Genomic DNA, 56,626 nt, shown 5'->3' on the forward strand with positions numbered 1-56,626 from the left:
TCGACCGTCAGGCCTCAGGTCGGAGTTGACACGATACGTGGCGACCTCGTTCTCGGTTATGCCGATCAGCTTCGCCACTTCTATGTCTGAAGGCTTCTCGCTCATCTCGCTCTCCTTGATCCGGCTCAATGCCGGTCACCCGTAATACCCCAACCAAAACCAAATTGCCACCACCGGTCACGGAGGGCGGCGCCTACCTGAGGAACACCAATGAAAGCCAAGACGATTTCAGTCGAGATTGACGACTTCAAGCTCAAAGGCCCCGCAGAACGCATGGTGCAGCTGTTCGCGCTCGGCATGCTCTCTCAGACGCTGCCGCCGGCTGCGAATGTTCAGCCGATTTCGGCGGGTGACATCCCCGCCATCGGCGAGCACTGGTCCGGCGAAGGCGGCATCAACGCCGGCTTCGTTCCTGCCCGCGGCGCCGTGCCTGCCCACTACCTGATCCTCGGCGCCAAAAGCCTGGGCGAGCTCAAGTGGGGCCGCTACAAAGAAGAGTCGAAAGCCATCAGCAAGTGGGACGGCAAGGCCAACACTGACGCGCTGATCGCGGCAGGTGGTCACCCAGCAGCCGAAGCGGCCCGCGCATACACCGCTGACGGCCATAGCGACTTCGACCTGCCAGCGGCATCCCAGCTCTATCAGGTCTGGGCGTACGACCTGATCGCCGAGGGTGCCTACTGGTCGAGTTCGCAGCGCTCCGCCAACAACGCATTCAACATGGACTTCGTTGTTGGCCATCAGATCATCTACGTCAAGCACCTCGAGCTCCCCGTCCGCCCCGTCCGCAGGAAATTTATTTAGTCCTTCATTCATTGCTTTTGATCGGCCCGAGGCGCACCAGCGCCTTTTTTGTTGCCCACGAAAAGAGGAATCACCATGCCAGTAGCATCCAAAGCAGCACCAGCAACCAACCTCCCCCAGATCGGCAAGGCCTACGGCGGCGGGTTCGTCTCCGGCATCACCGTCGACCTGGAGACGGGCAAGCGTTACCTGAACATCACCGCCGGCGCCGAGCACGAACTGTGCGGCACCTGGGGCAAGCGCGGCGCGCTGATCGAGGGCGCGGACAGCTTCATTGATGGTCGGGCCAATACCGAGGCCATGGCCGCGGCGGGCAGCGAGCTGGCTCAGAAGGTTTTGGGATTGAACATCGGCGGTTTCAGCGACTGGGCGATCCCTGCCCGTGACCAGCAGGAATTGCAGTACCGCAACCTCAAGCCAACGACCGACGCCAACTACTGCTGGGGCCGGGACGGTGACAACCCGAACAGCCTGCCGGTGGGCAAGCTGTACACCGAAGAGTTGCCCGGGCAAACAACCGTCGAAGCGTTCAAGGCGGGCGGCCCCGAGGCCTTCCAGCCGCGCTGGTACTACTCCAGCACGCAGCGCTCCGCCAACAACGCATTCTACCTGCACTTCGATGGTGGCTATCAGGACAACGACGGCAAGGACACCGAGCTCCCCGTCCGCCCCGTCCGCAGCGTTCTGATCGAGGCATAAATCCATGGCGACACGCGAATCGCTGAAAGCCAGATCTGAGCGTGTTGGTGAATGCCTGATCTGGCGCGGAGGTCTGAACCCTGGTGGCTATGGTTACGTATGGCATGAAGGGAAGAATCGGGCGACCCATCGCGTTTCATACGAGATGAATGTCGGCCCGATACCCGAAGACCTGGAATTGCTTCACTCCTGCGACACGCCATCATGTATTGAGCCTTCTCACCTGTCGCCCGGCACCCATGCCGCAAACATGAGGGAAATGGCAGATAGAAAACGTTGTAACCGGCCATCAGGCGAAATGCATTCGCTCGCCAAGCTTACCGAGGCCCAAGCCGCCGACATTCGCAGGCGCTACAAGCCTTACTGCCGAATCAACAGCAGTTGCGCCATCGCGAAAGAGCTTGGCGTATCGCAGCGAACTATTTGGGCGGTGATCAAGGGTATCACCTGGAAAGAGCCGCCCTCGCCCGCGTCGTGCTAAAGCGCGGCAACATGGTCAACTCAGCACTGACCAAGACTTACCAGAAGGGTTGATTTTGGTCACTCATCGCCCAGCAATCAGCTTGGCTCCCAGTTCTCGGCCCGCGACCTGCGCCAGGCCACGGTCAACATAGGTTCGGTCACCCGCGACAACCGGCACCACCACCTCACCACCGCGCTTCACCTCGACGTTGATACGCCAGGTCTCCCGGCCTTCCTCGTCCTTGTCGCACTCCATGTAGTTCCAAACCTGAAAACCTTCGATGTCATCGTAAATATCGTGCTTTGTCATGGTCCAGCCCATTTAGAGGAAGGGGCCATCGTAGCACCACAGCCCGGGCATGGCCCGGCAAGGACTCCCCATGCCTACAGAAAACAAAATCGCCGTACCGGAAGAATCCGCCGGCGTGGACTTCGGAATCGACGGGCGATCGGTGCGCGTCTCGCAGGAGGCTTACTCGATCTTCCTGGCGCGTGAAGCGGCCGGACGGGAAAAGATCGCGACCCTGCAACAGCGCCTGACCGCAGCGGATGAGCGGGCGGATGTGCTGGAGCAAGCCTTGAAGTTCTACGCAGAGCGCGAGCATTACCATTTTGAAAGTGGCAACTGGGACACCGTGAGCGGTGAACCGCTGAACATCCTTTGGAATGGCGATGAGCCAGACTTTATCGAGGATGGGGCTGTTGCGCGGGCTGCACTCAAGCCAGCAGAGTCCCATCCGTGCCAGGTCTATCTCGATGGATGTGATGGTTCATGCAAGCCATAACCCAACTCCCCGCCTACTGCTGGTGCCTGCTGGCACTGGCACAACTGATTTGCTGAGGTGATTTATGAGTGAGTTCAAACGAGAGGTTCGTTATACGGTCATCAAGCATAACCAACTGACCGAAAGCCAAATGCAATATCTGAAAAACTGCATATTCGGTGAAGGCATACCGACTGTCGAGGCGGTGGTAGTTGAGTCCGATTGGCCTGAATACCAGCCTGTTTGGAAGATGATCGAGGATCGAGTATCCGGCGCCCCAGTGGAGGGTGGAAAAGCTGAATACGATGCGCTGGCTCAAGCCATGACCACCAACCGAACGATTGACGGCGTGCCGCGCTTGCGTGAGCTGCTGGAGCGTGTTGCTGACCCTTACCGTCGTGAGCCGCGCTCAATTCACCTGCACAACTCTGATATTGCAGAGCTGCGCGCCCTGCTGGATGCGCCAGTGGAATGCAGGTGCAAGCGCTATGGCAAGGACAACCCACATTGGCCGTGCCCTGTGCATGCAGCGCCAGCCGCCCAGTACCAGGGCGAGCCGGTGGCCTGGACGCAGCCCAATCAGGCCGGCATGTGTATCTCCAGCGAGGTAAAACTGCACTCCTTAAAAATTGGCGGCGCGCCGGCGGCGGCTGTAGCTGGTTATTCGGTTCCACTCTACGCCGTGCAGCCCGCGCCGGTAGCGTCGGTGCCCGACGGCTATTGCATCATGCCCCGCCAACTTACCGCTGAGAATGGCGCCAAAGCCTTGCTGCTCGGCGAGTTCAAGCTGCTGGTCACCAAAGGATGCCCTGAATGCTGCGAGCTTGAGGAGCCAGCCGAAGGTTGCTCAATATGCGACGGTGAAGGCGAGTACGGGCAGAAACACACCATCCCGTGGGATCAGATCAAGTTCATCTACAGCAAGGCCGTATCTGGCCTGGCCGTGAAGGCTGCGTCAGCCAAAACCCGATAGGAGTACATCTGTACTCCACCCGCAAAACCTGTAACCCCTCCCCCTTCAAAGTCAGCCGCTATAGCGGCAAGGAGCCCGGCATGCCTGAAGAAAAGTATCCGCTCGCCGTAGAGAGCGTTGGCGGTGACACCTACATCGTGATGAGCCGTGGGCACCACGACTTACGCCTGTTCATGGAAGAAGTCATCAAGGATTACGGCGACTGGAATCTCGGCGGTGCGCAGCACGTGTGGATCAAGACCACGCCAACCAAAGGTGGCTGGAACTACAACATCGTGAAGGAAGGCACGCGCGGCGCCTGGCCGGCCACTTACTGCTGGGAGTACGGCGAGGGTTATGAACAGTGGCGGCAGGTGAAGCCATGAAGACGCATTTTTTTTCTGGGCCTGGGGCGGACGACATCGAGCGGGCGCCTTGCGGAACCTGGCTAGGCGAGGGATCGGGGCTTTCTGGAATTTGGGAACGAGTGGATTGTCACCGCTGCCAGACTCTCAAAGAAAAAATCATTGATACAGCCGCGACCGAAGAGCGCGCCATTGTCGAGCAGATGGGCGACATGGCGGCATTCATGCGAGCGGAAGACCGAAAGCAAGAGGTGACGCCATGATCGCCCCCCTCTGGTTCGCCTACGTCTTCATCTACCGAGAGCCAAGGCCATGACAGACCATGAATTGTTGCGGATGTCTGCCAAGGCCATGGGCTTCGAACTGGAGTACCGACACGGCAGCGATGCCTTCTATTACGACGATCCAGACTCAGGCCGGGAGCAATGGCAGCCGCTCAGTGATGAAGGCCAGGCCGTGCGCGTAGCGGTTGAACTCCAGCTCAGCATTCTCTGGTTCACCAAGCTGCAGTACGTGATGGTCGAGCGTGGTGGCTTCGGCGAGAACATCGGCTGGACCGACGACGCAGATCGAGGTAGCGCGCTCCGCCAAGCAATAACCGTCGTAGCAGCACAAATTGGCAGCACGCTTCCCTAACCCCAATCCCCCTACATGCCTGCCGGTGAGCGGCGGGCGAGGTATCCCTATGCAAACTCCAATGCGCAACGCCCCCAACAACGACGCACCACCAACCGAACTGATCGCACTGCCTGAGGTGATAAAGATCACTGGCTTCAAGACCACCAAGATTTACGACATGGTGAACAAGGGCGCCTTTCCGAAAAAGGTACACCTCGGCACGCGCTCCGTGCGCTGGGTCAAGGCCGAGGTTTTGCAGTGGGCCACCGACCAGATGGCGGCACGGGAGCAGCGTGCTTAATCTGCTGCCTCGACCGCATCAAGGTAGTCCGCCCATTCCTGCATCATCCCCCTGCGCTGCTCGACATACCTGGCATGGTTGTACGAGCCGCGCACTTTGTCCTCTCCGGCGTGGGAAAGCTGCGCCTCGATCCAATCCGATTCATATCCCTTCTCGTTCAGGGCTGTCGATATCGTGCCGCGCAGCCCGTGGCCCGTCAGCTTCCCGCCAAACCCCATCCTTTTGATTGCGACGTTGACCGTGTTTTCGCTCATCTGCTTGCTGGGATTGTTTCGCCCAGTGAAAAGCAGCTTGCAGCGCCCGGTCATCGCCAGCACCTCCCGTACCACCTCCACGGCCTGCCGCGAAAGAGGAACCAGGTACGGCGGAATCTTATCCCCCTCAGTTCTAACCCTGCTGCGCAACTGCTTTACAGCGTCGGGCGGTATCGTCCACAAGGCTGCGTCCAGATCAAACTGGCTTGGCGCCGCCGAGCGCACCTCCCCCGTCCTGACCCCGGTCAGCAGCAGGAGACGTATCGCGCTGCTGGTAAACAGCGAGCCTTCAAACTTGCGTAGCGCCACCAGGAAGCCTTTGAGTTCGGCATCGCCGCACAGGATCGGGTTGTTCCTGACTGGCGGCTGCACCGCGGCCACCACTTCAAGATCGGTCGCCGGGTTTGAATCAATCACGCCCTCGGCAATGGCGTAGCTGAAAATCTGCTTGAGCCACGTCCGGCACTTCTCTGCGACGTGCAGGGCGCCCCGCTTTTCCACTCGGCGCACGGCCGCCAGTACATCGCCGCGGCGAATGTCGGCAATCGGGATTTTGCCCAGGGCGGGTATCAGGTCTTTATCCAGGTACGTGCGGGACTGCTCCGCACTGCCTTTGGCGGCGCTGGTGAGCCTGGGCCGCTTGAATGCGTACCAGCGTTCTGCAACTGCCTCGAAGGTGTTTTCAGTGCTGGCGCTTGCGGCCTGCTGGGTTTGCCGGCGGTCTATGCGCGGGTCGATACCCTTGGCCACAAGTGCCCGGGCGGCGTCGCGCAACTCGCGCGCTTCTTTAAGGGATGTTTCGGGGTAGGTGCCCAGGGATATGCGCGGCTGCTTTCCGTGCCATGAAAACCGGAAGTGCCACGCCTTCGCGCCCTTGCTGGCGACGAACAGCGACAACCCCGACGCATCGGTCAGGGAGTAGTCCTTTTCTTTGGGCTTTGCTTGCCTGACGGCCGTGTCAGTGAGGGGCATTAGTACATCACCAGTAGTCACGAATTCAGATGTACTGGGGAATGTACTAGAAAATATCGAAAGGCGGCGAAAGATCGCGAAAGAGAAGACAACAAAAAAGCCGCTCTAGGCGGCTTTCTGTATGGGTTTCGCGAAAGACTACGAGTAGTTGCGAAACCAAGTTTGGTGCGGATGAAGAGACTCGAACTCTTACACCTTGCGGCGCTGGAACCTAAATCCAGTGTGTCTACCAATTCCACCACATCCGCGTATCAAGCTCTTAAAGCAAAGACGCCAGACTATTTAGCCTGGCGCCTTTCTAAATATGGGGTGGACGAAGGGGATCGAACCCTCGACAACGGGAGTCACAATCCCGTGCTCTACCAACTGAGCTACGCCCACCATATTGCCATGTTGCGTTACTTGTGCCAAAGCTGCCTAATGGCGCACCCGGCAGGACTCGAACCTGCGACCATCCGCTTAGAAGGCGGATGCTCTATCCAGCTGAGCTACGGGCGCCTTGTTAATCTGTATTCTTTGACGATTACAAACTAAGTGCTTTCAGCCTTACCAAATCAAACTTCGATTCAGCTCGACCTTCTCAACCAGTGCTAGGCTGTGCCCGACAAGTGCGACGAATGTTATAGGTGAGCCTAAAGGTCGTCAACTCTTTTTTAAAAAAAATTCATTTAATTAAAGGGGTTAGGGGAATTTGCAGACCAAGCGCCTTTGCCCTCACGTCCTGGCATGCGAGAATGCGGCCTCTTTTCTTCTCCCTCTCGATGGTTAATCACGCGCAATGACTGCACAACTAATCGACGGCAAATCAATCGCCGCCAGCCTGCGCCAGCAGATCGCCAAACGTGTCGCCGAGCGTAGCCAGCAAGGCCTGCGCACGCCTGGCCTCGCGGTGATTCTGGTCGGCAGCGATCCTGCCTCTCAGGTTTATGTCTCGCACAAGCGTAAAGACTGTGAAGAGGTTGGCTTCCTCTCCCAGGCCTATGACCTGCCCAGCGATACCACCCAGCAGGCCCTGACTGACCTAATCGACCGTCTTAATGACGACCCGAACATCGACGGGGTGCTACTGCAACTGCCCCTGCCCGAGCATCTGGACGCGTCCAAGCTGTTAGAACGCATTCGCCCGGACAAAGACGTCGACGGTTTCCACCCTTATAACGTAGGGCGCCTGGCCCAACGCATTCCCTTGCTACGCCCATGCACGCCCAAAGGCATCATGACTCTGCTGGAGAGCACCGGCGCGGATCTGTACGGCATGAACGCCGTCGTCGTAGGGGCCTCCAATATCGTAGGCCGGCCCATGGCGATGGAATTGCTGCTCGCCGGCTGCACCGTCACCGTCACCCACCGCTTCACCAAGGACCTCGCCGGCCACGTTGGCCGCGCTGATCTCGTTGTCGTGGCTGCCGGTAAACCCGGCCTGGTGAAAGGCGAGTGGATCAAGGAAGGCGCGATCGTGATCGACGTTGGTATCAATCGCCAGGAAGACGGCAAGTTGGTAGGCGATGTGGTCTACGAGACCGCCCTGCCCCGTGCCGGCTGGATCACACCCGTCCCTGGTGGCGTCGGCCCGATGACCCGTGCCTGCCTGCTTGAAAACACCCTTTACGCGGCGGAAACCCTGCACGGCTGATCGCCGGCCAGCAGCCCGCCCCTCAAAAAACCGGCGCTTGTCATGAGCGCCGGTTTTTTTGTGGGCGCCCGAAGCCAAAATTTGCGCACTGGTCATCTTGTCAAATGAAGCAAACGCCATATACTGTATATTTAAACAGTAAAGCGAGACTTACCCATGGCCAAGAAAGCCGCAACCCCCAAGCCACCTACGTCTTATGAGCTGCTTGCCACTCGGATTCAGAAAATCATCAATTCCACCGGCGCGCAAACCTCCAAGCGTGCCGTGATCCACAAATCCCCTGACGAGTCCTCTGACGATTGGACACAACTGCTGGAAGACATTGACGAAGCCGACAATGTCACCCTGGTGCACCGTGAGGATGGCGGCGTGCAGGTTTCCTGGGTTGTCCCGAAAGAGGACTGAACTACCCGCACAGCCCGCCCAGTGCGGGCTTTCTCGAAAAAGAGGGCGACAGAACCGGTACCGACCTAACAGACACCCGCGTATTACCCAAGCTTTACGGGCGCCTTTCGCTTTTCTCGCACATACTCATAAAATGTAACGCTTTAATGAGAAAAGCCCGTTGCATAACGGCGTACCCATTTTTGAGTGAGCGCACCTGCGTGAAAATTCGTATTTCGATCCTCAGCTTATTGTTTGCATTTACAGGCGCTGCCATTACCTCGAGCGTCGTCGCTCGTGAAACCATAGAAGCCCCCCGCGACACCTCCCAACTCCATATCGCTTCCGGCAGCGCCATGCTGCTGGATTTACAGACCAACAAAATCATCTACTCAAGCAACCCCGACGTCGTGGTGCCCATCGCTTCAGTCACCAAGTTGATGACCGGGCTGGTCGTGCTGGAAGCCAAACAATCCATGGATGAGTACATTTCCGTCACCATCAGCAACACCCCGGAAATGAAAGGTGTGTTTTCCCGGGTCAAGCTCAACAGCGAGTTGAGCCGCCGGGACATGCTGCTGATAACCCTGATGTCCTCGGAAAACCGTGCCGCCGCCAGCCTCGCCCACCATTACCCCGGCGGTTACGCCGCGTTCATTGCCGCGATGAACGCCAAGGCCAAGGCCCTGGGTATGAACAGCACCCACTATGTCGAGCCTACCGGGCTGTCTACTCAGAACGTGTCCACTGCCCGCGACCTGAGCAAGTTGCTGCTGGCCGCCCGCAAGTACCCACTGCTGAGTGAGCTGAGCACCACCAAGGAGAAAACCGTGACCTTCCGCAAGCCCAACTACACCCTGGGCTTTCGTAACACAGACCATTTGGTGAACCGAGAGAACTGGGACATCAAACTGACCAAGACCGGTTTCACCAACCAGGCCGGCCATTGCCTAGTGCTGGTGACCACCATGGGCCAGCGCCCAGTGGCGCTGGTGATACTGGACGCCTTTGGCAAATACACCCACTTCGCCGATGCCAGCCGCATCCGCAAGTGGGTTGAGACCGGGAAAAGCGGTGACGTGCCGGATGTCGCGCTGCGCTATAAAGCGGACAAGAACCTCAAGGCCCGTCAAACCGGCCTGGTGGAAGCTGCCAAGTAAGGCGAGCTGCAGATGAAAAAACGGCACTCGATGTGCCGTTTTTTGCTTGCTTCAGTGGGCGCCCAGGGCCTTGACCGCTCTGGCCGCCGCTTGCTCCTGCCCAGCCTGGGCCAAGTCAGCCGCGGCTTTGAGCCACCGCTGTGAATCGACCTTGGCCGGGATCTGCGTCGGCCCCTGGACCAAAATCGCCCAATGCCCGGCACTGTCCCAGGCAGACTCAAAGCTGCCAAACCCCATCACCAGGCGTCGGTTCATCCCCGAGCGCAGCAGTATCGTTTGTTTGTGCCGGTTGTAGCCGGCGACTATGGCGTAACGCGGCTCTGCCCAGAACGCCGACCCTTCAGTTATGCGCACCATCACCGGATAGCCAGCGGCCACCTGAGTCAGAACCTGCGCCAGGGTGTTGTCCAGGGGATAGACCACCATGCCGAAATCCCGGGCCGCGACCTGGAGGGTTTGCTCCAGTTGCGCCTCGGCGCCCGGCAAGTGCAGGGACTTGAGCAGCAACCCCGGTGTAATCACGATGCCCTGCTGGGAAATCATGCTGGCCAGCACCTGTGGCCCACCCTGATAGGCATCGCCCCGGAAGAACGGCAGCCCCGTCAGCTCAACGCGCTCCGGCAACCCCTGCAAGCCGGGCCTTGGACTGCCCGCACAGCCCATCAGGCCCAGGACACAAGCACCCGCGAGCAGCACAAATTTAAATCGAGAAAATACAGGCAACATCATCACTCTCTTGAACACACCAGGCAGACAGGCACCCGGCTCGGCCCCCGATCATAGGGCCCCTATAGCCTTAAGCGCCAGTTGCCGAGCCTCGATAGAGCAAACAAGTTGAGCGCACACGACCATTGGTCAATAGCCTGAAACACTGCACAGACTAGACTGTCCCCTGTAAAGAGCGTAGGCCCCGCGACGGGGCAAAGGAGGCACTCATGGGCCTGGCAACCACTATCACACTGCTGATTTTCAGCTGGCTGGCCGTCGCCACCGCGATGTTATGGGGCGTGCTGCGCATCGCCCGCCGGCACCATCACCCGCACACGGAACCTCGCCCCACACCCCTGAAGAAAACCCCTGCACGCCCGGCAAACGCCCACTGAAAAACCCTGCAAAATCCCCATAAAAAAACGGCCGCCACGCGATTAGCGCAGGCGGCCGTTTTTCGTGGTTCGCGTCAGGCCTGTTCGGCGCTACGCTTTTGCCGCGCCCGGCGCGACAGCATATTCAAGCACTCGATCACGGCCGAGAACGCCATGGCGGCGTAGACGTAGCCTTTGGGCACATGGGCGCCGAAGCCTTCGGCAATCAGCGTCATGCCGATCATTATCAAGAAGCCCAGCGCCAGCATCACCACCGTCGGGTTGTCATTGATGAACTTGGCCAAAGGCTCGGCCGCCAGCAGCATCACCAGCACCGAGACCACCACCGCGATAATCATGATCGGCAAGTGTTCGGTCATGCCCACCGCCGTAATGATGCTGTCGATGGAAAACACCAGGTCGAGCATCAGGATCTGGCCAATGGCCGCAGCAAAACCGATGGTCACCTTGGAACTGACGCTCGCTTCGGTCTGCTCGTAAGGGTCCATGCTGTGGTGGATTTCGGTGGTGGCTTTCCATAGCAGGAACAGGCCGCCGGCGATCAGGATCATGTCCTTCCAGGAGAACGCATGGCCGAATACGTCGATCACCGGCTCCGTCAACTGCACGATAAAGGCGATGGTACTCAACAGGCCCAGGCGCAGGATCAGCGCCATGCTGATACCGATGCGTCGCGCCTTGGCGCGATGCTGCTCGGGCAGTTTGTTGGTCAGGATCGAGATAAAGATCAGGTTATCGATGCCAAGCACGATTTCCATGACGACCAGGGTGGCCAAGGCCACCCACGCGGTGGGGCTTGCAGCGAGCTGTAACAGATAGTCCATGGGTCAGTCCTGACTCGGTGTACGCGGATTAGATTTCTTGCGAGGTGCTGGATTGCTTTTCATCGTCTTCGGCAGGCGTCTGGCGCTTGCTGATGATTCCGCCGGTGGCGTCGCTCAGGGCTTGCTCTGCGGCTTTTTGTGTATCGTCGATCGCCTGCTTGGCGGTTTCGGCGGCTTTGCCCATCAACTGCTGGGCGCTTTTTTCGGCCTGGTCGCAGCCGGCCAACGCCAACAAGGATGCTGCCAGCAGCGCCGCAGCGCCAAGTTTTTTGATGTTCATGGTGGGGTGTCCTCAGTGGCCTGAACCGGGCCCAGTGATGGCCCGTCAATAGCGCGGCATTCTAAGGAGGCAAATACTTCAGTAAAATTCGTATTTTCAGCAGCTATACTTCGATTTTTACGAACATTGGCGCCCTTATGCTCAACTACCGGCAACTGCATTACTTCTGGGTCGTGGCCAAAACCGGCAGCATCGTGCGCGCGTGCGAGCAACTGAACCTCACGCCCCAGACCATCAGCGGGCAAATCAGCCTGCTGGAGCAAACCTATGGCCTTGAGCTATTTCGCCGCGTCGGCCGGCAACTGGAGCTGACCGAAGCCGGCCGCCAGGCCCTGCCCTACGCCGAGCAGATGTTCCAGACCGGCAACGAACTCGAAGCCATGCTGCGCGCCCAACCCAACCAGCAACAAGTGCAGTTTCGCGTCGGCGTGGCGGATGTGGTGCCCAAATCCATTGTCTATCGCCTGATCGCCCCGACCATGGAACTGAGCGAGCCGATCCACATCACCTGCCGCGAAGACAAACTCGAACGCCTGCTGGCCGACTTGGCGATCCAGCGCCTGGACTTGGTGATCTCCGACAGCCCCATGCCTTCGCACCTGGACATCAAGGGCTACAGCCAGAAACTGGGGGAATGCGGTATCAGTTTTTTCGCCACCCCCGCCCTGGCCCAGCGCTATGGCCAGGACTTCCCACGCAGCCTGCATGGCGCACCGCTGCTGATTCCCGGGCAGGAAACCGTGGTGCGCAGCCGTTTGTTGCGCTGGTTCGCCGAGCAACAGATCCAGCCACGCATCGTTGGTGAATTCGACGACAGCGCCTTGATGCAGGCGTTCGGGCAATCGGGCAGTGGCATTTTCATCAGCCCCAGCGTGATTGCCGACGAGGTGACACGCCAGTACGGCGTCGAGTTGATCGGCCAGACCGATGCGGTAAGCGAGTCGTTCTATGCCATTTCCGTGGAGCGCAAGGTCAAGCACCCCGGCATCGTGGCCATTACCGAAGGCGCCCGCCGCGAGTTGTTTACCGCGCTTTAGGCACAGGCCTGGGCCGGTTTGAGGCGCATCAAGCCCAACGCCAACAGAATCGACAGCAGGATAAACCCGGCGGCGGCAAACCCCAGGCTGCCCAGCCCGAGGGTGTCAATCACCCGCCCCCCCACCATCGCCCCCAGGCCAATGCCCAGGTTGGCCCCGGCAATGTTTAGCGAAGCGGCAAAGGCCGGCGCGTGGGGCGCAGCCTTCATCAGGCGCACATGGCTGACCAGAAACAGCGCTGCCTGGGTCACACCCCAGATGCCCATCGCGGCCGCCAGGCCCAGGGTGGAATGAATACTCGGTACCAGGGCCACCATGCCGCCGATCATAAAGAAGCAAAACACCATCGAAGCGATCAACGGGTGACGATCGACCATCCGCCCGCCCAGGGAGTTGCCGATCAACCCCACCGCGCCAAAGCCCATCAGGCACCAGCCCACCAGGGTGCCATCGAAACCGGCCAGGCGTTCGAGGATGTCGGCCAGGTAGGTGTAGGCGGTGAACATGCCGCTGAACACCAGGATCGACAGCAGCACATGCCCCTGCATCAAGGGCTCGCGCAGGATCTTGAATTGGTCGCGCAAACTCACCTGCTGTTTATGCAGGTCGGTTCGGGGCAGGTAGACCAACAGCAGCAGCGCCTTGGCGAACGCGATCACCGCCAGGAGGGCGAAGGCACTGCGCCAGCCAAACGCGTCGCTAATCAGCGTGCCCACCGGGATGCCAAACACCGTGGCGCAGACGATGCCGAAGCCGATTTTCGCAATCGCCCGCCCGGCGTAGGCCGGCCCGACGATGCCCACCGCCGTTTCACTGGCCAGCGCCCAAAACACCGGCAACCCCAGCGCCGGCACCAGCCGCGCCAACGCCATCACCCCGATATTAGGCGCCAGCGCCGCCAGGGTATTGGCCAGGCCAAACATCACCAACACCGAGACGAACAGGCGCTTGCGCTCGAACCGCGCGCAATACGCGGTGAGAAACGGCCCGAACGCGGCCACGGTAAAGGCGAACAGGGTCACCAGCAAACCGGCCTGGGGCACGCTGACGTCCAGGTCCCGGGCGATGGCGGGCAACAGGCCGACGATGATGAATTCCGTGGTTAGCACCGTGAACCCGGCGGCAGACAACAGAAGGATGGGCAACAGCATGCAAAAACTCCGCAAACGGCAACGCCAGCGCTAGCCCGAAGGCCCACTGACTGAAGATGGAAAAAGATGGCGCAGCTTAACAGAGACTTTCGGATACATTCCCCCTAAAACATTCCGGCGACGGATCGTCACAGGTCTGAAGGACTTGGCTGACGCTGTGATAAAGTCCGCCCCCTGCCAACGCCACACCCCCCGTGGATGGCGCCGCCGCTGGCACGCCCCACGTGAATCACAGCACCCCTAACAATCAGAGATAGCGCCATGACTGCTGCCCCTTCCCTGTTGCACAAGCTCAAGAATATGAGCCTGGTCACCCAGATTCTCATCGGCCTGCTGGCCGGTATCGCCCTGGCCCTGGTGCTGCCCGACGCGGCACGGTCCACGGCCTTCATCGGCAAGGTCTTTGTCTCGGCGCTCAAGGCAGTGGCCCCGATCCTGGTGTTCATCCTGGTGATGGCCTCCATCGCCAACCACCGCCACGGCCAGGAAACCCACATCCGCCCGATCCTGTTCCTGTACCTGCTGGGCACCTTCGCCGCCGCGGTGGTCGCGGTGATCGCCAGCATGCTGTTCCCCTCCACCCTGGTGCTGGTGACCCACGACGTGGCCGTCACCGCGCCCGGTGGCATCAGCGAAGTGCTGCAAAGCCTGCTGCTCAGCGCCGTGGACAACCCCATCAGCGCCCTGATGAACGCCAACTTCATCGGCGTGTTGACCTGGGCCATCGGCATGGGCATCGCCATCCGCCACGCCGGGCAAACCACCCGCACGGTGCTGGATGACCTGTCCAACGGCGTGACCCTGATCGTGCGCGTGGTCATCCGCTTTGCGCCCCTGGGGATCTTCGGTCTGGTGGCCTCCACCCTCGCCACCTCCGGTTTCGGCGCCCTGCTCGGTTACCTGCAACTGCTGGCTGTGCTGCTGGGCTCCATGCTGTTCGTGGCGCTGGTGATGAACCCGGCCATCGTCTACTGGAAACTGCGCCGCAACCCTTACCCGCTGGTGTTCACCTGCCTGCGCGAAAGCGGTATCACCGCGTTCTTCACCCGCAGCTCCGCGGCCAACATCCCGGTCAACCTGGAGCTGAGCAAGCGCCTGGGCCTGCATGAAGACACCTACTCGGTCTCCATCCCCCTGGGCGCCACCATCAATATGGCCGGCGCGGCGATCACCATCACCGTGCTGACCCTGGCCGCCGTGCACACCCTGGGCATTACCGTGGACATCCCCACCGCCATCCTCCTCAGTGTGGTCGCGGCGATCTGCGCCTGCGGCGCCTCGGGCGTGGCCGGCGGCTCGCTGCTGCTGATTCCGCTGGCGTGCAGCCTGTTCGGCATCCCCAGCGAAGTCGCCATGCAGGTGGTGGCTGTCGGCTTCATCATCGGCGTGTTGCAGGATTCGGCCGAAACAGCGCTGAACTCCTCCACCGACGTGCTCTTTACCGCCGCCGCGTGCATGGCCCAGGAAGAACAGGCGCAACGCGCCGCCTGACCTTCACGGCACAAAAAAGCCCGCCCCGGCGCAAACCGGGGCGGGCTTTTGTGCATCTGGGGGGTTAGAACGCGCCCATGTAGTCGCGCTTGCCCACTTCCACACCGTTGTGGCGCAGGATCGCGTACGCGGTGGTGACATGGAAGAAGAACTGCGGCAAGCCGTAGGTCAGCAGGTAGGCCTGGCCGCTGAAGCGCTTCTCTTTTGGCGTGCCCTGGCGGGTGATGATCTCGATGCCTTCCTTGCCGTCGATCTGGGCCGGGGCGATGCCGTCGAGGAACGCCAGGACCTTGGCGATCAGTGCTTGCAGCTCGGCGAAGGTGGTTTCGCTGTCGTCGTACTTAGGCAGTTCGACCTGGGCCAGGCGGCCGCTGACGCCTTTGGCGAAGTCCACGGCGATCTGCACTTGGCGCACCAGCGGGAACATGTCCGGGTACAGGCGCGATTGCAGGAAAACGGCCGGGTCGATGTTCTTGGCGCTCGCGTGGGCTTCGGCCTTGGTGAGGACGTTGCTCAGGGCGTTGAGCATTTGCTTGAACACAGGAACGGAGGCGGCGTGCAGGGAAATAGTCATGTCAATCTCGCAAGGGGTGAACGTGGCGCGATTATAGCCATGCCCGGGCCACGGTGCGGCTTGTCTTTTACCGCGCAAGGATTAGGCTAGGCCGCTTGAACAGCATAGGGAACGCGCGATGAGCACCGAAGACACCACCCCCGCACCGCAGCGCTTGGACGCCACGCAAATCCGGATTCTGGGCGCCCTGATCGAAAAGCAGGCCACCAGCCCGGAAACCTACCCCCTGACCCTCAATGCCCTCGTCCTGGCCTGCAACCAGAAGACCAGCCGCGAGCCAGTGATGAACCTCAGCCAAGGCCAGGTCGGCCAAAGCCTGCGGGTGCTCGAAGGGCTGGGCTTCACGCGCCTGGTGATGGGCAGCCGCGCCGACCGCTGGGAGCATCGCGTGGACAAAGCCCTGGAGCTGGTGCCGGCCCAGGTAATCCTCTGCGGCCTGCTGTTTTTGCGCGGCCCGCAGACCGTCAACGAACTACTGACCCGCAGCGGGCGCATGCACGACTTCGAGGACAGCGAACAAGTGGTGCACCAACTCGAACGCCTGATCTCCCGGGGCCTGGCCCTGCTGATCCCGCGCCAGAGCGGCCAGCGCGAAGACCGCTATATGCACGCCCTGGGCGACCCAGCCGACATCGACACCCTGCTCGCCGCCCGCCAGCAAGCGGCCGAACGCAGCCCAGCCAGCGGCGTGTCGGTGGAACGCATCGAAGAACTCGAAGCCCGGATCGCCGCGCTGGAAGAGCGCCTCTCGCGCCTGGAGTGAGGCCCCCCTTAGAGAAACGGGCTTGTGTGAGCCCACTTATACGGGAACAACTGTCTCACCCCTGCCATTCGTCACCGCCACTGCGTGCCGCCATCGCGAGCAGGGTCGCTCCCACACAGGAAAAATGAACATCCCACCCACTCCACCGTTCAGCTGTGGGAGCGGGCCTGCCCGCGATGACGGCATTCCTGGCGCTAGAGCGGTAATGGCTGTACTGGCCCCATCGCGGCGCGCCCGCACCAGCACACCCGTTGCCACAGAACCGTTCAACCCCGCGCAAACCTCACCGCCGCGTCAAACTGCGCCGGCGTGGGGCGCACGCCGGTGTACAGCACAAACTGCTCCAGTGCCTGCAGCGCAATCACCTCCAGCCCAGTAATCACCTGCTTGCCCTCGGCACGGGCGCGCAGGATCAGTGGGGTTTCTGCGGGGATCGCCACCACATCAAAGGCGATCTGCGCCGCCGCAATCGCCTCGCCACTGAACGCCAGGTCGTCGGCCTGGGCGCCGCCGCTCATGCCGATGGGCGTGACGTTAATCAGCAACTGCGCCGGCAGGTCATCCGGTTGCGCCTGCCAGGTGTAACCCAGCGCCTCGGCCAGGGCCCGGCCGGCGCGTTCGTTGCGGGCCAGGATCGCGCCGTTGCGGTAGCCACCATCACGCAAGGCACTGGCCACGGCCTTGGCCATGCCACCGCTGCCGCGCAGCACAAAGCGGTATTCCTTGGGCACACGGTGGCTGTCGAGCAGTTGGGCAATAGCCAGGTAATCGGTGTTGTAGGCCTTGAGGTGGCCCGCGGTGTTGACGATGGTATTGATCGAAGCGATGGCCGCCGCCGAGGCGTCCAACTCATCCACCAGGGCGATGGCCGCTTCCTTGAACGGCATCGACACGCCGCAACCGCGAATACCCAGGGCGCGGATGCCGGCCACCGCGCCCGGCAGGTCCTGGCTGCTGAACGCCTTGTAGTAGAAGTTCAGGCCCAACTGTTCATACAGATGGTTGTGAAAGCGCAAACCGAAGTTGCCCGGGCGCGCCGAGAGCGACATGCACAGTTGAGTGTCTTTGTTGGGGTGCATCTGCATGGGCGTCTCCTGCACGGGGCGTTTGGGTTGAGGTGAATCGTTACAGCAAGGCACCGACCTTACACAATATTTACCCAGCACCGGCGCAGTTTTTCCCAAACAGGCTGTCTTAAAGGTTATCCCCGCGCCATTCCCCGGGCCTACCGCAGGCCCGGGCGCCGGGAGCGAAACGAGGAACAGCCATCATGATGGGAAAAATCACCACCAGCGCCCTGCTCATCGCAGCGCTGGCGATCACCGGTCAAGCCTCTGCCCACGGCCATGGCCACGGCCGCGGTGGCGATTGGCGCGGCCCGGCGGTGTTCGGTGCGGTGGTCGGCGCGGCCATTATCGGCGGTGCCGTCATCAGCCGTGACCGCCCGGTGTATGTGCAGCAGCAACCGGTGTACTACGCGCCGCAACCGGTCTACGTACAACAGCCCCCACCAATGTATTACCCGCCACAACCGGTCTACATCGAGCAACCTGTGTATTACCGCCCGCCACCGGTGTACTACCGCCCTGCGCCCGTGTACTACGGGCCACCCCGTGGCTACTACGGCCCGCCCCCCGGCCATTACGGCCCGCCGCGCTGGTGATGCACCCTCAGGCCCTGCCCCGACAGCGGGGCCTGAGGCGTTGGGATGACTGAAACGTCCTACTTGAGGTCGTTCCTGGCACAGCGAATGCAGCCCTTTCTGACATCATGGCCACCCAATGTCGTATTGGCCGCACCGTGCCATGGCTGTCATATTGCTGTCATGCCCGCGCGCCACCCTCCCGGGTGTCCGTACACCCCCCATAAAAACAAGGACGACCCACCATGCCCACGCAGCATCCCCACCGCACCGCAGGCCTGTGCACTTCCAGCAAGGTCTACAGCGCCCTGACCGAACTCAAGCACCTGGAAGGCCACCGCAGCGCCAAATTCCTTTCGCTACTGGCCGAAAACCTGGTGCGCAAGGGCCTGCTCAATGAACACGAAGTGCTGAACATGCTCGATCAAGTGGTGGACTGACACCTGCGCTCGCGCTGTCGATGAGCACTATCGAGCGCGATGATTGGCCCTCGCCCCAACGGTTGCATAAGGTGTGCCCCATGATCGATGCCCAGGAGCACCTCAATGGCCCGTATCCAAATCATGTCCGTGATCGGCAGCGCCGTGCCCAAACCCTTGCGTGAAACCGGCCTGCTCGCCTGCTGGTACCTGGTGCGCGACGGCGTGCCGGTCAGTGGCCCGCTGACCTCCCTACCGGCGGCGCAAGCGTTGTCCCGGCAGGTCGACCTGCGCGCCTAGGGCAACTGCACCCGCGGCTGGGTTTCCACATACAGCGCCCAACTGGACATAAACAACGCGGCGATCAACGGCCCGATGACAAACCCGTTGAGGCCGAACACCGCCAAGCCGCCCAGGGTGGAAATCAGGATCAGGTAATCCGGCATCTTGGTGTCCTTGCCCACCAGAATCGGGCGCAGCACGTTGTCCACCAGGCCAATCACGAACACCCCGAAGCAGCCCAGCACCACCCCTTGCCAAATCGCCCCGCTGAGCAGGAAGTACGCCGCCACGGGCGCCCAGACAATCCCCGCCCCCACCGCCGGCAACAGCGACAAAAACGCCATCAGCACCGCCCAGAGCAACGCACTGGGAATGTCCAGGAACCAGAAAATCAACCCGCCCAACGCCCCTTGAGTCACCGCCACCAGCAGGTTGCCCTTGACCGTGGCCCGCACCACGCGGTTGAACTTGAGCTGCAAACGGCGCTTCTGGTGCTCGGCCAAAGGCGTGGCGGTGCGGATCTTGCGCACCAGCTCGGCGCCGTCGCGCAAAAAGAAGAACAGCAAATACAGCATGATGAAAAAACTCACCACGAACTCAAAAGTGCCCTGGCCAAAGCTGAACGCCTGGCTGGCGAGGAACTGGCTGCCCTGCATGGCGCCCTTGACGATTTTCTCGCGCAGCCCTTCCAACTCGCCCATGCCGAAGCGGTCTAGCAACTGCTGGAAGTACGGCGGCAGGCTGTGCTTGAACTGGGCGATATAGCCAGAGATGTCCAGTTGCCCGCTTTCGATGTTCTTGTAGATCGTCGCCCCTTCCTGCACCAGCAAGGTGGCGATGACGATCACCGGCAGAATCGCGATCAGCAGGCACACGCCCAAGGTGCACAGCGCCGTGAGGTTACGCTGCCAGCCGAACTTCAATTGCAGGCGCCGCTGCAACGGCGCGAACAGGATGCCGAGGATGACCGCCCAGAACATCGCGCCGTAGAACGGCAGCAGAATCCAGATAAACGCCACTGTCACCAGGATGAGCAGCACGGGTAGGGATTTGTTGTGAAAGACATCTGGGGTCATGGGCCGGTCTCTGGCAAAAGGATTGCGACGTCGCTGATGCTTAGTCCGCACGGGCGCGCCCGAGTGCCGTGTTTTCTTCGCCGGGTATAGACCCAGGTCAATATCCGCGCCGGCCCATCCGGCTACCCTCGCGCCCTTTTGCGATCGAAACCATCATGCCCCTCGCCTCGCCCGAACTGCTCGCCCCCGCCGGCACCCTGAAAAACATGCGCTACGCCATCGCCTACGGCGCCGATGCGGTGTACGCGGGCCAGCCGCGCTACAGCCTGCGGGTGCGCAACAACGAATTCGACCACGCCACCCTCGCCCTGGGCATCAGCGAAGCCCAGGCCCAGGGCAAGCGCTTTTACGTGGTGGTCAACATCGCGCCCCACAACGCCAAGCTGCGCACCTTCCTCAAGGACCTGGAGCCGGTGATCGCCATGGCCCCGGACGCCCTCATCATGAGCGACCCGGGCCTCATCATGCTGGTGCGCAAACACTTCCCGCAGATGCCCATCCACCTCTCGGTGCAGGCCAACACGGTGAACTGGGCCAGTGTCGAGTTCTGGCAGCAACAAGGCATCTGCCGGGTGATCCTGTCGCGGGAACTGTCGCTGGAAGAAATCGCCGAAATCCGCGAGCACGTGCCGGCCATGGAGCTGGAGATTTTCGTCCACGGCGCCCTGTGCATGGCCTATTCCGGGCGTTGCCTGCTGTCGGGCTACATGAACAAGCGCGATGCCAACCAGGGCAGTTGCACCAACGCCTGCCGCTGGAAGTACAGCGCCCAACCGGCCAGCGAAAACCTGCTGGGCGACATCGTGCAGCAGTACTCGCCCGAGCCGACCCTGGGCGTCGGCGCCCCCACCGACCAGGTGTTCATGCTCCAGGAAGCCAACCGCCCGGACGAACCGATGCCCGCGTTCGAGGACGAACACGGCACCTACATCATGAATTCCAAGGACCTGCGCGCCGTGCAGCACGTCGAGCGCCTGACCAAAATGGGCGTGCACTCGCTGAAAATCGAGGGCCGCACCAAGTCCCACTTCTATTGCGCGCGCACCACCCAGGTGTACCGCCAGGCCATCGACGACGCCGTGGCCGGCCGCGAATTCGACCGCAGCCTGATGAACGACCTGGAATCCCTGGCCCAACGCGGCTACACCGAAGGCTTTTTGCGCCGCCACGTGCACGATGAATACCAGAACTACCAGAACGGCAGCTCGGTATCCGAACGCCAGCAATTCGTCGGCGAACTGACCGGCGAACGCCGCGATCGGTTAGCTGAAGTCCGGGTGAAAAACCGCTTCCAACTGGGCGATCACCTGGAACTGATGACCCCCAAGGGCAACTTCCACTTCGACCTGCACCAGTTGCAAGACGCCAAGGGCCAGGCCATCACCGTTGCCCCGGGCGACGGCCACACCGTCTACCTGCCCATCCCCGACCAGGTGGACTTGCGCTTTGGCTTGCTGATGCGGGATGTGCGGTTGGAGGGGTTGCTGCCCGCCCCTCAGCCGGCCTCGGCTGTCACGGCCAAATAAAAGCTGAAAACCTGTGGGAGCGAGCCTGCTCGCGATGGCGCCAGCACACCGGCCTCGATGTCGGCTGGCGCACCGCGATCGCGAGCAGGCTCGCTCCCACAGTGGATCGTGGAGGTAGGTGAGATGAGCGTCGCTCCCCCTCCGCCCGCAATGACGGCGGCACAGCCAACCACCTCGCCGAATGACACACCGCGGCGCGGGCAAGGCTCGCACCCACGAGGCAAAACAGCCCCGGCTTACAACACCATCGCCGCCACCCAGCCAAAGGCCAGCAGCGGCAGGTTGTAGTGCAGGAACGTCGGCACCACCGTGTCCCAGATATGGTGGTGCTGGCCGTCGATGTTCAGGCCCGAGGTAGGCCCCAGGGTCGAGTCCGAAGCGGGCGAGCCGGCGTCGCCCAAGGCCCCGGCGGTGCCGACGATGCACACGATGGCCAGCGGGCTGAAGCCCAATTGCACGCACAGCGGCACAAAAATCGTCGCCAGGATCGGCACCGTGGAAAACGACGAGCCGATGCCCATGGTCACCAGCAGCCCCACCAACAGCATCAGCAACGCACCGACGCCCCTGCTGTGGCCGATCCACGCCGCCGAGCTCTGCACCAGGGTGTTGACCTCGCCCGTGGCCTTCATCACTTCGGCGAACCCCGAGGCGGCGATCATGATGAAGCCGATCATGGCCATCATCTTCATGCCTTCGGTGAACAAGTCATCGGTGTCGCGCCAGCGCACCACCCCTGACACGGAGAAAATCAGGAACCCGGCCAGGGCGCCGACAATCATCGAGTCCAGCAGCAATTGGATGATGAACGCCGCCGCAATGGCCACCCCCGCCACCAGCAGGGTCAGCGGGTTGTACTGCACCGCCACCTGCTCGACTTTCTCGATGCGCGCCAAGTCATACACGCGCTTTTTGCGGTAGCTGATGAACACCGCCACCAGCAGGCCGAACACCATGCCCAGGGCCGGAATGCCCATGGCGTGGGTAACGTTGACCTGGCTGATGTCCACGCCGCTCTTGGCCACGTTGGCCAGCAGGATTTCATTGAGGAAGATGTTGCCGAAGCCCACGGGCAGGAACATGTAGGGCGTAATCAGGCCGAAGGTCATCACGCAGGCGATCAGGCGGCGGTCCAGTTGCAGCTTGGTCAGCACATACAACAGCGGCGGCACCAGCAGCGGGATAAACGCAATGTGGATCGGCAGGATGTTCTGCGAGGCAATGGCCACCACCCACAGTAGGCCGATCAGCAACCACTTGACCTGGCCGCCGCCGGCGGCGTCCTGGCGGTCCACCAGCAGCAGTGCTTTGTCCGCCAGGGCATGGGCCAACCCGGACTTGGCAATCGCTACCGCGAAAGCGCCAAGCAAGGCGTAGGACAACGCCACCGTCGCCCCGCCACCGAGGCCACCGTTGAATGCCTTGAGCGTGGCCTCCATACCCAGGCCACCGCTCAAGCCACCCACCAACGCCCCCACAATCAGCGCGATCACCACATGCACACGGGACAGGCTGAGCACCAGCATCACGCCGACCGCAGCAATTACTGCATTAATCATCGTTACCTCAGAACACGGCGCCGGCCAAATCGGCGCCAAACGGGATGAGTCCGGCCACGCCGCGACACGCGCGCACGCCAGATTGAATGGAGGTTTTATTAGAGGGCGCGCACTTTGCCCCACGGGCCCCGGGATGTCAAAGCGCCCCTAGAATTACGCGCCGCGGGCTACACGGCGCATGCGATCTATGTAGCAAGCGGGTGCGCGTTTTAAATCAAGCGTTTGAATAAAGAAAACCCGCCCCGGGCCGTTACAGTGCAAACGCCTCTCCCGTTTCCCCGTTCAAGGACTCCTCCATGTCGCTCAGACAGCTTTCCATCCAATGGAAAATCACCCTCCTGGCCGGCCTCTGCCTGTTGGGCGTCGTCAGCCTGCTGGTGGGGATTTCGCTCTATCGTGCCGAGCACAACTCGCAACTGGTCAAGGCCTCGAGCATGACCATGCTGACCGACGCGGCGCAGGCGCGGATCGAAGCCCAGGGCGAAGTCCAGGCGCTGAACATCCGCCGCCAGTTCATGGACGCCTACCAATACGGCCATGGCTTTTCGCGCCAGGTGCTGTTTTTGCGCGAGCAGGCCGAGAAGCGCTTTCTCGATGCCTTTGACCTGCGCGAAGACCTGACCCGCCAGGTCAAGTCCGCCCTGCAGGCCAACCCTGAGCTGCTGGGCCTGTCCCTGGTGTTCGAGGCCAATGCCCTGGACGGCAAGGACGAACTGTTCGCCGGCCAGCAAGCGCTGGGCAGCAACGACAAAGGCCGCTTCGCCCTGTACTGGTCCCAGCCCACCCCCGGCCAACTGACCTCCATGGCCCTGCCCGAAAGCGACATGGCCGACACCCGCAGCGGCCCCAGCGGCGAGCCGGCCAACGCCTGGTTCACCTGCCCGCGCACCACCCTCAAGCCGTGCGTGATCGAACCCTACTTCTACGAAATCGCCGGCCAGAACGTGCTGATGACCAGCATCGTGTTCCCGCTGACGGTCAACGGCAAAGTCATCGCCTCGCTGTCGGTGGACATCAACCTCAACAGCCTGCAAGCGGTCAGCCAGGACGCCAGCCAAAAACTCTACGACGGCCAGACCAACGTCGGCATCATCAGCGCCGTGGGCCTGCTCGCCGGCTACAGCAGCGATGCCAGCAAACTCAGCCAGCGCCTGGACAGCGTCGATAAAACCAACGGCGCGCGGCTGATCGCCATGCTCGCCAGCAGCGGCCAACCGCAAAGCCTGCACAGCGACGGCAAACTCACCGTGCTGGCGCCGTTCCAGCCAATCCCCGGCGGCAAAGCCTGGGGCATTTTGCTCACGGTGCCGGAGAAGGTACTGGTGGGCCCGGCCGAAACCCTGAAAACCCAGTTGGACGAACGCGGCACCGCCGGCACCCTGATCGAACTGAGCCTGGGCCTGTTGGCCGCCATCGTCGGCCTGTTGCTGGTGTGGCTGATGGCGCGCAGCGTGACCCGGCCGATCCTCGGCGTGGCGCACATGCTCGAAGACATCGCCAGCGGCGAAGGCGACCTGACCCGGCGCCTGGCCTACGACAAAAAGGATGAACTGGGCGAATTGGCCGGTTGGTTCAACCGCTTCCTCGACAAGCTGCAACCGATCATCGCCGAGGTCAAACGCTCGGTGCAGGACGCACGCAGCACCGCCGACCAATCGTCTGCCATCGCCACCCAAACCAGCGCCGGCATGGAGCAGCAATACCGCCAGGTCGATCAGGTGGCCACCGCCTCCCACGAAATGAGCGCCACCGCCCATGACGTCGCCCGCAGCGCCGCCCAGGCTGCCCACGCGGCCCGCGATGCCGACCAGGCCACCCGCGAAGGCCTCACCGTGATCGACCGCACCACCAGCACCATCGACACCCTGGCCGCCGACATGAGCACCGCCATGGCCCAGGTCGAAGGCCTGGCCGCCAACAGCGAGAAAATCGGTTCGGTGCTGGAAGTGATCCGCGCCATTGCCGAGCAGACCAACCTGCTGGCCCTCAACGCCGCCATCGAAGCCGCCCGCGCGGGCGAGGCTGGCCGAGGTTTCGCCGTGGTGGCCGACGAAGTGCGCAACCTGGCGCGGCGCACCCAAGAGTCGGTGGAAGAAACCCGCCTGGTGATCGAGCAACTGCAAAGCGGCACCCAGGAGGTAGTGGCCTCAATGCACCACAGCCATCGCCAGGCCCAGGGCAGCGTGGAGCAGGTCGGCCAAGCCGTGACGGCGCTGCGCCAGATCGGTGACGCGGTGACGGTCATCAGCGACATGAACCTGCAAATTGCCAGCGCCGCCGAAGAACAAAGCGCCGTGGCCGAAGAGATCAACAGCAACGTGGCGACCATCCGCGACGTCACCGAATCCCTCTCGGGGCAAGCCAACGAATCGGCCCGGGTCAGCCAGGCCCTCAATAACCTGGCCAACCAGCAGCAGGGGTTGATGGATCAGTTTCGGGTGTAAAACATCGCAAGGCCTTCTGTAAAAGCAGGCCTTCGCCTCACAAATCCCGCCAGTGGAAACCGCCACGCTGTGGGGGCCTTGCTCGCGATGGCGGCGGCATGTCCAGCAACCTCACAGCCTGGCACACCGCTATCGCGGGCGAGCACGCGCCCACAGGGGATTGGGCGAGTTCAAGCCCGGGCAGGGCCTGCGCCTTGCGGCAACTCGACAAGCACTTTCAACCCGCCCAAGTCACTGTCGGCCAAGTACAACCGCCCGCCCCAGGCGTCGACAATGTCGCGCACGATGCCCAGGCCCAGGCCATGGCCGTCGGTTTGCTCATCCAGGCGCGTGCCACGGCCCAGCACCTGGTCGCGGCGCGATGCAGGAATGCCCGGGCCGTCGTCTTCCACCGCCAGGTAAAACCCCGCACCGTCCTGCCCGATGCTCAGGCGTACCTGGGCGTCGGCCCATTTGCAGGCGTTATCCAACAGGTTGCCCAGCAGTTCCAGCACGTCTTCGCGGTCTCGGGGCAGGTGCAGCCCGGGGCTCATCACCGCGTCGAGGGCCAGGTGTTGGCCGTGGATCATGTTCAAGGTGGCGAGCAAACCCGGCACTTCGGCGTCGCAGTCGAACTGCGCGCCGGGCAAGGCGTCGCCGGCCAGCCGCGCGCGGTTGAGTTCGCGATTGAGGCGCTGCTGTACCTGTTGCAGTTGTTGCTCCAGCAGTTGCCGCACCTGCGGCTGACCTCGCAGTTTTTCGCTGGCGGCCAGGCTCATCAGTACCGCCAGGGGCGTCTTGAGGGCATGGCCCAGGTTGCCCAGGGCATTGCGCGAACGCTTGAGGCTGTCTTCGGTGTGGGCCAGCAAATGGTTGATCTGCGCCACCAGCGGTTCCAGTTCCCGGGGCACCTGGGTGTCGAGTTGCGAGCGCTGGCCACGCTGCAATTGGGCGATTTGCTCGCGCGCCGCCTCCAGCGGGCGCAAGGCGCGGCGCACGGTGAGCCGTTGCAGCAAGAGGATCAGCAGCAACGCCGCCGCGCCCAGGGCCAGGCCCACTTGGCGCATGCGCAAGAAGCTGTCGCGTACCGGGGTGTAGTCCTGGGCAACGCTGATGGAAATCGCCTGGCCCAGACGCCGGTAATCGCTGCGCAGCACCAATAACTGCTGGCCTTCGGGGCCCAGTTGCAGGTTGCTCTGCAACCCGGCCTGTTGCAGTTGGGGCAGCTCCTGGTCCCACAGCGAGCGCGAGCGCCAATGGGTGTCGGCAAAATCGATGCGAAAGTAGTGCCCGGAAAACGGCCGCTGATAGGCCGGCGACAAACGCCGCTCATCCAGTTGCAGCCCTTGCGGGCCACGCACCAGGGCCGCCAGCAGGTTCTCGCTGTCGTTACGCAGGCCCGCTTCGAGGTAGCGCTGCAAACCCACTTCAAACAGCCACAGGCTGGTCTGCGCCAGCACCAGGCCGACAATCACCAGCACGCTGACCAGCCCCAGGCTCAAGCGCCGCTGGATCGACCTCACTGCCCCGGCCCGCCAAACAGATAGCCCTGGCCACGGCGAGTCTCGACCACATCGCGCCCCAGTTTGCGGCGCAAGTGGTTGACGTGCACTTCCAGCACGTTGGAGTCGCGTTCGGTTTCGCCGTCGTACAGGTGCTCGGCCAAATGGCTTTTGGAGAGGATCTGCCCCGGGTGCAGCATGAAGTAGCGCAACAGGCGAAATTCCGCCGCCGTCAGTTGCACCTCGGCACCGTCGCGGGTCACGCACTGGCGGCTTTCGTCCAGGTGCAGGCCGGCAGCCTTGAGGGTCGGTTGGTTCGCCTGGCCGTGGGAGCGGCGCAGCAATGCCTGCACCCGCAGGTGCAGTTCCTCCGGGTGGAAGGGTTTGCTCAGGTAGTCGTCGGCCCCGGCCTTGAGCCCTTCGATGCGCTCAGCCCAGGAGCCGCGCGCGGTGAGGATCAGCACAGGCGTGGCCAGCCCGGCGGCGCGCCACTGGCCCAGCACCTCAAGCCCCGGCAGGCCCGGCAAGCCGAGGTCGAGGATGATGAGGTCGTAGGGTTCGCTGCTGCCTTGGTACACCGCGTCGCGGCCATCGGCCAGCCAATCGACGGCATAGCCCTGGCGGCTGAGCCCGGCCATCAGTTCGTCGGCCAGGGGTACGTGGTCTTCCACCAAAAGCAGGCGCATCAGTCGTCTTCCTCGTCTTTCAATAAGCGGCCGGTGGTGGCGTCCAGGTCCAGCTCGCGCACCACGCCTTGAGCCGTCAGCAACTCCACTTCATAGATGTACACGTCGTGCTTTTCTTCCAGCTCGGCCTCCAGCAAGCGCGCGCCGGGGTAGCGGCCCAGCGCCTGTTGCAGCAATTGCTCCAGCGGCAGGATCACCCCCTGCTGGCGCAGGCGCAGGGCTTCGTCCTGGTCCAGGTCGCGGGCCAGTGCCAGGGAGCAAAACAGCATCAATACCAACGCCGCTCGAGTGCGGGCGCGCCTATTTCGCGTCATTACCTGTCCTGATGGTTCTTGAGGATGTGCCCGGAAACGGCGTCCAATTCCAGGTCCCACTCGACACCTTGGGCATCGCGCAGGTCGAGTTGGTAAATGTACTTGCCGTATGCCTGCTCAAGCTCGGTTTCCGTGATCGTCGCCCCAGGGTGTTCGGCCAGGGCCTTGGCGTTGAGGGTTTCAAAGGAGGCGATAGTACCAGCGTCGCGCAGGCGCAGGGCTTCGTCGGGGCCCAGGTCGCGGGCCTGGACCAGACCGATGCCCAAGCCCAGAAGGCAGGTGGCGGACAGGGCAATGAGGATTTTCATGGGGTTCTCCATTGAGGCGGTGTAGCACAAGGCCTGTACGGTAGCGCGCCGAACTTAACTGAAACTGAATAGCCATCATCGGCCAGCCTTCTATAATCACCCGCTCGCCCGCAAAGAGGCCGGTATGACCGCCATCCACATCAAGTTCCCCGCCCTCACCCTCAAGGCCGGCCCCCGTGCCCTGGCGCGCATCCGCGATAACGGCCTGCATGCCCGCGACGTCGGCACCCTGCCCGGCGCGGCCGGTGGCCCCAAGGCCCTGGGCATCCAGGGGCTGGACCTGGCGCTGTTCGGCCAATGGCTGGCGGCGGCACCCCGCGAGCGCTCGCTGATCGGCGCTTCGGTGGGTTCCTGGCGCTTTGCCAGCGCTTGCCTACCGGACGCCGCCGAAGGCCTGCGCCGCCTCGGCCAGCTCTACAACGAGCAACGCTTTGCCAAAGGCGTGACCATGGCGCAGATCAGCCAAAGCTCGCAGCGCATGCTCCACGACCTGCTCGATGGCCGCGACGCGCGAATCCTCGACAACCCCCATTACCGCCTCAACATCATGGTGGTCAAAAGCCACGGCCTGCTCGCCGACGACCATCGTGGGCGCCTGGGGCTGGGGCTGTCGTCGGTGATTGCCGACAACCTGCGCGGCCGTTCGCGCCTGGCGCGGCATTTCGAGCGCCTGGTGCTGCACGACCCGCGCCTGGCCCCGCCGCTGCACGCCCTCACCGACTTCCCCTCACGCTTGGTGCCGCTCGATGCCGCCAACCTGCGCCAGGCCTTGCTCGCCTCCGGTTCCATCCCGATGGTGATGCAGGGCGTACGCGACCTGCCTGGCGCCGGCGCGGGCACCTTCCGCGACGGCGGCCTGCTGGACTACCACCTCGACCTGCCCTACAGCGGCGATGACATCGTGCTCTACCCGCACTTCACCGACCGGGTCATCCCCGGTTGGTTCGACAAAAGTCTGCCCTGGCGCCGCGCCAGCCCCCAGCGCTTGCGCGATGTGCTGCTGGTGGCGCCGTCGCGCGAGTACCTGGCACGCCTGCCCTACGGCAAACTGCCCGACCGCAACGACTTCAAGCGCTTTATGGGTGACCCGGCCGGCCGGCAAAAATACTGGCGCACCGCTATGGACGCCAGCCAACGCCTGGGCGACGAGTTCCTCGAACTGGCCGACAACGGCGGCCTCGGCCCACGCCTGCTGGCCCTGTAACGCCCCCCGTCAGGCTTTTTCCGCACGGCCAAAGCCAAGCTGCTAAACTCGCCGCCGCCTTTAACGCCGCGCCCGCCGCCACCTGACAGAGCTTTAGACACTGTGGAAATTTTCAAGGAATTTACGTTCGAGTCCGCCCATCGCCTGCCCCACGTGCCCGATGGCCACAAGTGCGGGCGCCTGCACGGCCACTCGTTCAAAGTCGCGATCCACCTGAGCGGCGACCTCGACCCGCACACCGGTTGGATCCGCGACTTCTCCGAAATCAAAGCGATCTTCAAGCCGCTCTACGAGCGCCTGGATCACAACTACCTCAACGACATCCCCGGCCTGGAAAACCCCACCAGCGAAGTGCTGGCCAAGTGGATCTGGACCGAACTCAAGCCCCTGCTCCCGGAACTGTCCGCCATCCGCATCCACGAAACTTGCACCAGCGGCTGTATCTATCGCGGGGAGTAACCAATAAAGGGGAAAAACCACCGCATGCGGTGGTTTTTTTTTTGCCGAGATGGGCAAGTACGGCACCATTCGTCGTTACTGTCAGATCTGACAGTAGCCAGCCTCCTGCTACTGGGTATTTGATGATTTAACGCTTCCCGCGCATCAAACACTGAAGGAGCCTGTCATGACCAAACCCAGCAAACCCACCGTACACATCAACTCTGGCAGCCATAGACTGCTCTCTCCATTAATTCTTCCTGCCGGGAAGATACCAATGCCTGCCGATGAGAACTTAGGTCCTGGAGGTTACGGCATCGGCGTTCGTACTGTTGAAGGGGGGCTCAAATTCAGAGTCAATCCATGGTCAACAATGAACTCGCAGGATTACTTACGGGTATTCTGGGACATGGAGCCACCCGGAGATCCACTCTGGGACAAACTAATAGAGGAAGATGAAGAGAACCAAGCGATAGAGGGTACTCTTGACCCCTCGAAAATTCAGCCGGGAAAAGTATCGTCAGTATTGTATGACGTTCGGCGAGCTGGGAGTTCTTCATCGGAACCGTCCGTGCAGAACAAAGTTCTGGTCAAACTCAATCGCCCGGGCGGCCTACACAACGACAGTACCGGGCCAGGACACTCCGAACTTCACTTCGACCTTCCTCCCGGGGCAATCGGTTTACCCGAGGCTCAGAACGGCGTACCTATTAAGGTGAGTTACCCTAATATACGAAAAAACGACACTGTCGTTATCGGCTGGGGCAATCAGAGGAGGTACTTCATTGTCAGCCAAGAGCAAGCTCTAAATGGATCGTTGGAAGTAATTATCGACAAAGAAACCATTGAGGCTGCTGGGGACGGTGAGATTGGGGTGGTGTACCAAGTCGTTGATGTGGTCGGTAATTACCCGGACCCACGCGCCCATTGGTCAAAAGTCAAATATGCAGAGGTTGACCTAGCCGGTAACAAACTCCCCATACCAGTGGTCATCAACCCCGATCCCAATGCGACAGATCATCATGTAATTGACCTCAACAAATTGCTTGAAAACAACCTGGAAGTACTCGTCAATACCTTTGGCGGTCAATTCCAAACAAACGACACCATTATATTGACTTGGCACGGAACCCCCGCACAGGGCTCGCCGATCATCTATATCAGCGAGCCAATTCCGGTGAGGCAGATCGGCGTCCCCGTGATGTTTGAGGTAAGCAACTCCAAGGTGACGGCTATCGCCCAAGGGTTCGCCAGCGTGTCCTATACGCTCAAACGCGAAGGTGCTAATGAGCGCCCCTCCAAAGCCGCCAACGTCAGCGTAATCGGCCAACTAAAAAACCTTAAGGCACCTAAAATAGAGCAAGTATGTGACGGCGTGCTGGACCCGAATGAACGCTGGGCAACCGTCACGATTCCTTACTACGAAGGACGTGACCCTAGTGATGTAGTGACGTTGATTTGGGAGGCTTACCGTGGCGATGGCTCCCTAGTCACCTACGAAGATGCACGCCCGGTAGGCGAAGCGCCGCAAGACCAGGCAATTCTGCGCGATGTGACGCGAGAAGACTTTATCCGTTTCAATGGTTTAAATGTCGATGTTTACTATCAAGTCGACGATGGCAAGAGCAGCCTATTACTGGTACGTGACTCTCTGGTATTCAAAATGCGGGTGGGTGAAGTCCAGCCGACACTACCTCTTCCCGAAGTGATAAACGATCACGGCTGGATTAACCCGGACAAGATACCTCCCTCCGGGATCCGCGTAATCATGCCCTACGTACATACTTGGGTTGGGGATAGAGTCACCCTACGTTGGCACGGTTCAAAGGTGAATGCACCTGACACCGTAATCACCCTGAGCACCGCAAACGCCGGGAGCCCGGTAACTTTCACTGTACTTAAAGAATACATCGTCTCAAATTTCCACGGACAGATCACGGTCGACTATAGCATAGTGCGCAAAGGCGAGTTACTCGGCAACTCATTTAAATTGGACCTGCGTGTCGGAGCCGCACCTGGATTCATAGTCGGGAGCCGATCACAGTCCAGCCCTTACTACTACTCCACCCCCTCTCGACTAGTAGCTGTCGTTGAAGATAGCGAAACTGTTCGTTGGACATACGAAGGAGACTTAGAGGGAAGCTCCAGCCGATCTTTTCTGGACACAGAACCTGAGCGAGCACTAAAGGTTACGATAAGCAATGCTCAACTAACAACGGAGACGACTCTGCGAGCCAACAATATTACCGGCACCTATTACTCTCCAACGCATCACAGCGGGTGCATTGTCAAAGATGATGGAACCCTGTTTGGCTGGAGCAGCATTGCCCACATGAGGCCTCCACCAGACCTAAAAGACGTACTATTCGTTGCAGGCGGAGGGCGTGCTTATGCCACGATTCAAACAGACAAAAGAGTCAGATCCTGGGGAGAACCCGAATATGGAGGATCTATTCCTCCTCAATTAATTCAAGAACTTCAAAACATCCGGAAGCTGGCTGCAAATGGTGGAGCATTTGTGGCACTACGACTGGACGGAGCGGTGATCGCTTGGGGTCATGGGGACTATGGCGGTGTGATTCCCGCAGCCATTTCATCTCAACTGAGAAACGTGAAGCAAGTAGTAGGAAGCACATCAAGCTTCACAGCCATTCTAAATAATGGAAAGGTCTTGAGTTGGGGTGCTGAATGGCCCGAAGGCCAGTTAATTGAGCCCGCCGAAGGTGCCTTGAGCATTGTCGCCAATAATAGGGCTTTCGCCGCGATCACTGCAGATAATCGCGTTGTTGCATGGGGCTCTGCAGAGCACGGTGGAAATATACCAAGCCAAATAGAGGTGCAACTACGAAATATCACCCTCTTGAGCAGTACCAGTGCTGCGTTTGCTGCATTAAAAGAAGACGGAACAGTTGTTGCCTGGGGTCATCCACGCTTCGGCGGCCTGCCCGAAATCAATCTTTCTAATATTCAACATATCCAAGGATCTACAACAGCATTCTGTGCGTTGACAAAAAATGGGCAATTAGTGGCTTGGGGTGAAAAAAATGAAGGCGCCGACCTGCCAATTACCTTATTTCCCTCACTCGCCCTCTCCAGTGCTTATGGCACGTTCGCAAGTATACTTGAAGATCGATCCTCAGTTTCTTGGGGAAAAATAAATGATCTCTACGCTGCATCCGCGGTCAATGCGATATACGCCGCAGGTGCTAATGTGGTTGCTCTGACCGCTCAAGGCACACTTCACCCTTCGGGTGCTAATTCGCCTGACCTTGACTTCCTTGCAGGGAAAATCTCTTACACAAAACCATCTTACGAACGACTTCCAGCGAACACAGACCACCCTAGGGAAAAAATATTTAACAGCGTTACAGCCATACCAACAGTAAGGCAAGTAGAAATCCTAGGGGAAGCCAACGTGGGCGGCACCTTACGAGGAAGTTATATATATGAAAACGTGGACCAAAACCCAGAGGGCGTATCAATCTACCGCTGGTACATCAACAATGTAGTCAGCGATCAATTGGATCTAAAGATAGTAGAGGCTTATGCGGGCAAACTGGTGACATTCTCAGTCACCCCAGTCTCTCTCTCTAACGAAGTGGGGGTAGAGACGTTTTCACAACCAAAATTGGTAATGACAAACGGCTATCAAAACATTTCCGACTCTGAGAATGAAAATAGCTTTATGAAACAGCATGGTAATTTTTCATTCTATACGCCTGAACCCCCTGACAGAATTTTCGTCTCTACGGGAGGCGCATTTTCCTTGTTAGACGGAAAAACTCAAGATGTTCACGTTCGCGGACAAAATGAATATGGCGCAGTTGTTCCACCTGCGATTGTTCAACTGCTTAAGAACAATCCAGCCGCTGTACTTTTCTCAACGGAAAGAGACTTTGCGGCTCTAGTCAATGTACTAGACAGTAACCGCTTACTCTTATGGGGCCAAAATATTCCGGCCAATACCAGCGGCATAAAGCTCAATGGAATAAAATCCGTTTACAGCAACCGCGATGCATTTGCATTCATATATAACAATCCTGCCCCTGGAGATTACGCCATAGGCGCTATTGGAAACACTGCCAGCGGGGGAACGGTCCCCGAAAAAATCCAGATGAAGCTTTTCTTTGACCCTCCAAAAGCCATTTACGCCACAGAAAATGCGTTCGCGGTTTTAACCAACGCAGGCAAGGTATACGCTTGGGGAAATACAACTAATGGCGGAGTAATCGGAGCACAATCACAAGCGCTTTTAGACAGCATTGTGGTTACAAATATCGTCTCTACAGCAACATCGTTTTGTGCAATCGATGACTATGGAGAAGTTGTAACATGGGGCTTAGCCGCTAATGGCGGGGTCATTCCAGCCAAGACACTGGAAAGTATACTTGATGACGGTGGAGTTCTTTCTGTCATTGCCAGCCGAGCTGCATTCTGCGCAATCACTCGCGGCAGAAAAAAAGCCTATAGTTGGGGACTTAACGGCCAAGGAGGCGACATGTCGGTCGCCGCAAAAGGCCTGGCTGTTAGAGGTAACATTGTAATCTGCAAAGCCGCGACATGGGCGTTCTGCATCATAAGCACAAGCGGGCAAGCAGAAGCTTGGGGAGCGGCGGGCCACGGGGGCGTTTTACCTGAAACTAAAACAGAGCCGGCAAGTATCGGAGAGCTCTTGGGAGCGTCTCAAAAGAAACAGATAGAGGAACTATTCGCTTCTATGCCCCCACAAACAGCTCTACTAGAAAGAGTCACCTCGCGGGTGATTACCGTGGGAGGCATTATCAGCTTATATGCCAATGATGCCAGCTTCTTCCTTTTAAGCCGAAATGAAAACGGCACCACTCATACCATAATTACTTGGGGCCAAGCTAATGCAGGCGGTGTTATTCCAGGCCCAATCAAGCAAGTAATGGAGGCAAGCCTGATTACCGGAGTCTACTGTACGAATGGCGCATACGGCGTAGTCATGAAACAAGGTGCGGTAGAAGGTGCAGTCCAAGTCTGGGGCACATCGCTGGCCATGCTGGATGCCGGTGAAATCCCCAAAGAACTGGAACAACACCTGAAAGATGGTGTAGTAGAACTCTACTCGATTAAACGCATGCCACCTGTCAGCCCTACTCCGTCTCGACCAGATCCGTCGTTTGGTGCAAGAAAAACAGATGGCAGTTATGTACTATGGGGGGGAAATGTCGTCAATCAGCACTTTATCCCTTCGTGACCTGAAAACAAACAGGGCTATTTTCAGCCTGAAATAGCCCTGTTTTTTTAATATGCTTATATTCAAACATGACACATCAAATAGACAACCCCACACAAAACACAAATCCCGCTCTGGATACCTTTCTGCCTTCCCGCATACCCAAAACAAGTTATCACTCAATATATTTAACGACCACCCTACAAGTACTTAGCCAAAGTAACGCAACTAGCATCAAGAGCAGAAAACAACCTGATAGTACATAATCGCACCCAACAGCTACAAGCCACAATGTAAATTAAGGGCTTTTTAACAAGAGTAAGCTTAACAACGGAAAAATCAAGACGCAGAGGTGGACGAAAATAGAAGTACCGTTCGAGCAGTAAAATTCCGATCCGGCAGGTGAAATATTATTTTGATAACCCGACCGAAAAAACCACAACCACACCAATGACAAAATTTAGTGCACATACACCGGGCAATTTCCAACCGATACAGAGCACCATCCTCTTAACATGCAACAACCATATTTGCACTCAAGGATCAAGCGGCGCAAAGGAGTTAAAAAGAGCCTGGACATTGATACAACATTTGATTCCACGGTCTTCTTGAACGAAACAACCTGCATTATGCCGCAACACCAAAACCAATATACAAAATCAAACGAGAGAATAAATAAAGGCCTTCCGGATGGTTGGCCTTTAACAGAAATCACACCATGCCCAACATCGTAGGGCCCTACATGACTCTGAATAGAAGCCTTACTTATTGACCCATACACGGCGCCCCTGCGGTCTTTCTCGTATATTTTACGCATGTAAACTCGGATTGTGCCTTTGAGCCATCCTGTAGTTTTGTAACCTCCCAAAAAACACGTATAGAACCATCTACTACAGGCTCTATATATGGAGTGAAGGGCACAATAAAAATCACTCCATCAGCAACATCTGACGGCTGAATGGACCGTGGAAACAACCCTCGAGTAACCTCAACTGGAACACCGTCCGTACGATGATTATGCATCACCCAGTGCAAAACTATTCGATCACCAATACTCAGATTATCAGGATCGTAAATCTGCACAGGCACGCCTTCCCATGGCTTATGTTCACACCGAATTATATTGTTCTCTACATCTCTGATAGGAAAAAATGCGGGCTGGACATTATCCGCCCCAAAAATACTCACATTCACAATCGTGCTAGGAGATTGCTGAAAATTATTCGTATTCGACACTCTATAGAAGAGCTCTATCCTTCCATCTCCGATACTATTTATGATCGACCATGGAACGGAAAGCTCCACAATATAACCATCACCTTCAAACCCATCTATAGTATAGCTATCAACCACCTCACCTGAGAAACCATAGTGAAGTGTTATTTCCTCTCCTACCTGATAGGGTTCATACAGTGAAAATGTAACATTCATGGATTGATTCTTATCTTCTGGCAATAGCGCATTTTCAACACCAGAACTAGTTCCTTTCGCCCTCGGCTTTTCTAAAGAATGATTAACAGGCCCTATATCACTATTCGAAGGCCCTGGCACCACTAGATTTACAGACACTTGTTCGGAGGGGGACTTAACATAACCTCCTCCGTGATAAACAAAATATTCGACGATCGCCGTGTAGGGCTCATCTGAACCATGAAAGGAGACAGTTTCCCAATCAACAGGAATAACAATAGGAAATTCACAATCATTGGAAAGAGCGATACTGGGAAGCTCTACCCCTCCCCAATAAGCCACAATAACGTTATTTTCAGAGAAACCTTGATACTCTTCAATTGTCACACTTAGACCTTCAAGAACATCATATCTGCTAATACTGTCACTCCCCACAACGGGTTTTTTCAAGCCAGCCGGAACAGGCATCAGGCTGACAATGACATGATCTTTTATGGAGTATTTGGTTGCATTTCCCGAGCGATCAACGATACGGTAATAAAGCGCTTTTTCTCCATCACCTTTTTCAGCTATTGTTTGACCGCTGATACGGATCTCAAACATCCCAGAGGCACTTACAGACCCCGTTAAAACAGGACTCTCCTCTTCCCCCCAATACAGCTCCCACAAGTCACCCGATTGAAAATCATCTGCACCGGGAACTACCACTTCAAGATGCTGCTGATGAGAATCCAAATATTGCTGCGTAATCACTTTGCCTTCAAGATCGTCCGGCAATATAACTGGAAGCGGAACTTTCCCCAAATTAGGATCGGTAGTATCTACTGAAACAATTAATGCTTCAGAGCCTGCTGAATTACCATCATTATTTATAACACTGTACGTTATCTCTTTCTTCCCACTCTCTAGAAACTCCTTACCTGTGACTAAAAATGATTCGGGGAATTCCTCAGCAGCAGGACCATAAATACGCTGCCCATTTGCCATTTTACGATCTATGTAAAATACAATATAATCCACCTCACCTTTTTTTGCAGAATTAACCCAGAGTGGAACCCGCACTAAGACCCCAACACTCTGCTGAGAGACTGGTAACAAGTTTAATTCTCCACCTGCAATGTTCTTTAGCGTATTCAGTGGCTCCGGCGCCGACAGTTTCCTGCTAGAGAGTGGGTCTACGCACACCAACCCAGGGCTCCACGGTTTATTTAATGACATAATTTACTCTCCATTCCACTCACAAGTCATATTCCTCGGAAAGGATGCCGAATCTCTATAACCATCAACCACCCTTTCCTGTCTATTTAACATCTCTTCCCCCCCTGCAAGTAACTGTCAATTCTGACAGGTACGCCAACAACTTCCGACTAAAAACACTTTTAGCTATAACGTTCGGAAATAACATGAAAATAAATAAACCTACAGCACCATTAGTCACTGGCAATACGAAATACACTGCCAAGCCTTATTTAAAAAGCATTTATCCAGCCCCCCTATACAACTAACAAACCCACACCCCCGGCAATTTAATGCCTTCAAAATAAGCACAATTGCTACTTATATTACCTCCGTAGTTACAACTAAACTTTGTACATCTACAACACTGCTAGCGAATACCACAGGCGGTATGTGAACTACTCCAGAGTAACCGCCCGATACTGCGCAATAGACGAGCAGTGCTCGGAGCCAAGCACGCGTTTATGGGTTTTAAATGAGCACTGCGAGTGCTGTTTTTTTTCTACGCGACATCACCGAACACATATACATTTCATACAGGGCTTTTCCCCCTTAACACGAGAATCCCCCGCATGCTCATCATCAACGCCCGCTTGCGCCACCACGACGGCCTGCACGTGCTGCACCTGGAAAACGGCCTGATCGCCAGCATCGCCCGCCAGGCCGAAGCACCGACCCTCGGCCCCGACGACCTGGACGCCGCCGGCAACCTGGTGGTGCCGCCCTTTGTCGAGCCCCATATCCACCTCGATGCCACGCTGACGGCGGGCGAGCCGCGTTGGAACATGAGCGGCACGCTGTTCGAGGGCATCGAGTGCTGGGGCGAGCGCAAGGCCACCCTGACCTTCGACGACACCCGCAACCGCGCCCACAAAACACTCCAGGCCCTGGCCGCCCACGGCATCCAGCATGTGCGCACCCATGTGGACGTCACCGACCCGGCGCTGACTGCCCTCAAGGCCTTGCTCCAGGTGCGCGAGGAATGCCGGCACCTAGTGGACCTGCAAATCGTCGCCTTCCCGCAGGAGGGGATCGAGTCTTACCCCAATGGCCGGCAACTGATGGAAGAAGCCGTGCGCCTGGGTGCGGATGTGGTGGGTGGCATTCCCCACTTCGAGTACACCCGCGAGCAAGGCGTGAGTTCGATCAAGTTTCTGATGGACCTGGCCGAGCGCAGCGGCTGCCTGGTGGATGTGCACTGCGACGAAACCGACGACCCGCACTCGCGATTTCTCGAAGTGCTGGCCGAAGAGGCCCGCAGCCGTGGCATGGGTGCACGGGTCACGGCCAGCCACACCACGGCCATGGGCTCCTACGACAATGCCTACTGCGCCAAACTGTTCCGCCTGCTGGGCCACGCCGGCATCAGCTTCGTCTCGTGCCCCACCGAGAGCATCCACTTGCAGGGGCGCTTCGACAGCTTTCCCAAGCGCCGGGGCGTGACCCGCGTCAGTGAGCTGCTCGACGCGGGCATGAACGTATGTTTTGGCCAGGACTCCATCGTCGACCCCTGGTACCCCCTGGGCAACGGCAACATCCTGCGGGTGTTGGAGGCCGGGCTGCACATTTGCCACATGCTCGGCTACCGCAACCTGCAAAGCGCCCTGGACCTGGTTACCGACAACAGCGCCCGGGCCATGGCCCTGGGCGAAGGCTATGGCCTGCACCCCGGGCGCCCGGCCAACCTGCTGATCCTCTCGGCCGACAGCGACTACGAGATGATCCGCAGCCAGGGCCTGGCGCTGTACTCGATCCGTCATGGCCGGGTGTTGATGAAACGCCGCATGGCCGAACTGGAGTGGCCGCAACGATAGCAGGCGAACTGGCCCGCACCGGGGTGCAGAGCAGCCCCTCAGCGGTGGAGCGCCCGGAAAAATTTTACGGCCGCGGTGCAACCGAGCGCGGGCCAGCCCACTTGCTCCATGCTCATGTCCAGTGGGCTTTGGTTATTTTGAGGCGGTGAATTAGCACAAAACGATCCCTTTTACCTGTCATTTCTGACAGCAGACAAGCCCCCACCCCCGGCGCAGAGTGAAGCCTGTTCCGGTTAACGGGAGGCTCAACATGAAACGCTCATTGCTCTACTACGCAGCCGCAGCCGCGGCCTGCCTGCTGGCCAGCCTGGCCAACGCTGCCGCCCCCACCGTGCGCAATGGCGGCGGCGAGGACATCATCCTGCAAGGCTTTCACTGGAACTCCAGCCGCAACAGCCCACAAAAGTGGTACGAGGTGCTCACACGCATGGCACCCGCGATTGGCCAGGACGGTTTCAGCAAAATCTGGCTGCCGCCGCCCTGGACGGACCAATCCAGTTGGAGCGACCCGGCCAAGGGCACCTCGGGCGGCGGTGAGGGCTACTTCTGGCACGACTTCGACAAAAACAGCCAATACGGCACCGACGCCCAACTCAAACAAGCGGTCGCGGCCCTGACCAGCGCCGGCGTGCAAGCGGTGTACGACGTGGTGCCCAACCACAAGAACGACAAGCTCCCGGCCACCCTGGTGCGCTGGCCCCGGGGCTACAAACTGTGGCGCGACGACTGCACGGCGCCTGCACAGTGCGATGAAGGCGACCCGTTCATGAACGGGCTTGCCGACCTCAACACCGCGAGCCCCGAAGTCTCGCCGCGTTTCATGCAGGAATTTCGCAACCTGCGCGACAACTACGCAGCCAAGGGCCTGCGTTTCGATTTCGTACGCGGCTACACGCCAGAACGGGTCGACCTGTGGATGAAGGACTTCAACGACCAGGCGTTTTGCGTGGGCGAATTGTGGAAAAGCCCCGGCGAATACCCGGCCACGGACTGGCGCAACCAGGCCAGTTGGCAGGACGCCCTCAAGGACTGGGCGGATCGCTCCCACTGCGCGGTGTTCGATTTCGCCCTCAAGGAGCGCCTGCAAAATGGCGGTGTAGCCGACTGGCGCCATGGCCTGAACGGCAACCCCGAGGCGGCGTGGCGGCAAACCGCAGTGACCTTCGTCGACAACCACGACACCGGCTACTCCCCTGGCCAGTACGGTGGCCAGCACCATTGGGCATTGCCCGACCCGCTGCGCAACCTGGCCTACACCTACATTCTGCTCAGCCCCGGCACGCCCACCGTGTACTGGCCGGACATGTACGACTGGGGCCGCGGTGACCTGATCCGCAAACTGATAAAGCTGCGCAAGGACGCGGGCATCAAGGCCGACTCGCCCATCCGCTTCCAGGCCCAGTATTCCGGGCTGGTGGCAGCCACCGAGGGCAGCCGCCAGCAGGTGCTGCTGGCCCTGGACTCGGACCTGTCGAAAGTACCAGAGGGCTTTACCCCGGTACTGGACGCCGACGGGCAGCGCATTCGCGTGTGGCTGGCCGCCCCGGCCACCCCCGGCGCAGCCACCACCCTGCACTGCGACAACGTGCGCCCCGGCCCCGGGCAAGCGGTGTTTGCCGTGGGCGCGCCGTTGGCACTGGGCGCCTGGGACCCGGCCCACGCCATCGCCCTGCAACCGGGCACACAAAACCGCTGGAGCGGCACTGTAAGCCTGGCGACGCAACAGAGCATCGAGTGGAAATGCCTGATCCGCAGCCTGAGCAACGTCAACGAGGTGTACTGGCAAGGCGACCCCAACAACCGCGTCGTGCCGGGAGCCACGGCTGAAAGCGTGGGGAGCTTCTAGGCAACCTCTGAGGGGGCGGGCTTGTGTGGGAGCAACTGTCTTCCCACTCGCCATCGCCCCCCCAGTGCCGCCGTCGCGAGCAGGCTCGCTCCCGCAGAGGAAAATGAAAACCCCACCCCCTCCACCGTTCAACTGTGGGAGCGGGCCGGCCCACGATGAGGCCAACCCAGGCGCTGCATCTGCACAACCCGCCCCCCGCCACCGCCCGCTTCCACAATAGAGCGGCCACCCATCTGCGCGGCACCACAGGCAGGGTCTTTGCCCTCGCGGCGGTTGGATCGATGTGCAAGGATGGCGCCCTGCCTTTAATCCACCCCGCAATGCCAAGGATTTTCATGACCGCCATCAGCACCCCAGCCCCGGTGATCCCCGGGCGCCTGGAGCAAATGTCCACTCGCCTCGCCTATCTCATCGCCGGTTTCGGCATCGCTGCCTGGGCGCCGTTGGTGCCCTACGCCAAGGCCCGCGCGGCCCTGGATGAAGGCACCCTGGGGTTATTGCTGCTGTGCCTGGGGGTAGGTTCGATCATCGCCATGCCCGTGTCCGGTGCGCTGGCTTCGCGCTATGGCTGCCGGCGGGTGATGGCCGGCGGCACCTTGCTGATCTGCCTGGCGTTACCGTTATTGGCCACAGTGACTTCGCTGCCGTTGCTGATCGCGACGCTGTTTGTGTTCGGCGCCGGGCTCGGTTGCGTGGACTCCACCGTCAACCTGCAAGCGGTGATCGTCGAACGCGCCAGCGGCAAGACCATGATGTCGGGCTTCCACGGCATGTTCAGCCTGGGCGGGATCGTCGGCGCGGCCGGGGTCAGTGCCTTGCTGGGCCTAGGCATGACGCCGCTGGGGGCGATGTGGGTGGTGGTGGCCCTGATCCTGCTGGCCTTGCTCAAGGCCGGCCCGCACATGCTGGCCTATGGCAGTCAACGCAGCGGCCCGGCCTTCGCCATCCCCCATGGCGTGGTGCTGTTTATCGGTTGCCTGTGCTTTGTGGTGTTTTTGGCCGAAGGCGCGGTGCTGGACTGGAGCGCGGTGTTCCTCACCGCCGAGCGCAACCTGGACGCCGCTTATGCCGGCCTTGGCTATGCGGCGTTTGCCCTTACCATGACCGTGGGGCGCCTGACCGGCGATGCCATCGTGCGCCGCCTCGGCACCACCCGGGTGATTGTGCTGGGCGGGTTGACCGCCGCCGCGGGCCTGTTGCTGGCCACCCTGGCGCCGTCCTGGGAAGCGGCATTGGTGGGCTATGCACTGGTGGGCGCCGGGTGCTCGAACATCGTGCCGGTGCTGTACACCGCGGTGGGCAAGCAAACCCTCATGCCCGAGAGCATCGCCGTACCGGCCATCACCACCCTGGGCTACGCCGGCATCCTCGCCGGCCCGGCGCTGATCGGCTTCGTCGCCCACGCCAGCAGCCTGAGCCTGGCCTTCGGCCTGATCGCCGTGGCGCTACTGGGCGTGGCCATCAGCGGCAAAATCCTCAAGGCCTGAGGCCCCGTGTGCGTCCCTTTGTAGCCAGCAGGCTTGCCCGTGCTAGGGCGGCCGGGCTAGCACCTCAATCCTCCTGGGGCAGTTTGCGAAAACCGACGGCCAGGCGATTCCAGCTGTTGATGGTGGCGATGGCCACGGTCAGGTCGACCATCTCGGCGGGGCTGAACTCGGCGCTCAGTTGCTCGTAGTCGGCCTCCGGGGCGTGGGTCTGGCTAATCAGGGTTACCGATTCGGCCCAGGCCAGGGCGGCGCGCTCGCGGGCGGATCAGCTCCAGCAGGTTTTTTTCCAGAGGCAGTTTCGACACCGCGGTTTCCAGGGCCAGCATAGCTTTGAGGGCATTGGGGGATGCGGTGTAGAAATCGATACGCGGTTGCATGTGGGTGGCTCCGTTGAGGATGGGGAGGCGCTCCCGGCACAAATAGCCAATGCGGGGGAAGATGAGGGAGCCAATGTGCGCCGCGGGGTAAAAACCTCCAAAAAAAAACCAACACCATAGACCGCGAGTGAATAACCCCGATGTAAAACCAGCAAAGAGCCTCTAAAAAACTGTCAATTATGACAGTAGCCATTCCCTCACTTGCGCTTTACAACGTTATGTACCCCAAGCCCTATCACACAATAGGCAGACATAATGAACAACCCCATTAAACGCTTCACGCCTTACACCCTGGAAAACCCCGTCTGGTTATTGGCAGCTGACTTGAGAAAAGGCACGTTCCATGATCGGCAGGCCTTGGGGTTCATTCTGCCCGCGGGGGAAAGTATCAACGTGCGGCGCTCAAGCCCCATTGATACCGACCTGATACTCAACTTCTTTAATGATGACAGACGCACCGAGAGTAGCGTCGTCATTACCAGCCAGTGGACCACATTTACCGCCACTCACCCGGCCGTTGTTTTTATCCAGACGCCCTATAGCGCAATTACAGCCGAGATTGAATACACCGTTACCCGCGAAAAACCGCTGCCAATCTACACCCCACAAGGCAATGCCCAGGCTTTCTTCCAAACCTGGGACGAACAGGACGCAGAATTTGCACTTATCCAAACCACTTATGCCAACTTACTCGTACCGGCCTTCGATAAACAGAAAACCAAAGAACTGCACCAAACCTGTGGGCTCGACAGTTTGGAGACGTTCTACACCAGCGTTTTCGAGTACTTCAACTCACTGGCTGGAATATCCTTTACCACCACCGTGCGCACCGACAGAAACATCCCCAACCGTTACTTTATAAAGGCGGATAAAAGCGGTGGCGGGGGGGCCTATTATGGTCACAGCTGGATAGCGCAAGTCAGCCCTTCAATAGCCACCTGCGGCCTGGACGTGCGCCCGGACAACTGGTGCGCCCTGCATGAAATAGCCCACGGCTACCAAGGTGTCTTTATGCAAAACACCACGGTTCCCAGTGGCGAAGTCTGGAACAACGTCTACGCCGCGTATTACCAGCATAAAATGATGGGCAATGAAATTTATGAACGAGGCTGGATGTACGGTGGAAACTCGGAACGCACCTTCGTTGAATTGCAAAACCGCTTAGACAGCAATACGCCCATTACGACATGGCACTATTGGGAGCGGTTGTTTTTCTTCCTATTCATCTTCGACAAGGCGGGGGAGCACGTTATCAGTTTGTTCAACCAGGAATATCGTCGCCTCGTTTCCAAAGACGACTTCAAACTGGCAGATCACCCCATGATGGATGTCATCGCACGCATTTGTGCTACACGGGCAAACGTGGATATCGGCCCCTTCATGGCATTTGTACAGGCGCCACTGTCCTACCGCCTGCGCGACACCAACCTCTACAACAACCTGATACCTGCCTGGCCGCTTTATCGCCTGGTCCCTGCGGCCAGCCTGCGGCAGATCCAGCAGACCCTGCGCCTTAAGACGCCCCTTTCCCTGGTCGATAGCCGCCAGTTGAAAACCACCGACCTCAAAGGCAGCCTGAAGCTCACCATGAATGCCCAGAGTTTCAAGGAAAGCCAAGGCAAAGTGCTGCTGATAAAAGACGGCAGCAACATTTCACGCTTGCAAACGATCACGTCACCTGAGATCCATCTCAATAATTTCCCCATAGGCGTCTATACACTCCTGCATCCCTCTGCACCTCACGCCCGGCGTATAGCCACTTGCAACCATATCGAGGTCCAAGCCCTTGCGGATAACCCTGTGACGCTGGAGTACCAATACTACTTTTCGCCGTCACTGGCATCACAGCGAATATCCCTGAGGGGGCTTTCCGGAGAATTCGCCTCATTAGAGTTCGATATGCAATCGTCAAGCCTGAAAATCAATGTCATCAGTTCCAGGCCACACCCTTATGCACACAACACTATTTACGCGGCAATCACCGTGCAGGACAGAAACGACTTCCTCCTCTTTCACAAAGATATGCCCGGCATTGATACGGTTATCTCCAGCGACGAAATTGCCATTGGCTCCGGATATAAAGTTACTCTTTTTCATCAAGAACCAACACGGTTGGTCAGTACGCCCACAGTACACCCCATCATCAATAAACAATTGCCGACCAATGTATTCGAAATAACACAACAAGGGCTGCGCAACACCAGCCTGAACAATGACCCTGGGGATAACCTCAAAGCCGAAATTGAAAAAACCGCCAATAGCCTGCGCCAGGCCTCACACTTACTGCTGCATCTTGACCTGCCCGTGAGAGATGATCTCTATACCGCAATCGATACATTCACCACATCCGAACGTTTGTCGTTACTTGAACAATACGCTGACTTATGGCCTTCCTACGCAGACACCGGCGGCCCAGTAGTTCCGGGCGGTTATTTCACCTGGCGACAACCGGGCCTCGGCAATTACACATCAGTAAATATCAGTATCGACACCAATGCCGAGACGATCAGTATTGAAACAATAGCGCGCGCGCCACATTCTTATTTGATAGCGATCTATATAGCGGTATGGGTGCGCACCGAAAAAGGGGAAGTTCTGCATTGTCAGGAGTTGCGCGGCGACGCTCTCCCACAAGCGGTTAATGTCACCCTCCCCTTCCAAAAGGGATACACGGTGAGTGTTCTGCACTTGGAGCCGACCCGTAGCGAGTTGATAAATACCGACACTCAAGTCCAATTTGCGGTCAAGCAAATCCATACTGTCCGCGCCATGGGGGACGGAAAACTTCAACTTTGAAGCGTTAGTAGGGGTTCAGCAGGGCCATGGGCTGTACCCAGGGCGAGCATAAAACCCTGCAACTGGCGGACGGCAGCCAAGTGCTGCTCCACAAGGCCAGCACACTGAACATCGCGTTTTCGTCGGTAGAGCGCCGCATCAGGTTGCTGGACCTCATCACCACCGCCAAGGGCAGCGACCCGCGCCCCTTTGTCGTGCAAACCCCACACAGCACCGCAGGGCTTCGCCCCCTCCCACAGGTAAGGCGCGGCACGGTTCAACCGCGCGTGCGCAGCCACTGCATAAAGCCCTTGCGCGGTGCAGCCTTGGGCACTTCTTTAATCAGGGCCTGGGCGCTGTGCAAACGGTGGTCGAGCATCGCTTGCATGGCTTCGCCGATGTCGCGGCGGGCGTCGAGGCAGGGTTTGAGGTAGGCCTTTTCGATGCGGTAGAGGGTGCAGAAGGTCATGGCGATGAAGTCGGCGGGCACGCCTTCGCCGTCGAGGATGCCGGCTTCGCCGATCACCTCCCCCGGGCCCATGCGCCCGGCCTCGAACGGGGTGCCGTCGCGGCGCAGCACCACCGAGACCACGCCCGACTCGATGATGAACAAGTGGTCGCTGACCTCGCCGCTGGGCAGGATCGTATCGCCGGCGCGGAAGGTGTGCAGGGCCATGTTCTGGCTGAAGGTGTCTTTTTCATCCTGGCGCAGGGTGGAGAAAATGTTCGAGCGTTCCAGCAGTTGCCGTGGCCGCGACAGGCCCGGCGCAGGCGCGTCCGCCTCGGTGGACAAGAGGCTCACGCCGCTGGCCTGCAAATGCCGGTAGGCCAAGTCGAAGAGCAGGTTGCGCACCTCGCGCTTTTGCCCCATGGCGGCGACAAAGCCGCTGATCTCGTACTCCATGCCACTGCTGCTGGCGCTTTTGAGGGCGACGCTGGGCGCCGGTTTGCCGAGTAACTGGCGGCACCCCTGCATCGCCCGTTCGAGGGCTTCGATTACCGTTTGCGGGCGCGCGTGGGGGCTCACTTGCAGGCTGATGGACAGGCCATGCACGTCGCTGGGGCGGCTGAAGTTGATGATCTTGGCCTTGGCGGCCAGGGAGTTGGGGATCACCGCCATGCTGCCCTGGGCGGTTTGCAGGCGCGTGGCGCGCCAATCGATGTCCACGACCCGGCCTTCGGTGCCGTCGATGGAGATCCAGTCATCGATTTGGTAGGGCTTGGTGGTGTTGAGCACGATGCCGGAGAACACGTCACTGAGGGTGCTTTGCAGCGCCAGGCCGACGATGATCGCCACCGCGCCCGAGGTGGCCAGCACGCCTTTGACCGGCAGGTCGAGCACGTAGGCCATGGCGGCGATGATGGCAATCAGGAATATCACCGCGCCGAGCAAATCCTGGAGCAAGCGCCCGGTGTGGCCGACGCGCTGCCACATCAGGGCGCCGAGCAACACGGTGAGGGTGCGGGCACCGTACAGCCACCAGCCAATCAGCAGCCCAGTGGCGGCCACGTGCAAGGCCACGTTATCGGCCCTGGGCGCCGGTTGCATGGGGCTCAGGCCTTCGTTGAACAGTAGGACGCTGAACAAGGCAGGCATCAAACGGCTCCAGGGCGGCAATGACGCGAAGATCGCACACATTGGCGAGCAACCCCAGAGCCGTGTGGGAGTGGGCTCGCCCGCTCCCACACGTGGGGCGTTTACTTGCCGTTGGTCAGGGTGTTGTAGCTGGTCATCAGGTTGCGGTAGTCGGGGATGTGGTTGGAGAACAGGGTGCCCAGGCCTTCCACATCGTTGCGCCAGTCACGGTGCAGTTCGCACGCCAGGCCAAACCAGGTCATCAGTTGCGCGCCGGAGGACGACATGCGGTCCCAGGCCGATTGGCGGGTCAGTTCGTTGAACGTGCCCGAAGCGTCGGTGACCACGAACACCTCAAAGCCTTCGGCCAGGGCCGACAGGGCCGGGAACGCCACGCAGACCTCGGTCACCACGCCCGCGATAATCAGTTGCTTCTTGCCGGTGGCCTTGATCGCCTTGACGAAATCCTCGTTGTCCCAGGCGTTGATCTGGCCCGGGCGGGCGATGTACGGCGCATCCGGGAACAGAGCCTTGAGCTCGGGCACCAGGGGGCCGTTGGGGCCGGTCTCGAAACTGGTGGTGAGGATGGTCGGCAGTTTGAAGTACTTGGCCAGGTCGGCCAGGGCCAGGACGTTGTTCTTGAAACGGTCCGGGTCGATGTCCCGTACCAGCGACAGCAGGCCGGCTTGATGGTCCACCAACAGAACGGCGGCGTTGTCTTTGTCCAGGCGCTTGTAAGAGGTAGTCATTGCAGTAGTCCTCGCGAGGTAAAAGTACCGGCGGCATGCCGGCACCGGGGTGTCTGGATCAGCGCTGGGAGTCCAGCACTTCGTGATCGGTGGCCACTTGCTGGGCCTTGAGGTAGCTCTCGATCAGCAACTGGTAGTGCGGCATGGCCTGGGCATAGACCGCGGCCCATGCCTGCGCATCGGGGCGGTTCCACGAACCTTGCAGCTCAGAGAGCGTAGCCATGATGTCGATCGGCACCACCCCGGCCTGGGCCAAACGGGCGATGGTCAGATCGGTGGCCAAGGTGGAATGGTTGCCCGAGGCATCGACCACGGCGAACACCTTGTAGCCTTCATGCACGGCGGCAATGGCGGGAAACGCCAGGCACACGCTGGTCAGGGTGCCGGCGATCACCAGGGTTTTCTTGCCGGTGGCCTTGACCGCCGCGTGGAACTGGGGGTTGTCCCAGGCGTTGATTTCACCTTTGCGCGCCACGTATTGGGCGTGGGGCGCCTCTTGGTGGATCTCGGGGATCAGCGGCCCGTTCGGCCCCTGGGGCACCGAAGCGGTGGTGATGACCGGCATCTTCAACAAGGTGGCGGCCTTGGCCAGTGCGATGGCGTTGGCGCGCAGTTGCGGTACGTCCATGTCCTTGACGATCTGGAACAGGCCACTCTGGTGGTCAATCAGCAGCATCGCCGTGTCGTTGGGGTCGATGGTGGGCTTGAGGCCGTTGAAATTGGCCGCGTGGGTCGTGGTGTTCATCAGCGTTTCCTCTTTTCTGTGGGCAACAGCCGTCCCTGGCCGGTGTCATGGCCTGCCGATCCTGAGCAGGGTTGCGGGGTTGCGCTTAGGGGTGCATCTGGCCAAAACGGCCGGATTGGAAGTCGGCGAAAGCCTGGTGGATTTCTGCCTCGCTGTTCATCACGAACGGGCCGTGGCCGACGATGGGTTCGTCGATCGGCTCGCCGCTGAGCAACAGCACCACCGCATCGCTACTGGCCTCCAGGGCCAACTGGTCGCCGACGCGCTCGAACAGGGCCAACTGGCCTTCGCGCACTAACTCCAGGCCATTGACCTGCACCGTGCCGCGCAGCACCACCAACGCGGTATTGCGCCCTTCGTGCAGGTCCAGGGTGACCGCTTTGCCGGCAGTGAGGCGCAGGTCCCAAACATCGATTGGGGTGAAGGTGCGCGCCGGCCCGGTGCGGCCGTCGAACTCACCGGCGATCAAACGCAGGCTGCCGGCACCGTCCTTGAGGGCAAGGGTGGGAATGTCGCCGTCGAGAATGGTCTGGTAGCCTGGCTCGGCCATTTTGTCCGTGGCCGGCAGGTTGACCCACAACTGCACCATTTCCAGGGTGCCGCCGCGTTGAGCGAAGGCTTCGGAATGGAATTCCTCGTGCAGGATCCCTGACGCGGCAGTCATCCACTGCACATCGCCCGGGCCAATGATGCCGCCGGCGCCGGTGGAGTCGCGGTGCTCCACTTCGCCTTTGTAGACGATGGTCACGGTTTCAAAACCGCGGTGCGGGTGTTGGCCGACGCCACGGCGCTGGCTGGTGGGGGTGAATTCGGCTGGGCCGGCGTGGTCCAGCAGCAGGAATGGGCTGATGTGCTTGCCCAGGTTGTCGTAGGAAAACAGGGTACGAACCGGGAAACCATCGCCCACCCAATGGCCTCGTGGGCTGGTGTAGATACCGATGATGTTTTTCATGGTGCCTCCAAAAAGGGGTGAGTGACGCGATGGACAAAGGTTAATTGCGTCACCTTTGCTGCGCTAGACTGCGAAAATCACTCTTAGCGTTCTATTTGGAGAACGATGGTGGAAGACCTCAACACCCTCTACTACTTCACCGAAGTGGTCGAACACGGTGGCTTCGCCGCCGCCGGACGGGCGCTGGACATGCCCAAGTCCAAGCTCAGCCGACGCATCGCCCAGCTTGAAGAACGCCTGGGGGTGCGCCTGATCCACCGCAACAGCCGGCATTGTTCGCTGACGGAAATCGGCCAGGCTTACTACCAGCGTTGCCTGGCCATGCGCGTGGAGGCCGAAGCCGCCGCCGAGGTGATCGAACGCAACCGCGCCGAACCCCAGGGCCTGGTGCGCATCAGCTGCCCCACGGCACTGCTCAACACCTGGGTGGGGCCGATGCTCAGCCGCTACATGGTCAAGTACCCGCGGGTGGAGGTATTCATCGAGAGCACCAACCGCCGCGTGGACTTGCTCCACGAGGGCTTCGACATCGCCCTGCGGGTGCGTTTCCCGCCCCTGGACAGCACTGACATGGTGATGAAAGTGCTGGGCAACAGCACCCAATGCCTGGTGGGCAGCCCCCTGTTTCTGGAGCAACTGTCGTCGCCCGCCTCCCCTGCCGACCTTAGCGGCCTGCCGAGCCTGCACTGGGGCGCCGCGCAACGGGAATACCACTGGGAACTCTACGGCCCGCAGGACGCCAGCGCGGTGATTCGCCATCACCCACGCCTGGTCACCGACGACCTGATCGCCCTGCGCACCGCCGTGCTAGCGGGCATCGGCATCGTCCATTTGCCCCAGGTGGTGGTGCGCGACGACCTCGCGACCGGCACCCTGGTGCAACTGGTGCCGGGCTGGGCGCCCAAGTGCGGCATCGTCCATGCGATCTTCCCTTCGCGCCGTGGCCTGCTGCCGTCGGTGCGTAGCCTGATCGACTTTCTCGGCGAAGAGTTCACCCATGCCGATATTGCTTAGATACGCTGGCAGGAGCCTGGCGTGCCAGCGCTGGCGGCGAATGGCTCGCTCCCACTTGAAGAATTGACCTCACGCCTGGGCTTGGAGGTAGCGATCCAGGCGCGCCATGGCCTGTTGCAGGTCAGCCACCGCCAGGGCCAGAGCGGGGTTGTCCTGGGTGGCGGTGGCTTCCAGTTGTTCGCAGCAGGCCATCAGCCGCCGCGCCTTGACGATACGCGCACCGCCCTTGATGCGGTGGGCCAGCTCCCGCAGGCCCGGCAGGTCGCGCGCCGCGTAGAGGGTGCCCAGGTTCAGCAGGTCCTGGCGGTTGCTCGACGCTAGGTCATCGAGCAAGTGTTCGATCAGGCTGCGGTCGGCGCCGACATACTGCTCCAGGCTCGACAGGTCAATTTCCGGCGCATCTTCGGGCTCGGGCTCCGCCACCGCCGCCTCCACCGACACCCGCGCCAGGCGCACGCGCAGGTCTGCCAGGAGGATGGGCTTGAACAGACAATCGTCCATGCCTGCCTCCATACAGCGGATTTTTTCCTGGGCCTGGGCATTGGCGGTGAAGCCGAAGATCAGCCCCGGCGCCCGGCCCCGGGCCTGCTCTTCGTGGCGCAAGGCGCGGGTCAGGTCGTAGCCATCCATCTGCGGCATATGGCAATCGGTAATCACGACATCGAAGGGGTGCGCGCGCCACAGTTCCAGGCCCTGCTCGCCGTCCTCGGCGAGCATCACGCGATGGCCCAGGTAGGCCAACTGACGTGACAGCAGCAGGCGATTGGCCGGGTAGTCGTCCACCACCAGGATGCTCAGGGACGGTCCCGCCGCTGCTGGCTCAACGACCGCTGGCGGTGTTTCGTCCAAGGGTTGCAAGGCCGGCACGTCGAGGCTGACATCGATGCGCGTGCCCTTGCCCACGACACTGTGCAATTGCAGGCGCCCGCCCATCATTTCGCACAGCGAACGGCTTATCACCAGGCCCAGGCCCGAGCCGCTGCGAGCCGACTGTGTGTGGTTGCCGGCCTGGGTGAACGGGCTGAACAGCCGCTGCTGGTCCTGAGCGCTGATGCCCACCCCGGTGTCCTCCACCCGCAGGGCAATAGCCACGTGGTCGGGGCTCGCGGTCGGCTCGATGCGGGTGCTCAGGCGCACCTCGCCGCTGTGGGTGAACTTGATGGCGTTGCTCAGCAGGTTGGACACGACCTGCTTGAACCGCAGCGGGTCGATCAGCACTTCGCGGTCGCTGCGCGGGTCGATGTCCAGCACCAGGCGCAGGTGTTTGTCCCGCGCCAGGCCCTCGAACACCCGGGCCACGGCCTCCACCAATTGGCGCAGGTTGGCGCGCTCGGGGGTGAGGGTCAGGTGCCCCGACTCGATGCGCGCCACATCCAGAATGTCGCCGATCAAATCGAGCAAGTCATGGGCGGCGCCCGACGCCACTTCAATGGCAAAGCCATCGCTCTGGCCCTGCTCGGCTTTTTTCGCCGCCAGCTCCAGCATGCCAATCAAGGCATTCATCGGCGTGCGGATTTCATGGCTCATGGTGGCCAGGAACACGGTCTTGGCACGGTTCGCATCGTCGGCGGCTTCCTTGGCCTGTTGCAGTTGCTGCAACAGTTGCTGGCGCTTGCGGATCAGGTGGCGCTGGTAGGCGATCCAGCCCAACGCCAGCAGCAACAAGATCGCAGCCACGGTAAAACCCTGGAAGATCGCCGTGCGGTTGCGCAGCCAATAGCTGTCTTGCACCGTGACTTCGTTGCGCCAGCGGCTGGTCAATTCGTCCATTTCCTCGGGAGGAATGCTCAGCAGGGCCTTGTTCAGGATCGAGTGCAACTCAATGGCCGAACGCGCGGTGGCGAAGGTCACCCGCGCCGGTTCCGTGCCCACGGTGCTGGTGATATGCAGGCGTTCGCGATAGCGCCCCGAGATCATGTAGCGTGCGGTGATGAGCGAGTTGAGCGCGGCGTCGGCGCGCCCGCTGGCCACTTGCTCCATGGCCTCGGCCGGGCTCTGCGCGTCAATCAACTCAATGCCTGGCGCACCCGCTTCGATCAGTTCGGTAAAGCCATTGCCCGGCACCATCGCCAGGCGCTTACCGGCCATGTCATCCAGGGTTTGGGGGCTGCCGGGCTTGTCGGGAGACACCAGCACAAAGGGGTTAATCAGGTACGGGCGGGTGAAGCGCAAATCGGCGCCGCGCTCCAGGCTGGGGGTGATGACGGCCATCAGGTCCACCGCGCCGTCCTTGATCTGCTGGATTTGCGCCCCCAGGGAGCGACCCCTTACCACTTCGAATTTGAGCCCGGTGCGCAGGCTGATTCGCGCCAGCACCTGGGCGCTGAGGCCGCGAAACTCCCCTTTTTCATCGATGAACGACAAGGGCAGGAAGTCGTCGATGACCGCCACGCGGATCTTGGGGTGCTGGGCCAGCCAGCGTTGTTCGCTGGTGCTGAACTGCAAGCCCTGGCGCGCGGTGAAACTGGTACCGCCACCGCTCCAGCGGCGCAGGATGGTCATGCGCTCGCCCGGGGAAATGGCCCGCAGGGCCGCATTGACAATGCCTTGCAGGCGCGTGTTGTCGCGGGCCATGGCAAAGGCGAAGGGGTTGCTTTCCAGGCGCGAGAAATCCGCCAGCTGCACGTTGTTCAGGTAGTTGTTGTTTATCAGGTAATTGGCGCTGATGGAGTCGCCCAAATAAACATCGGCCTGGCCGAACGCCACGGCGCCGATGGCGCTCAGGGTCGAGGGGTACAGTTGCAAGCTGGCCAGGGGATAGAAGTCGCGCACGGCCTGGTGCGGCAGGTAATGGTCGAGCATCGCCACGCGCTTGCCCGCCAGGTTAGCCGGCAGCTCGCGGGTATCGCCCTGGCGGGTGACCAGGGTCGGCGCGTCATCGGCGTAGGTGTTGGACATGCACAACTGCGGATCGGCGGCCTCAAAACCGTTGGCCGTGCCGAGCAAATCCACGTCGCCGCGCTTGAGGGCCGCGATGACCGCGTCGCGGGACTCATAGCGCTGCACCTCGATGGGGATATTGAGTAACTGCGCCAGCAGGTCGGCGTAGTCGGCGCTCAGGCCTTCGTAGTCGTGCTGGTTGAGGGTCAGGTCAAAGGGTGGGTAGTCCGGCGCCGAAGCCCCCAAGCGCAGCACGCCCTTTTCCCGTAGCCAGCGGCGGTCGGCGGCGTCCAGGTCGACCCGGTAGTCCTGGACCATGGAGCGGCCCAGCAAGTGCAGCGACTGCGGCTCGGCCGCCGTCGCCAGGCCAGGCATCACAGCCCCTAGCAGCATCAGGGCCAGCAGTGCACAACGCACCGGGCGCATCACCTAGATGAGGTCATTACGCCTGGCGAAATCGCGCAAGTGGACCAACGACTCCACCTTGAGCTTTTCGGTCAGGCGATGTTTGTAGGTACTGACCGTCTTGGGGCTCAGCAGCAGAGTTTCAGCGATGTCCTTGTTGTTCATGCCTTGGGCCAGGCGTTGCAGGATCGCCAGTTCGCGGTCCGACAACTGCTCGATCAACTCATGCTCCGAATGCTGCACCTGGCCTATGTGCACCGAGCTGCTGGGCAAGCGGGGAAAGAAGGTGTAGCCGGCCATGATCGCGCTGATGGCCTTGTCCAGCTCCACCAAGTCATGGGTCTTGGCGATGTAGCCCAAGGCACCGTTGCGCATACAGCGCGAGGAATAAAAGGTCGGATCGTGGGCGGTGTACACCAACGCCCGGCTCGGTAGCTCCAGTGCCTGGAGGCGTTGCAACAGGCCCAGCCCATCAAGCTTGGGCATCGCGATATCGAGCACGACCAGCTCGGGGCGCTCCTCGCGGGCCAAGGTCAGCGCCTCGGCACCGTTGCCGGCCTCAAGAACCACCTCGAACCCATGGCGTTGCAGCAGCATCTTGACTGCTGCGCGAATGACCGGGTGATCGTCAACGACCAGTGCTTTCTTCATGTGAACTCCTAAAAACAAACACCGGGTACCTGCACCTAAGCCGCGACCACCCGCTGCGGCACCGGGGCTGCCCCATCACTCATACACCAGGAATCGGGGCTCGCCTACCTGTCAGAAGTACCAGTTCAGACGAGTGGTCATCCTGCCCTGACGCCCGCCCGGCAAGGGCTGCGCGTCAATTAAGGGTGGGGATTACAAAAGAAGGGATCACCGCGATGCGGTGCGCCGAGGTATGGCCTCGTCGGGCCACTGCTCGACGAACGCTGCCGGGTCGACCAGCCGCATCAGGCTTTGCAGGGCCTCGAGTTCAGGACGCCGGGCACTGCTGACCTGCACCCGGCTGCGCAACAGCGAACCGACCTGGGCGAAGCGCCCGTGGCGGTCATGGTAGATGCAGGCATGGCGAACTTGCGGGTTGTCTGCGCACAAGGCCAGCGGATCGAAGTCGACGCTCAATGTCGCGCTGACAAGCACCAAGTCGAACGGCTCGCCCCCGTACTCCACCAGCGTCAGCAGTTCCTGAACCGAGTGCACAGGGGCAATGCGGAAATATCCCAGGTAATTGAGCGAGCGCTCCATTTGCATGCGATGAAAATGCTGCTCATCGGCGATCAGAATGCGTAACGCTTTATTCAACATCTTCGAGTAACCATGGGGTGGCATTTTGGCAAGGCCATGATGGCCCGCCGCAGAGAACCCGAAGGCTATGCGAGAGAAAACCCGTTTGATGTAGGAGTATTCCCAAAAATCGACAGGAACAATCCCATGCCGATCTTCAGCTCAGCCGCGCTGCCCGTGCATTCGCAGGCGCACGCGCCAATGTTTCATAGCGTTGACGATAGATTGACCACCAAGCTGCCGGCAGATGGCCCGGCCAGGCATTGAGCAAGCGCAGCCGCTCGCGATACTCGTTTACCAACGGGAAGCCTGACCGAAACAACGGATCGAGGATGGCAGTTTAGTGGCTTCTAATTTATAGTGATTCTCATGTAGATTTAAAGCGCTGTCAGCCTTCCCCCTGCCAATACCCTGAGAAAGTCGGCCACGGACGGTTGCGCCCCCCTTCAATTCCCGCTGTGTTCTCTCGTCGTACTGACAGCTGCGGCGCCGGTTGCCCTCAACCGCGCCCACGCGGGTGTCATGGCGGGCAAAGAGCGGCAACGGGTTGACTCTCTCTGGCTGGAACCCTGCATGAAACGCCATCGACGCACCCGCCACGCCCTGCTCGCCACGCTCCTGCTGATCCCCGCCATCGCCGCTGCCACCTGGGCCTTGCTACCACCGGGGCGAGACAAACTGAGCACCGTGCAGGTCACCCGCGGCGACCTGGAAAACAGCGTCACCGCCCTAGGCACCCTGCAACCACGGCGCTACGTGGACGTCGGCGCCCAAGCCTCGGGGCAGATCAAAAAGATCCATGTCGACGTCGGCGATGCGGTCGAGCAAGGCCAATTGCTGGTGGAAATCGACCCCGCCACCCAACAGGCCAAACTCGACGCCAGCCGCTTCTCCGTGCAAAACCTGCAAGCCCAGTTGCAG

At 60.1% G+C, this 56,626-nt stretch carries 50 protein-coding genes, 3 tRNA genes and 5 pseudogenes (1 of these 58 cut by a window edge); 32 read left to right on the forward strand and 26 right to left on the reverse strand.

From position 1 onward, the window contains the following. The first annotated feature begins 210 nt into the window (after positions 1-210). The 3 genes from CKW13_RS22385 (at position 211) to CKW13_RS22395 (ending at position 1,984) form a co-directional block, all read left to right on the forward strand. A complete protein-coding gene (locus CKW13_RS22385; RefSeq protein ID WP_095110958.1) occupies positions 211-804 on the forward strand; it encodes a DUF1566 domain-containing protein in 594 nt (197 codons plus the stop codon). A gap of 75 nt (positions 805-879) precedes the next feature. Continuing rightward, positions 880-1,503, forward strand: a complete 624-nt coding sequence (locus CKW13_RS22390) for a DUF1566 domain-containing protein (protein ID WP_095110959.1) — start codon at positions 880-882, stop codon at positions 1,501-1,503. Positions 1,504-1,507: 4 nt separating this feature from the next. Next, positions 1,508-1,984: an HNH endonuclease signature motif containing protein gene (locus tag CKW13_RS22395; protein WP_095110960.1), complete on the forward strand. Its 477-nt coding sequence runs from the start codon at positions 1,508-1,510 to the stop codon at positions 1,982-1,984. A 63-nt stretch (positions 1,985-2,047) separates the two neighbouring features. On the opposite strand, the gene CKW13_RS22400 is transcribed toward CKW13_RS22395, so the two are convergent. Continuing rightward, positions 2,048-2,275, reverse strand: coding sequence for a hypothetical protein (locus CKW13_RS22400; RefSeq protein ID WP_095111010.1), 228 nt, complete (start codon positions 2,273-2,275; stop codon positions 2,048-2,050). Between the two features lie 70 nt (positions 2,276-2,345). Here CKW13_RS22400 and CKW13_RS22405 point away from each other — a divergent pair, with 70 nt between their 5' ends. The 6 genes from CKW13_RS22405 to CKW13_RS22430 all read left to right on the forward strand — a co-directional run bounded on the left by CKW13_RS22405 (position 2,346) and on the right by CKW13_RS22430 (position 4,965). After that, positions 2,346-2,750, forward strand: a complete 405-nt coding sequence (locus CKW13_RS22405; protein WP_095110961.1) for a hypothetical protein — start codon at positions 2,346-2,348, stop codon at positions 2,748-2,750. 64 nt (positions 2,751-2,814) lie between these two features. Continuing rightward, positions 2,815-3,702 (forward strand): hypothetical protein, encoded by an 888-nt coding sequence (locus CKW13_RS22410; RefSeq protein WP_095110962.1) that lies wholly within the window; start codon positions 2,815-2,817, stop codon positions 3,700-3,702. Between the two features lie 80 nt (positions 3,703-3,782). Continuing rightward, positions 3,783-4,067 (forward strand): hypothetical protein, encoded by a 285-nt coding sequence (locus CKW13_RS22415; RefSeq protein ID WP_095110963.1) that lies wholly within the window; start codon positions 3,783-3,785, stop codon positions 4,065-4,067. Continuing rightward, entirely contained in the window at positions 4,064-4,309 is a 246-nt protein-coding gene (locus CKW13_RS22420; protein WP_095110964.1) for a hypothetical protein, read from the forward strand. Before CKW13_RS22415 ends, CKW13_RS22420 begins: the two co-directional genes overlap by 4 nt. A 49-nt stretch (positions 4,310-4,358) precedes the next feature. Continuing rightward, positions 4,359-4,682, forward strand: a complete 324-nt coding sequence (locus CKW13_RS22425; RefSeq protein ID WP_095110965.1) for a hypothetical protein — start codon at positions 4,359-4,361, stop codon at positions 4,680-4,682. A 49-nt stretch (positions 4,683-4,731) separates the two neighbouring features. Continuing rightward, positions 4,732-4,965 (forward strand): AlpA family transcriptional regulator, encoded by a 234-nt coding sequence (locus CKW13_RS22430; RefSeq protein WP_256576653.1) that lies wholly within the window; start codon positions 4,732-4,734, stop codon positions 4,963-4,965. Here CKW13_RS22430 and CKW13_RS22435 read toward each other — a convergent pair. From CKW13_RS22435 to CKW13_RS22450, 4 genes are all read right to left on the reverse strand, one after another. Beyond that, the gene (locus CKW13_RS22435) at positions 4,962-6,191 is read right to left on the reverse strand and encodes an integrase arm-type DNA-binding domain-containing protein (protein WP_095110967.1); all 1,230 of its coding nucleotides are present in this window, start codon (positions 6,189-6,191) and stop codon (positions 4,962-4,964) included. The genes CKW13_RS22430 and CKW13_RS22435 overlap by 4 nt on opposite strands. Before the next feature lie 163 nt (positions 6,192-6,354). After that, positions 6,355-6,439, reverse strand: a tRNA-Leu gene (locus CKW13_RS22440). A gap of 57 nt (positions 6,440-6,496) precedes the next feature. Beyond that, positions 6,497-6,572: transfer RNA gene (locus CKW13_RS22445), tRNA-His, on the reverse strand. A gap of 40 nt (positions 6,573-6,612) precedes the next feature. Beyond that, a tRNA-Arg gene (locus CKW13_RS22450) sits at positions 6,613-6,689 on the reverse strand. 280 nt (positions 6,690-6,969) lie between these two features. On the opposite strand from CKW13_RS22450, the gene folD reads away from it, so the two are divergent. From folD to pbpG, 3 genes are all read left to right on the forward strand, one after another. Continuing rightward, positions 6,970-7,824, forward strand: a complete 855-nt coding sequence (gene folD / locus CKW13_RS22455) for a bifunctional methylenetetrahydrofolate dehydrogenase/methenyltetrahydrofolate cyclohydrolase FolD (protein ID WP_095110968.1) — start codon at positions 6,970-6,972, stop codon at positions 7,822-7,824. Between the two features lie 156 nt (positions 7,825-7,980). After that, the gene (locus CKW13_RS22460) at positions 7,981-8,229 is read left to right on the forward strand and encodes a DUF1654 domain-containing protein (protein WP_095110969.1); all 249 of its coding nucleotides are present in this window, start codon (positions 7,981-7,983) and stop codon (positions 8,227-8,229) included. Positions 8,230-8,429: 200 nt separating this feature from the next. Then, on the forward strand, positions 8,430-9,368 hold the full coding sequence (gene pbpG, locus CKW13_RS22465) for a D-alanyl-D-alanine endopeptidase (protein WP_095111011.1): 939 nt from the start codon (positions 8,430-8,432) through the stop codon (positions 9,366-9,368). A gap of 51 nt (positions 9,369-9,419) precedes the next feature. On the opposite strand, the gene CKW13_RS22470 is transcribed toward pbpG, so the two are convergent. Continuing rightward, complete coding sequence (locus CKW13_RS22470) at positions 9,420-10,094, reverse strand: hypothetical protein (protein ID WP_095110970.1); 675 nt, start codon at positions 10,092-10,094, stop codon at positions 9,420-9,422. A 209-nt stretch (positions 10,095-10,303) separates the two neighbouring features. Here CKW13_RS22470 and CKW13_RS24525 point away from each other — a divergent pair, with 209 nt between their 5' ends. Continuing rightward, positions 10,304-10,471, forward strand: a complete 168-nt coding sequence (locus CKW13_RS24525) for a hypothetical protein (protein ID WP_176465165.1) — start codon at positions 10,304-10,306, stop codon at positions 10,469-10,471. A gap of 74 nt (positions 10,472-10,545) precedes the next feature. Here CKW13_RS24525 and CKW13_RS22475 read toward each other — a convergent pair whose 3' ends face one another. Further along, the gene (locus CKW13_RS22475) at positions 10,546-11,295 is read right to left on the reverse strand and encodes a TerC family protein (RefSeq protein WP_095110971.1); all 750 of its coding nucleotides are present in this window, start codon (positions 11,293-11,295) and stop codon (positions 10,546-10,548) included. A gap of 28 nt (positions 11,296-11,323) precedes the next feature. After that, complete coding sequence (locus tag CKW13_RS22480; protein WP_095110972.1) at positions 11,324-11,575, reverse strand: hypothetical protein; 252 nt, start codon at positions 11,573-11,575, stop codon at positions 11,324-11,326. Between the two features lie 137 nt (positions 11,576-11,712). On the opposite strand from CKW13_RS22480, the gene nhaR reads away from it, so the two are divergent. After that, the gene (nhaR, locus tag CKW13_RS22485; RefSeq protein ID WP_095110973.1) at positions 11,713-12,612 is read left to right on the forward strand and encodes a transcriptional activator NhaR; all 900 of its coding nucleotides are present in this window, start codon (positions 11,713-11,715) and stop codon (positions 12,610-12,612) included. On the opposite strand, the gene CKW13_RS22490 is transcribed toward nhaR, so the two are convergent. Further along, positions 12,609-13,763 (reverse strand): MFS transporter, encoded by a 1,155-nt coding sequence (locus CKW13_RS22490; protein ID WP_095110974.1) that lies wholly within the window; start codon positions 13,761-13,763, stop codon positions 12,609-12,611. The genes nhaR and CKW13_RS22490 overlap by 4 nt on opposite strands. A gap of 261 nt (positions 13,764-14,024) precedes the next feature. Between CKW13_RS22490 and sstT the strand changes: the two genes are divergently transcribed. After that, a complete protein-coding gene (gene sstT / locus CKW13_RS22495; protein WP_095110975.1) occupies positions 14,025-15,254 on the forward strand; it encodes a serine/threonine transporter SstT in 1,230 nt (409 codons plus the stop codon). A gap of 64 nt (positions 15,255-15,318) precedes the next feature. Here the strand turns inward: sstT and CKW13_RS22500 are convergent, their stop codons facing one another. Beyond that, positions 15,319-15,828 carry a DUF1993 family protein gene (locus tag CKW13_RS22500; protein ID WP_095110976.1) on the reverse strand — a complete coding sequence of 170 codons (510 nt, stop codon included), beginning with the start codon at positions 15,826-15,828 and terminating at the stop codon, positions 15,319-15,321. Positions 15,829-15,946: 118 nt separating this feature from the next. Here CKW13_RS22500 and CKW13_RS22505 point away from each other — a divergent pair, with 118 nt between their 5' ends. Further along, the gene (locus CKW13_RS22505) at positions 15,947-16,591 is read left to right on the forward strand and encodes a YceH family protein (RefSeq protein WP_095110977.1); all 645 of its coding nucleotides are present in this window, start codon (positions 15,947-15,949) and stop codon (positions 16,589-16,591) included. A 266-nt stretch (positions 16,592-16,857) separates the two neighbouring features. Here CKW13_RS22505 and CKW13_RS22510 read toward each other — a convergent pair whose 3' ends face one another. Next, a complete protein-coding gene (locus CKW13_RS22510) occupies positions 16,858-17,676 on the reverse strand; it encodes a shikimate 5-dehydrogenase (RefSeq protein ID WP_095110978.1) in 819 nt (272 codons plus the stop codon). 185 nt (positions 17,677-17,861) lie between these two features. On the opposite strand from CKW13_RS22510, the gene CKW13_RS22515 reads away from it, so the two are divergent. From CKW13_RS22515 to CKW13_RS24530, 3 genes are all read left to right on the forward strand, one after another. Next, the gene (locus CKW13_RS22515) at positions 17,862-18,254 is read left to right on the forward strand and encodes a hypothetical protein (protein WP_095110979.1); all 393 of its coding nucleotides are present in this window, start codon (positions 17,862-17,864) and stop codon (positions 18,252-18,254) included. A gap of 224 nt (positions 18,255-18,478) precedes the next feature. After that, positions 18,479-18,673: a hypothetical protein gene (locus CKW13_RS22520; protein WP_095110980.1), complete on the forward strand. Its 195-nt coding sequence runs from the start codon at positions 18,479-18,481 to the stop codon at positions 18,671-18,673. 105 nt (positions 18,674-18,778) lie between these two features. Next, entirely contained in the window at positions 18,779-18,952 is a 174-nt protein-coding gene (locus tag CKW13_RS24530) for a hypothetical protein (RefSeq protein ID WP_095110981.1), read from the forward strand. Here the strand turns inward: CKW13_RS24530 and CKW13_RS22530 are convergent. Continuing rightward, positions 18,949-20,010, reverse strand: a complete 1,062-nt coding sequence (locus tag CKW13_RS22530) for an AI-2E family transporter (RefSeq protein WP_095110982.1) — start codon at positions 20,008-20,010, stop codon at positions 18,949-18,951. The genes CKW13_RS24530 and CKW13_RS22530 overlap by 4 nt on opposite strands. 155 nt (positions 20,011-20,165) lie before the next feature. Between CKW13_RS22530 and yegQ the strand changes: the two genes are divergently transcribed. Then, a complete protein-coding gene (gene yegQ, locus CKW13_RS22535) occupies positions 20,166-21,536 on the forward strand; it encodes a tRNA 5-hydroxyuridine modification protein YegQ (RefSeq protein ID WP_095110983.1) in 1,371 nt (456 codons plus the stop codon). 236 nt (positions 21,537-21,772) lie between these two features. On the opposite strand, the gene CKW13_RS22540 is transcribed toward yegQ, so the two are convergent. Then, the gene (locus tag CKW13_RS22540; protein ID WP_176465168.1) at positions 21,773-23,092 is read right to left on the reverse strand and encodes a Na+/H+ antiporter family protein; all 1,320 of its coding nucleotides are present in this window, start codon (positions 23,090-23,092) and stop codon (positions 21,773-21,775) included. Between the two features lie 518 nt (positions 23,093-23,610). On the opposite strand from CKW13_RS22540, the pseudogene CKW13_RS25075 reads away from it, so the two are divergent. Both CKW13_RS25075 and CKW13_RS25080 read left to right on the forward strand, forming a co-directional pair. Beyond that, a pseudogene (locus CKW13_RS25075) lies at positions 23,611-24,681 on the forward strand (HAMP domain-containing protein); the annotation flags it as partial. A 267-nt stretch (positions 24,682-24,948) separates the two neighbouring features. Beyond that, positions 24,949-25,539: pseudogene (locus CKW13_RS25080) on the forward strand (methyl-accepting chemotaxis protein); the annotation flags it as partial. 170 nt (positions 25,540-25,709) lie between these two features. Here the strand turns inward: CKW13_RS25080 and CKW13_RS22550 are convergent. From CKW13_RS22550 to CKW13_RS22565, 4 genes are read right to left on the reverse strand one after another with little or no spacing between them, the layout of a single operon-like run. Then, the gene (locus tag CKW13_RS22550; protein ID WP_095110986.1) at positions 25,710-27,041 is read right to left on the reverse strand and encodes a sensor histidine kinase; all 1,332 of its coding nucleotides are present in this window, start codon (positions 27,039-27,041) and stop codon (positions 25,710-25,712) included. Then, on the reverse strand, positions 27,038-27,706 hold the full coding sequence (locus CKW13_RS22555; protein ID WP_095110987.1) for a response regulator transcription factor: 669 nt from the start codon (positions 27,704-27,706) through the stop codon (positions 27,038-27,040). The genes CKW13_RS22550 and CKW13_RS22555 overlap by 4 nt, the downstream gene beginning before the upstream one ends. Continuing rightward, the gene (locus tag CKW13_RS22560) at positions 27,706-28,020 is read right to left on the reverse strand and encodes a PepSY domain-containing protein (protein ID WP_095110988.1); all 315 of its coding nucleotides are present in this window, start codon (positions 28,018-28,020) and stop codon (positions 27,706-27,708) included. Before CKW13_RS22560 ends, CKW13_RS22555 begins: the two co-directional genes overlap by 1 nt. Next, positions 28,020-28,328, reverse strand: coding sequence for a PepSY domain-containing protein (locus tag CKW13_RS22565; protein ID WP_095110989.1), 309 nt, complete (start codon positions 28,326-28,328; stop codon positions 28,020-28,022). The genes CKW13_RS22560 and CKW13_RS22565 overlap by 1 nt, the downstream gene beginning before the upstream one ends. A gap of 124 nt (positions 28,329-28,452) precedes the next feature. On the opposite strand from CKW13_RS22565, the gene CKW13_RS22570 reads away from it, so the two are divergent. From CKW13_RS22570 to CKW13_RS24835, 3 genes are all read left to right on the forward strand, one after another. Beyond that, positions 28,453-29,532 carry a hypothetical protein gene (locus tag CKW13_RS22570; protein ID WP_095110990.1) on the forward strand — a complete coding sequence of 360 codons (1,080 nt, stop codon included), beginning with the start codon at positions 28,453-28,455 and terminating at the stop codon, positions 29,530-29,532. 102 nt (positions 29,533-29,634) lie between these two features. After that, positions 29,635-29,991: a 6-carboxytetrahydropterin synthase QueD gene (gene queD / locus CKW13_RS22575; protein WP_017736453.1), complete on the forward strand. Its 357-nt coding sequence runs from the start codon at positions 29,635-29,637 to the stop codon at positions 29,989-29,991. A gap of 166 nt (positions 29,992-30,157) precedes the next feature. Continuing rightward, complete coding sequence (locus CKW13_RS24835; protein ID WP_256576655.1) at positions 30,158-35,191, forward strand: hypothetical protein; 5,034 nt, start codon at positions 30,158-30,160, stop codon at positions 35,189-35,191. A gap of 744 nt (positions 35,192-35,935) precedes the next feature. On the opposite strand, the gene CKW13_RS24295 is transcribed toward CKW13_RS24835, so the two are convergent. Continuing rightward, complete coding sequence (locus CKW13_RS24295) at positions 35,936-37,798, reverse strand: hypothetical protein (protein WP_141234010.1); 1,863 nt, start codon at positions 37,796-37,798, stop codon at positions 35,936-35,938. Between the two features lie 590 nt (positions 37,799-38,388). On the opposite strand from CKW13_RS24295, the gene codA reads away from it, so the two are divergent. The 3 genes from codA to CKW13_RS22605 all read left to right on the forward strand — a co-directional run bounded on the left by codA (position 38,389) and on the right by CKW13_RS22605 (position 42,963). Then, positions 38,389-39,630, forward strand: coding sequence for a cytosine deaminase (codA, locus tag CKW13_RS22595; protein WP_095110993.1), 1,242 nt, complete (start codon positions 38,389-38,391; stop codon positions 39,628-39,630). A gap of 250 nt (positions 39,631-39,880) precedes the next feature. Continuing rightward, positions 39,881-41,476: a glucan 1,4-alpha-maltotetraohydrolase domain-containing protein gene (locus tag CKW13_RS22600; protein ID WP_095110994.1), complete on the forward strand. Its 1,596-nt coding sequence runs from the start codon at positions 39,881-39,883 to the stop codon at positions 41,474-41,476. A 335-nt stretch (positions 41,477-41,811) separates the two neighbouring features. Further along, positions 41,812-42,963: an MFS transporter gene (locus tag CKW13_RS22605; RefSeq protein WP_095110995.1), complete on the forward strand. Its 1,152-nt coding sequence runs from the start codon at positions 41,812-41,814 to the stop codon at positions 42,961-42,963. Between the two features lie 64 nt (positions 42,964-43,027). Here the strand turns inward: CKW13_RS22605 and CKW13_RS22610 are convergent. Further along, positions 43,028-43,340 (reverse strand): annotated as a pseudogene (locus CKW13_RS22610) (carboxymuconolactone decarboxylase family protein). Between the two features lie 255 nt (positions 43,341-43,595). Here CKW13_RS22610 and CKW13_RS22615 point away from each other — a divergent pair. Together CKW13_RS22615 and CKW13_RS22620 are read left to right on the forward strand one after the other, a co-directional pair. Continuing rightward, a complete protein-coding gene (locus CKW13_RS22615; protein WP_095110996.1) occupies positions 43,596-46,136 on the forward strand; it encodes a putative mucin/carbohydrate-binding domain-containing protein in 2,541 nt (846 codons plus the stop codon). Between the two features lie 26 nt (positions 46,137-46,162). Next, positions 46,163-46,303: pseudogene (locus tag CKW13_RS22620) on the forward strand (hypothetical protein); the annotation flags it as partial. An 89-nt stretch (positions 46,304-46,392) separates the two neighbouring features. On the opposite strand, the pseudogene CKW13_RS22625 reads toward CKW13_RS22620, so the two are convergent. From CKW13_RS22625 to CKW13_RS22640, 4 genes and pseudogenes are all read right to left on the reverse strand, one after another. Further along, a pseudogene (locus CKW13_RS22625) lies at positions 46,393-47,715 on the reverse strand (mechanosensitive ion channel domain-containing protein); the annotation flags it as partial. Between the two features lie 98 nt (positions 47,716-47,813). Next, positions 47,814-48,440, reverse strand: coding sequence for an isochorismate family cysteine hydrolase YcaC (gene ycaC, locus CKW13_RS22630; protein WP_095110998.1), 627 nt, complete (start codon positions 48,438-48,440; stop codon positions 47,814-47,816). A gap of 58 nt (positions 48,441-48,498) precedes the next feature. After that, entirely contained in the window at positions 48,499-49,185 is a 687-nt protein-coding gene (locus tag CKW13_RS22635; protein WP_095110999.1) for an isochorismatase family protein, read from the reverse strand. An 85-nt stretch (positions 49,186-49,270) separates the two neighbouring features. Continuing rightward, positions 49,271-50,137: a pirin family protein gene (locus CKW13_RS22640; RefSeq protein WP_095111000.1), complete on the reverse strand. Its 867-nt coding sequence runs from the start codon at positions 50,135-50,137 to the stop codon at positions 49,271-49,273. A gap of 105 nt (positions 50,138-50,242) precedes the next feature. Here CKW13_RS22640 and CKW13_RS22645 point away from each other — a divergent pair, with 105 nt between their 5' ends. Then, complete coding sequence (locus tag CKW13_RS22645) at positions 50,243-51,151, forward strand: LysR family transcriptional regulator (protein ID WP_095111001.1); 909 nt, start codon at positions 50,243-50,245, stop codon at positions 51,149-51,151. Between the two features lie 69 nt (positions 51,152-51,220). On the opposite strand, the gene CKW13_RS22650 is transcribed toward CKW13_RS22645, so the two are convergent. The 3 genes from CKW13_RS22650 to CKW13_RS22660 all read right to left on the reverse strand — a co-directional run bounded on the left by CKW13_RS22650 (position 51,221) and on the right by CKW13_RS22660 (position 55,726). Then, positions 51,221-54,457 (reverse strand): transporter substrate-binding domain-containing protein, encoded by a 3,237-nt coding sequence (locus CKW13_RS22650; RefSeq protein ID WP_176465166.1) that lies wholly within the window; start codon positions 54,455-54,457, stop codon positions 51,221-51,223. Between the two features lie 3 nt (positions 54,458-54,460). After that, positions 54,461-55,087, reverse strand: coding sequence for a response regulator transcription factor (locus CKW13_RS22655; RefSeq protein WP_095111003.1), 627 nt, complete (start codon positions 55,085-55,087; stop codon positions 54,461-54,463). 207 nt (positions 55,088-55,294) lie between these two features. Then, complete coding sequence (locus CKW13_RS22660; protein ID WP_176465167.1) at positions 55,295-55,726, reverse strand: response regulator; 432 nt, start codon at positions 55,724-55,726, stop codon at positions 55,295-55,297. Between the two features lie 552 nt (positions 55,727-56,278). Between CKW13_RS22660 and CKW13_RS22665 the strand changes: the two genes are divergently transcribed. Beyond that, positions 56,279-56,626, forward strand: partial view of an efflux RND transporter periplasmic adaptor subunit gene (locus CKW13_RS22665; RefSeq protein ID WP_095111004.1) — the start only. The gene runs 825 nt beyond the window's last position; 348 of the gene's 1,173 nt are visible here — the first part of the coding sequence; the start codon lies at positions 56,279-56,281; its stop codon lies beyond the right edge, outside the window.

Origin of the sequence: Pseudomonas sp. Irchel 3E20 (assembly GCF_900187645.1) — a bacterium.
GTDB lineage: Bacteria > Pseudomonadota > Gammaproteobacteria > Pseudomonadales > Pseudomonadaceae > Aquipseudomonas.

Bases quoted from the DNA above. Each gene is read 5' to 3' on its own strand.
- CKW13_RS22385 (WP_095110958.1), top strand. From the start codon at position 211: ATGAAAGCCAAGACGATTTCAGTCGAGATTGACGACTTCAAGCTCAAA.
- CKW13_RS22390 (WP_095110959.1), top strand. From the start codon at position 880: ATGCCAGTAGCATCCAAAGCAGCACCAGCAACCAACCTCCCCCAGATC.
- CKW13_RS22395 (WP_095110960.1), top strand. From the start codon at position 1,508: ATGGCGACACGCGAATCGCTGAAAGCCAGATCTGAGCGTGTTGGTGAA.
- CKW13_RS22400 (WP_095111010.1), bottom strand. From the start codon at position 2,275: ATGACAAAGCACGATATTTACGATGACATCGAAGGTTTTCAGGTTTGG.
- CKW13_RS22405 (WP_095110961.1), top strand. From the start codon at position 2,346: ATGCCTACAGAAAACAAAATCGCCGTACCGGAAGAATCCGCCGGCGTG.
- CKW13_RS22410 (WP_095110962.1), top strand. From the start codon at position 2,815: ATGAGTGAGTTCAAACGAGAGGTTCGTTATACGGTCATCAAGCATAAC.
- CKW13_RS22415 (WP_095110963.1), top strand. From the start codon at position 3,783: ATGCCTGAAGAAAAGTATCCGCTCGCCGTAGAGAGCGTTGGCGGTGAC.
- CKW13_RS22420 (WP_095110964.1), top strand. From the start codon at position 4,064: ATGAAGACGCATTTTTTTTCTGGGCCTGGGGCGGACGACATCGAGCGG.
- CKW13_RS22425 (WP_095110965.1), top strand. From the start codon at position 4,359: ATGACAGACCATGAATTGTTGCGGATGTCTGCCAAGGCCATGGGCTTC.
- CKW13_RS22430 (WP_256576653.1), top strand. From the start codon at position 4,732: ATGCAAACTCCAATGCGCAACGCCCCCAACAACGACGCACCACCAACC.
- CKW13_RS22435 (WP_095110967.1), bottom strand. From the start codon at position 6,191: ATGCCCCTCACTGACACGGCCGTCAGGCAAGCAAAGCCCAAAGAAAAG.
- folD (WP_095110968.1), top strand. From the start codon at position 6,970: ATGACTGCACAACTAATCGACGGCAAATCAATCGCCGCCAGCCTGCGC.
- CKW13_RS22460 (WP_095110969.1), top strand. From the start codon at position 7,981: ATGGCCAAGAAAGCCGCAACCCCCAAGCCACCTACGTCTTATGAGCTG.
- CKW13_RS22470 (WP_095110970.1), bottom strand. From the start codon at position 10,094: ATGTTGCCTGTATTTTCTCGATTTAAATTTGTGCTGCTCGCGGGTGCT.
- CKW13_RS24525 (WP_176465165.1), top strand. From the start codon at position 10,304: ATGGGCCTGGCAACCACTATCACACTGCTGATTTTCAGCTGGCTGGCC.
- CKW13_RS22475 (WP_095110971.1), bottom strand. From the start codon at position 11,295: ATGGACTATCTGTTACAGCTCGCTGCAAGCCCCACCGCGTGGGTGGCC.
- CKW13_RS22480 (WP_095110972.1), bottom strand. From the start codon at position 11,575: ATGAACATCAAAAAACTTGGCGCTGCGGCGCTGCTGGCAGCATCCTTG.
- nhaR (WP_095110973.1), top strand. From the start codon at position 11,713: ATGCTCAACTACCGGCAACTGCATTACTTCTGGGTCGTGGCCAAAACC.
- CKW13_RS22490 (WP_095110974.1), bottom strand. From the start codon at position 13,763: ATGCTGTTGCCCATCCTTCTGTTGTCTGCCGCCGGGTTCACGGTGCTA.
- sstT (WP_095110975.1), top strand. From the start codon at position 14,025: ATGACTGCTGCCCCTTCCCTGTTGCACAAGCTCAAGAATATGAGCCTG.
- CKW13_RS22500 (WP_095110976.1), bottom strand. From the start codon at position 15,828: ATGACTATTTCCCTGCACGCCGCCTCCGTTCCTGTGTTCAAGCAAATG.
- CKW13_RS22505 (WP_095110977.1), top strand. From the start codon at position 15,947: ATGAGCACCGAAGACACCACCCCCGCACCGCAGCGCTTGGACGCCACG.
- CKW13_RS22510 (WP_095110978.1), bottom strand. From the start codon at position 17,676: ATGCAGATGCACCCCAACAAAGACACTCAACTGTGCATGTCGCTCTCG.
- CKW13_RS22515 (WP_095110979.1), top strand. From the start codon at position 17,862: ATGATGGGAAAAATCACCACCAGCGCCCTGCTCATCGCAGCGCTGGCG.
- CKW13_RS22520 (WP_095110980.1), top strand. From the start codon at position 18,479: ATGCCCACGCAGCATCCCCACCGCACCGCAGGCCTGTGCACTTCCAGC.
- CKW13_RS24530 (WP_095110981.1), top strand. From the start codon at position 18,779: ATGGCCCGTATCCAAATCATGTCCGTGATCGGCAGCGCCGTGCCCAAA.
- CKW13_RS22530 (WP_095110982.1), bottom strand. From the start codon at position 20,010: ATGACCCCAGATGTCTTTCACAACAAATCCCTACCCGTGCTGCTCATC.
- yegQ (WP_095110983.1), top strand. From the start codon at position 20,166: ATGCCCCTCGCCTCGCCCGAACTGCTCGCCCCCGCCGGCACCCTGAAA.
- CKW13_RS22555 (WP_095110987.1), bottom strand. From the start codon at position 27,706: ATGCGCCTGCTTTTGGTGGAAGACCACGTACCCCTGGCCGACGAACTG.
- CKW13_RS22560 (WP_095110988.1), bottom strand. From the start codon at position 28,020: ATGACGCGAAATAGGCGCGCCCGCACTCGAGCGGCGTTGGTATTGATG.
- CKW13_RS22565 (WP_095110989.1), bottom strand. From the start codon at position 28,328: ATGAAAATCCTCATTGCCCTGTCCGCCACCTGCCTTCTGGGCTTGGGC.
- CKW13_RS22570 (WP_095110990.1), top strand. From the start codon at position 28,453: ATGACCGCCATCCACATCAAGTTCCCCGCCCTCACCCTCAAGGCCGGC.
- CKW13_RS24835 (WP_256576655.1), top strand. From the start codon at position 30,158: ATGACCAAACCCAGCAAACCCACCGTACACATCAACTCTGGCAGCCAT.
- CKW13_RS24295 (WP_141234010.1), bottom strand. From the start codon at position 37,798: ATGTCATTAAATAAACCGTGGAGCCCTGGGTTGGTGTGCGTAGACCCA.
- codA (WP_095110993.1), top strand. From the start codon at position 38,389: ATGCTCATCATCAACGCCCGCTTGCGCCACCACGACGGCCTGCACGTG.
- CKW13_RS22600 (WP_095110994.1), top strand. From the start codon at position 39,881: ATGAAACGCTCATTGCTCTACTACGCAGCCGCAGCCGCGGCCTGCCTG.
- CKW13_RS22605 (WP_095110995.1), top strand. From the start codon at position 41,812: ATGACCGCCATCAGCACCCCAGCCCCGGTGATCCCCGGGCGCCTGGAG.
- CKW13_RS22615 (WP_095110996.1), top strand. From the start codon at position 43,596: ATGAACAACCCCATTAAACGCTTCACGCCTTACACCCTGGAAAACCCC.
- ycaC (WP_095110998.1), bottom strand. From the start codon at position 48,440: ATGACTACCTCTTACAAGCGCCTGGACAAAGACAACGCCGCCGTTCTG.
- CKW13_RS22635 (WP_095110999.1), bottom strand. From the start codon at position 49,185: ATGAACACCACGACCCACGCGGCCAATTTCAACGGCCTCAAGCCCACC.
- CKW13_RS22640 (WP_095111000.1), bottom strand. From the start codon at position 50,137: ATGAAAAACATCATCGGTATCTACACCAGCCCACGAGGCCATTGGGTG.
- CKW13_RS22645 (WP_095111001.1), top strand. From the start codon at position 50,243: ATGGTGGAAGACCTCAACACCCTCTACTACTTCACCGAAGTGGTCGAA.
- CKW13_RS22650 (WP_176465166.1), bottom strand. From the start codon at position 54,457: ATGCGCCCGGTGCGTTGTGCACTGCTGGCCCTGATGCTGCTAGGGGCT.
- CKW13_RS22655 (WP_095111003.1), bottom strand. From the start codon at position 55,087: ATGAAGAAAGCACTGGTCGTTGACGATCACCCGGTCATTCGCGCAGCA.
- CKW13_RS22660 (WP_176465167.1), bottom strand. From the start codon at position 55,726: ATGTTGAATAAAGCGTTACGCATTCTGATCGCCGATGAGCAGCATTTT.